The organism is Rufibacter latericius, assembly GCF_003721515.1.
GTDB classification, from domain to species: domain Bacteria; phylum Bacteroidota; class Bacteroidia; order Cytophagales; family Hymenobacteraceae; genus Nibribacter; species Nibribacter latericius.
The window spans coordinates 1-57,671 of record NZ_RJJD01000008.1 but is presented as its reverse complement, the minus strand read 5'-3'; the positions used below and the strand labels follow the sequence as shown (position 1 = coordinate 57,671).

40 protein-coding genes and 2 tRNA genes are annotated in these 57,671 nt (G+C 46.4%); 27 read left to right on the top strand and 15 right to left on the bottom strand.

Translation table 11 applies throughout. The features are described from left to right. Window positions 1–45: 45 nt before the first annotated feature. Both rlmD and EFB08_RS12240 read right to left on the bottom strand, forming a co-directional pair. Window positions 46–1,464 (bottom strand): 23S rRNA (uracil(1939)-C(5))-methyltransferase RlmD, encoded by a 1,419-nt coding sequence (rlmD, locus tag EFB08_RS12245; RefSeq protein WP_123127256.1) that lies wholly within the window; start codon window positions 1,462–1,464, stop codon window positions 46–48. 227 nt (window positions 1,465–1,691) lie between these two features. Further along, on the bottom strand, window positions 1,692–2,732 hold the full coding sequence (locus tag EFB08_RS12240; RefSeq protein WP_123127255.1) for an LA_2272 family surface repeat-containing protein: 1,041 nt from the start codon (window positions 2,730–2,732) through the stop codon (window positions 1,692–1,694). A gap of 190 nt (window positions 2,733–2,922) precedes the next feature. Here EFB08_RS12240 and EFB08_RS12235 point away from each other — a divergent pair, with 190 nt between their 5' ends. Then, the gene (locus tag EFB08_RS12235) at window positions 2,923–3,729 is read left to right on the top strand and encodes an SDR family oxidoreductase (RefSeq protein ID WP_193553972.1); all 807 of its coding nucleotides are present in this window, start codon (window positions 2,923–2,925) and stop codon (window positions 3,727–3,729) included. Between the two features lie 99 nt (window positions 3,730–3,828). Here the strand turns inward: EFB08_RS12235 and EFB08_RS12230 are convergent, their stop codons facing one another. The 6 genes from EFB08_RS12230 to EFB08_RS12200 all read right to left on the bottom strand — a co-directional run bounded on the left by EFB08_RS12230 (window position 3,829) and on the right by EFB08_RS12200 (window position 17,042). Further along, the gene (locus EFB08_RS12230) at window positions 3,829–5,040 is read right to left on the bottom strand and encodes a glycoside hydrolase family 130 protein (RefSeq protein ID WP_123127254.1); all 1,212 of its coding nucleotides are present in this window, start codon (window positions 5,038–5,040) and stop codon (window positions 3,829–3,831) included. Between the two features lie 67 nt (window positions 5,041–5,107). Then, window positions 5,108–6,601 (bottom strand): RagB/SusD family nutrient uptake outer membrane protein, encoded by a 1,494-nt coding sequence (locus tag EFB08_RS12225; protein ID WP_123127253.1) that lies wholly within the window; start codon window positions 6,599–6,601, stop codon window positions 5,108–5,110. A 47-nt stretch (window positions 6,602–6,648) separates the two neighbouring features. Further along, a complete protein-coding gene (locus EFB08_RS12220) occupies window positions 6,649–9,807 on the bottom strand; it encodes a SusC/RagA family TonB-linked outer membrane protein (protein ID WP_123127252.1) in 3,159 nt (1,052 codons plus the stop codon). A gap of 492 nt (window positions 9,808–10,299) precedes the next feature. Then, entirely contained in the window at window positions 10,300–14,424 is a 4,125-nt protein-coding gene (locus EFB08_RS12215; RefSeq protein ID WP_123127251.1) for a hybrid sensor histidine kinase/response regulator transcription factor, read from the bottom strand. 467 nt (window positions 14,425–14,891) lie between these two features. Beyond that, complete coding sequence (fucP, locus tag EFB08_RS12205; RefSeq protein WP_123127249.1) at window positions 14,892–16,157, bottom strand: L-fucose:H+ symporter permease; 1,266 nt, start codon at window positions 16,155–16,157, stop codon at window positions 14,892–14,894. A gap of 189 nt (window positions 16,158–16,346) precedes the next feature. Then, the gene (locus EFB08_RS12200; RefSeq protein WP_227006323.1) at window positions 16,347–17,042 is read right to left on the bottom strand and encodes an SH3 domain-containing protein; all 696 of its coding nucleotides are present in this window, start codon (window positions 17,040–17,042) and stop codon (window positions 16,347–16,349) included. A gap of 138 nt (window positions 17,043–17,180) precedes the next feature. Here EFB08_RS12200 and EFB08_RS12195 point away from each other — a divergent pair. The 25 genes from EFB08_RS12195 to EFB08_RS12075 all read left to right on the top strand — a co-directional run bounded on the left by EFB08_RS12195 (window position 17,181) and on the right by EFB08_RS12075 (window position 46,360). After that, window positions 17,181–17,253: transfer RNA gene (locus EFB08_RS12195), tRNA-Lys, on the top strand. 69 nt (window positions 17,254–17,322) lie between these two features. Beyond that, window positions 17,323–17,395 (top strand) — tRNA-Lys (locus EFB08_RS12190). Between the two features lie 1,109 nt (window positions 17,396–18,504). Then, window positions 18,505–20,190, top strand: coding sequence for an ATP-binding protein (locus tag EFB08_RS12185; RefSeq protein WP_165864882.1), 1,686 nt, complete (start codon window positions 18,505–18,507; stop codon window positions 20,188–20,190). 559 nt (window positions 20,191–20,749) lie between these two features. Then, window positions 20,750–22,129, top strand: a complete 1,380-nt coding sequence (locus tag EFB08_RS12180; protein ID WP_123127246.1) for a sigma-54-dependent transcriptional regulator — start codon at window positions 20,750–20,752, stop codon at window positions 22,127–22,129. Window positions 22,130–22,412: 283 nt separating this feature from the next. Continuing rightward, entirely contained in the window at window positions 22,413–24,293 is a 1,881-nt protein-coding gene (locus EFB08_RS12175; RefSeq protein ID WP_123127245.1) for an ATP-binding response regulator, read from the top strand. Between the two features lie 554 nt (window positions 24,294–24,847). Further along, window positions 24,848–25,228 (top strand): response regulator transcription factor, encoded by a 381-nt coding sequence (locus EFB08_RS12170; protein ID WP_227006322.1) that lies wholly within the window; start codon window positions 24,848–24,850, stop codon window positions 25,226–25,228. Window positions 25,229–25,240: 12 nt separating this feature from the next. Next, window positions 25,241–26,401 carry a sugar transferase gene (locus EFB08_RS12165; RefSeq protein WP_227006321.1) on the top strand — a complete coding sequence of 387 codons (1,161 nt, stop codon included), beginning with the start codon at window positions 25,241–25,243 and terminating at the stop codon, window positions 26,399–26,401. A gap of 12 nt (window positions 26,402–26,413) precedes the next feature. Further along, window positions 26,414–27,157 carry a TolC family protein gene (locus EFB08_RS12160; RefSeq protein ID WP_165864881.1) on the top strand — a complete coding sequence of 248 codons (744 nt, stop codon included), beginning with the start codon at window positions 26,414–26,416 and terminating at the stop codon, window positions 27,155–27,157. Further along, entirely contained in the window at window positions 27,154–29,337 is a 2,184-nt protein-coding gene (locus EFB08_RS12155; protein WP_123127242.1) for a GumC family protein, read from the top strand. The genes EFB08_RS12160 and EFB08_RS12155 overlap by 4 nt, the downstream gene beginning before the upstream one ends. A gap of 270 nt (window positions 29,338–29,607) precedes the next feature. Next, window positions 29,608–30,930, top strand: a complete 1,323-nt coding sequence (locus EFB08_RS12150; protein WP_165864880.1) for an O-antigen ligase family protein — start codon at window positions 29,608–29,610, stop codon at window positions 30,928–30,930. Next, a complete protein-coding gene (locus EFB08_RS12145; protein WP_123127240.1) occupies window positions 30,923–31,876 on the top strand; it encodes a glycosyltransferase family 2 protein in 954 nt (317 codons plus the stop codon). The genes EFB08_RS12150 and EFB08_RS12145 overlap by 8 nt, the downstream gene beginning before the upstream one ends. A 114-nt stretch (window positions 31,877–31,990) precedes the next feature. Then, complete coding sequence (locus EFB08_RS12140; RefSeq protein WP_123127239.1) at window positions 31,991–33,190, top strand: glycosyltransferase; 1,200 nt, start codon at window positions 31,991–31,993, stop codon at window positions 33,188–33,190. Window positions 33,191–33,322: 132 nt separating this feature from the next. Further along, window positions 33,323–34,531 (top strand): glycosyltransferase family 2 protein, encoded by a 1,209-nt coding sequence (locus tag EFB08_RS12135; protein ID WP_193553971.1) that lies wholly within the window; start codon window positions 33,323–33,325, stop codon window positions 34,529–34,531. 111 nt (window positions 34,532–34,642) lie between these two features. Further along, window positions 34,643–35,221 carry an acyltransferase gene (locus EFB08_RS12130; RefSeq protein WP_193553970.1) on the top strand — a complete coding sequence of 193 codons (579 nt, stop codon included), beginning with the start codon at window positions 34,643–34,645 and terminating at the stop codon, window positions 35,219–35,221. Beyond that, entirely contained in the window at window positions 35,179–36,075 is an 897-nt protein-coding gene (locus EFB08_RS12125; protein ID WP_227006320.1) for a glycosyltransferase family 2 protein, read from the top strand. Before EFB08_RS12130 ends, EFB08_RS12125 begins: the two co-directional genes overlap by 43 nt. 191 nt (window positions 36,076–36,266) lie before the next feature. Continuing rightward, on the top strand, window positions 36,267–37,124 hold the full coding sequence (locus tag EFB08_RS12120) for a glycosyltransferase family 2 protein (protein WP_123127237.1): 858 nt from the start codon (window positions 36,267–36,269) through the stop codon (window positions 37,122–37,124). Between the two features lie 89 nt (window positions 37,125–37,213). Further along, window positions 37,214–37,990, top strand: a complete 777-nt coding sequence (locus EFB08_RS12115) for a glycosyltransferase (RefSeq protein WP_227006319.1) — start codon at window positions 37,214–37,216, stop codon at window positions 37,988–37,990. Window positions 37,991–38,055: 65 nt separating this feature from the next. After that, on the top strand, window positions 38,056–39,249 hold the full coding sequence (locus EFB08_RS12110; protein ID WP_123127236.1) for a glycosyltransferase: 1,194 nt from the start codon (window positions 38,056–38,058) through the stop codon (window positions 39,247–39,249). Window positions 39,250–39,348: 99 nt separating this feature from the next. Then, a complete protein-coding gene (locus tag EFB08_RS12105) occupies window positions 39,349–40,269 on the top strand; it encodes a glycosyltransferase family 8 protein (RefSeq protein WP_123127235.1) in 921 nt (306 codons plus the stop codon). Between the two features lie 301 nt (window positions 40,270–40,570). After that, window positions 40,571–41,236 carry a polysaccharide pyruvyl transferase family protein gene (locus tag EFB08_RS12100; protein WP_227006318.1) on the top strand — a complete coding sequence of 222 codons (666 nt, stop codon included), beginning with the start codon at window positions 40,571–40,573 and terminating at the stop codon, window positions 41,234–41,236. An 8-nt stretch (window positions 41,237–41,244) separates the two neighbouring features. Then, window positions 41,245–42,714, top strand: coding sequence for a lipopolysaccharide biosynthesis protein (locus EFB08_RS12095; protein WP_123127233.1), 1,470 nt, complete (start codon window positions 41,245–41,247; stop codon window positions 42,712–42,714). A gap of 80 nt (window positions 42,715–42,794) precedes the next feature. Next, entirely contained in the window at window positions 42,795–43,784 is a 990-nt protein-coding gene (locus tag EFB08_RS12090; RefSeq protein WP_165864879.1) for a glycosyltransferase, read from the top strand. Window positions 43,785–44,065: 281 nt separating this feature from the next. Beyond that, entirely contained in the window at window positions 44,066–44,953 is an 888-nt protein-coding gene (locus EFB08_RS12085; RefSeq protein WP_125077727.1) for a hypothetical protein, read from the top strand. A gap of 95 nt (window positions 44,954–45,048) precedes the next feature. Continuing rightward, complete coding sequence (locus tag EFB08_RS12080) at window positions 45,049–45,891, top strand: hypothetical protein (RefSeq protein WP_123127230.1); 843 nt, start codon at window positions 45,049–45,051, stop codon at window positions 45,889–45,891. Window positions 45,892–45,997: 106 nt separating this feature from the next. Continuing rightward, window positions 45,998–46,360 (top strand): GtrA family protein, encoded by a 363-nt coding sequence (locus EFB08_RS12075; RefSeq protein ID WP_165864878.1) that lies wholly within the window; start codon window positions 45,998–46,000, stop codon window positions 46,358–46,360. A gap of 255 nt (window positions 46,361–46,615) precedes the next feature. On the opposite strand, the gene EFB08_RS12070 is transcribed toward EFB08_RS12075, so the two are convergent. The 7 genes from EFB08_RS12070 to EFB08_RS12040 form a co-directional block, all read right to left on the bottom strand. Continuing rightward, on the bottom strand, window positions 46,616–47,440 hold the full coding sequence (locus EFB08_RS12070) for a hypothetical protein (RefSeq protein WP_123127228.1): 825 nt from the start codon (window positions 47,438–47,440) through the stop codon (window positions 46,616–46,618). Between the two features lie 105 nt (window positions 47,441–47,545). Next, window positions 47,546–48,877 carry a hypothetical protein gene (locus tag EFB08_RS12065; RefSeq protein WP_125077726.1) on the bottom strand — a complete coding sequence of 444 codons (1,332 nt, stop codon included), beginning with the start codon at window positions 48,875–48,877 and terminating at the stop codon, window positions 47,546–47,548. Between the two features lie 354 nt (window positions 48,878–49,231). Then, the gene (locus tag EFB08_RS12060) at window positions 49,232–50,572 is read right to left on the bottom strand and encodes a hypothetical protein (RefSeq protein WP_125077725.1); all 1,341 of its coding nucleotides are present in this window, start codon (window positions 50,570–50,572) and stop codon (window positions 49,232–49,234) included. A gap of 355 nt (window positions 50,573–50,927) precedes the next feature. Continuing rightward, window positions 50,928–51,356, bottom strand: coding sequence for a twin-arginine translocation signal domain-containing protein (locus EFB08_RS12055; RefSeq protein ID WP_123127225.1), 429 nt, complete (start codon window positions 51,354–51,356; stop codon window positions 50,928–50,930). Between the two features lie 69 nt (window positions 51,357–51,425). Further along, entirely contained in the window at window positions 51,426–52,547 is a 1,122-nt protein-coding gene (locus EFB08_RS12050; RefSeq protein ID WP_227006317.1) for a GMC oxidoreductase, read from the bottom strand. 374 nt (window positions 52,548–52,921) lie between these two features. Continuing rightward, on the bottom strand, window positions 52,922–53,941 hold the full coding sequence (locus EFB08_RS12045; protein WP_123127223.1) for a UbiA family prenyltransferase: 1,020 nt from the start codon (window positions 53,939–53,941) through the stop codon (window positions 52,922–52,924). A gap of 525 nt (window positions 53,942–54,466) precedes the next feature. Further along, window positions 54,467–55,171: an HAD family hydrolase gene (locus EFB08_RS12040; protein ID WP_123127222.1), complete on the bottom strand. Its 705-nt coding sequence runs from the start codon at window positions 55,169–55,171 to the stop codon at window positions 54,467–54,469. Between the two features lie 749 nt (window positions 55,172–55,920). On the opposite strand from EFB08_RS12040, the gene EFB08_RS12035 reads away from it, so the two are divergent. Beyond that, complete coding sequence (locus EFB08_RS12035) at window positions 55,921–57,393, top strand: ArnT family glycosyltransferase (protein ID WP_165864877.1); 1,473 nt, start codon at window positions 55,921–55,923, stop codon at window positions 57,391–57,393. Window positions 57,394–57,671: the final 278 nt, after the last annotated feature.

The window sequence follows — 57,671 nt, the reverse complement described above, 5'->3', positions numbered from 1 at the left end:
TAAGAAGTTGCCTCAAATCAATAGGTGCATTTTTCTTTGGAAAGCCTAGCTTCTCAATGTGAGCAGGGCCACGCTTTCTACGTGGTAGGTCTGCGGGAACATGTCTACGGGCTGAATTTTCACCACGTCGTATAGGTCGGCGAGCATTTCCAGGTCGCGGGCCTGGGTGGCCGGGTTGCAGCTCACGTACACAATGCGGCTGGCTTTTACCTCCAGCAGTTTGGCCACCACGTCAGGGTGCATCCCGGCGCGGGGAGGATCGGTGATGATCACATCGGGGCGGCCGTGCTTGGCGAAAAGGTCGTGCGTGAGCACGTCTTTCATGTCACCGGCGTAGAAGTGCGTGTTGGTGATGTCGTTGATCTGCGAGTTGATTTTGGCGTCTTCAATGGCGCTGGCCACGTACTCTATGCCCACCACCTGCGCCGCGGAACGGGCCACGAAGTTGGCGATGGTACCCGCGCCGGTGTACAAGTCATACACGGTTTCGTGACCGTTGAGCACCGCGAACTCACGGGTCAGCTTGTACAAGTTGTAGGTCTGCTCTGAGTTGGTCTGGTAGAAAGACTTGGGTCCTACCCTGAACCGAAGGCCTTCCATCTGCTCATGGATGTACGGATCGCCGTGGTAACATACCACCTCCAGGTCATGGAAGGTCTCGTTGCCTTTGCTGTTGATCACGTAATGAAGCGAAGAAATCTGTGGGAACTCCTGCCGCAGGAAATCCAATAACGGAATCAGCCACTCCGGACGGTCCTGAAATACCTGCACAATCACCATGAGGTCGCCGGTATTGGCCGTTCTGATGATGAGGTTCCGCAGAAAGCCTTCCTGTTTTACCAGATCGAAGAAGGGCAGGTTGTTTTCCCGCGCGTAGTTCTTCACCGCCAGCCTGATCTCGTTGGACGGGGCCGGTTGCAGGTAGCAGTGCTGGATGTCCACGATCTTGTCAAAGCGCAGCGGCACGTGGAAGCCCAGGGCTCTGCGGTCCAGATCTTCGCCGCTGTCTATCTGCTCTTTGGTAAGCCAGGCGTTGCCCGAGAAAGTGAACTCCAGTTTGTTGCGGTAAAAGCTAACGCGGTCAGAGGGCAGAATGGGCAGCATCTCATGGCCGGTGATCTTACCTATGCGCTCAATGTTGTCATTCACCTGCTTCTGCTTGTAGAACAGCTGGGTGTCATAGGGGATGTGCTGCCACTTGCAGCCGCCGCAGACGTTGAAGTGCTCGCAGAAGGGCTGGGTACGGGCCTCGGAATACTCATGGAAATGCACCGGCACCGCCTCCAGGTAATTCTTGCGTTTCTTGGTCACGCGCACGTCCACCACATCCCCGGGGGCCACGTCTGAGATGAACACCACCAAGTTGTCGTGGCGGGAAATGCACTTGCCTTCGGCAGCCATTTCCTCCACCCGCAGCTGCGGGATCACCTCGTATTTATGTTTCTTTTTCTTGAATTTTCTCACAATACCGCAAAATTAAGAATAAAACTCTGCATCAGGGTCTTTTCTGAGGAAATGCGTATTGCAAGCGTTTTTAGGAAATCGGCCTTAAATCGGGTTTGTGAAAAATCAGAGGTGAGTTCGCTTCCCGAAATCCTGATGGCAGTAATTTGGGAAGCGGACTCCTTTTCTATGGAAGTGTTCCGTTTCAGAGCCTTTTTCCAGAAAAGAGGCCCTAAAAGGACTGCCTGCTACTTCTTAAATCTAACGCCCAAATTGACGCCGGGCCACACCGTCACCCGAGACTGTCTGGAGATGTTTTCAAACAAAGGCCAGGGTTCCAGTTTCATGCCCGGGTCTTCGCCGGTGGTGAGCGGACGGCGGTTAGAGACGAATACGTTGAGGGTGAGCCCGTACAGCAAGGCCACTTTTCCCAGGTCCCGCTCTTTGGTAAGACGCACTTGTTCCAGGAGGTTGCTGGAGCCGTTGGTCCAGAACTTGTTCTCGCTAACCTGGTAAATGAGCACATCCAGGAACATGCCCTTGGGGTTCACCGGGAAGCCCAGCCCCAACCCGTACCCGAAGTGGTGCTGTTCCTCATGCAGTCCCCATCCCAGCGCGAAAATGCTGTACAGTTTCTGGGTTCCTAGTTTAAGGGCGCCATTGGCGAAGAAGGTTTCCCCGGCCCAGACCTCGGCCCGGTAATAGCCGCCGTGCCGCACAATGTTGATTAACCCAATGGTAGCGCCGCTGCTGGTGTCCGCCATGTTGATCAATCCAATTTGCAGGCCTTTGGAGTGGCGCGTGCGGTTAATGGTCCCAATCTGCAGACCGTTCAGTACGCCGGTGGCTGTATTAAGGACTCCGCCAATCTGGGCGCCATTCACATCGCCTTCCACGGAGTTAAGAATGCCGCCCAATTGTAAGCCTTCCAAGCTGGCCTCGGGAGAGATGATTGAGTCTGGCTGCTGACGCTGCGGGATAGAAAAATCTGTGGGCAGCGCACCTACGGTATTGATGAGCCCGGCCAGTTGAAGCCCTTTTGAGAAGTAGTGGTTTCGGTTAATTAAGCCGCTGAGCTGGAGACCGCTTACGCCACCGCTTTTATCGCCCAGCACCCCGAAGGAAAAGGAAGTGTAGTATTGTTCGCTCTGTTTGCCGTTGGAGCCCAAGCCCGGCGTGACCGAGAATTGCACCGGCCGATACTCCAGAGAAGCCTTCGTGGTGGTTTGGGAGAAGCAATCAGTAGCCAGCATGAGGAGGGCTGCAAGGGGGAAGAAGAATCTTTTCATGGGAATTGTCATCAGGCACCTTTTGGCAGGTGGTTAGAAGTAAAGACGGCTTTTAAGCCGTTTACCCCCATGTGGCCTAAGATATAGTTGATGGCTTTCCGGGAAAGGTGCGATGGAGGGAGGAGGAAAATGGTGCAAAACTTATCGTAGATTTGCGGTGGCTGCCATGCGGCTTATGAAGCAATTGAACATGAAAGATAAAGTTGTCATTATCACCGGCGGATCATCCGGGATTGGCCGGGCTTGCGCCTTGACCTTCGGAAAGGCCGGTGCAAAAATCGTGATCTCCGCCCGAAGCACGCAGAAGTTGCAGGAAGTAGGCCAGGAACTGAAAGCCGCCGGTGTGGGGTATCTGGCCGTGACCGGCGATGTAAGCAAAGAGGAGGATTGCCGCCGCCTCATTGAAGAAACCGTAGCCAGGTTCGGGAAGATAGACGTGATGCTGAACAACGCGGGCATCAGCATGCGAGCTTTGTTCCAGGATGTGGACCTGGAGGTAATCCGGCAGTTGATGGACATCAATTTCTGGGGAACCGTGTACTGCACTAAGTTCGCGTTGCCGTATCTCTTGAAAACCAAAGGATCGGTAATCGGGGTGTCTTCCATTGCCGGGTATCAGGGATTGCCAGGCCGCACGGGTTACTCTGCCTCTAAATTCGCGATGCAGGGTTTTCTGGGCGCGCTCCGCACCGAGACGCTGCATCAAGGCCTGCATGTAATGATTGCCTGCCCAGGCTTTACGGCCTCCAACATCCGCAACACCGCCCTCTCCGCCGACGGAAGTCAGCAGGGAGAGTCCCCGCGCGACGAAGCCAAGATGATGACCGCCGAGGAGGTGGCCCATCTTATCCTGGAAGGAACCCGCAAACGCAAACGCGAACTGGTTATGACGGGTCAAGGCAAACTGACAGTGTTCCTGAGCAAGTGGTTCCCCAACCTCACCGACAAACTGGTCTACAACCACATGAAGAAAGAGCCAGATTCTCCTTTTAAATAGAAACTTGTTTCGGGTCTGATTTCTTGAAAACAGGCGTCAAACGGAAAGAGCCCGCAGCATGCTGCGGGCTCTTTCCGTTTGAACATAAAAGGTCAGGTTCTACTTCGCTGCGGTAGCATTGTTGGTGCCTTTCTGGTCTGCCACAGTGGCCGCGATTTTGGAATCGGCGGTGCCGTAGTAGAGGTACCACTTGCCTTTGAACGGCGCCAGCCCCTCCACAAAACACACGTTGTCTACCTGTCCGTTGATCTCGTAGTCTTTGTCTGGGGTGATGAACCATTTGGGGGTGCGGGCCAGCACTTTGAACGGGTCTTTTTTGTCCAGCAGCACCTGGCCGGCGGCGTAGTTTCCAGCAGCTATGGTGGTATCACCGTAGGTGGGGCTGTTTTTGCTGTTGTAGATGAACACGATACCTCTATCGGTGAGCAGGGCGGGCGGGCCGGGTTCTACCAGTTCGCTGTCAAACTGGTGTTTGCGGGGTTGGAAGACCACTTTAAAGGCTTCGTCGTAGCCGCGCATGCTATCGGGTTTGGCTTTGGTGGGATCGGTCTCGGGGACCGGGGTCCAATCAATCAGGTTATCCGAGGTGGCCATGTAGATATTCGATTCGCCCCACAGCATCTGGTACTTGCCGTTGATTTTGGTAGCTACCAATCGGTTACCCACCTGCCGCGCGATGATGGAACCGGCCTTGGTCCAGTACTTCACGTATTTGCCGTTTTTCACCTTCCCGAACACTGAGCCGTGCTTTTTCCAGTTCCGCAGGTCTTTGGAGGTAGCGATCATGAGGCGGGCGGTTTTACCGTCATAGGCGGTGTAAGTGAGGTAGTAGGTGCCGTTCTCGTCTTCCACCATGCGCGGGTCTTCGCAGCCGCCTTCCCATTCCAGCGCTTTGTACGCATCGTTATCTGGGTAGAGCACCGGGGCCGGGTACTTGGTAAACTTCAGGCCATCGGTGCTGTAGGCCAGGCCTAGGCGCGAAGTCCCCGCGAACTTTCCAATCTTGTCTTCGGCGCGATACAGCATGTACACCGTATCGTTGCGGACGGCCACGGTGGGGTTAAATACGTCTTTGGCTTCCCACGCTACGGAGTCCTTGCGGATGGGGTCAAAGAACATGGCTTTAGGATCAGGCACCAGCACTGGGTTAGCGGCATCGGCTTTCACAAAGGGGCCCAGGGTCCAATCCTCAGAAGTATTCAGCGTTGTGGCCGAGGCTTGGGCCTGCTCTGTTTTCTCCCGTTTGCTCTGGCAACTGGCAAACCCCAACACCAAAAGCAGTATGGCGGTAGTTCTTAGTATATTTTTCATAGTGGATATCTTGTTTTTTGAGAGAATAAGCCCGGCTCCATTCATGAGAAGCCGGGGCGTTTTTGGCTTAATTTTGCGGTAAACCCAATAAATCAACCTCGCGGCGCGGAATGGGCAGTAGGGCATTGCTGGGCTGCCAGCCGTTGCCGTAATCTTTGTAGCCTTTCAGCGGATCAGCATCTGGTGCCCTGGCCAGCACCTCATCCGCGATGCCCCAGCGTACCAGGTCATAGTAGCGGTGCCCTTCAAATGCCAGTTCTACCCGCCGTTCGTGCCGGATGGCGGCAAGCAGTTCCTGCTGGTTATTCGTGGTGACTTCTGGCAGCGCCGATGGATCGCTGGCGTTACTTCGGGCGCGGGCCCTTACCTGTTCCAGCGCGGCCCGGGCCTCGGCTAATTGGTTCAGTTCGGCGTGGCATTCGGCTTTCCAGAGTAGGACATCAGCGTAGCGGATGTAGATGTAGTCCACGCCCCCGTCGTCAATAGGTGTCACGTTTTGCATGAACTTCTTCACGTTGTAGCCGGTGAGCGGAGACCAGGCGGGGTTGTAGTCTGAGCCGTCCAGCCATTTGTCGCCAGCCATGAAGACGGTGGCCTTCAGCCTAGGGTCGTTCGGTTCGAATTCATCCACCAGGTCCTGGGTAGGAATCTGGAAGCCCCAGCCTTTGCCCTGCGGCGCGAATACGGCGTTCAGGATGGAGCCCTGGGAGGGCACCAATCCGGCCTCGTGCTTAGAAGCGAAAATGATTTCCTTGCCTCTTTCGCCCTCGCCGTTGAAATTATCCTCAAACTCGGGCAGCAGCATGTAGCCTGATTTCTGCACCTCGGCAATCTCGTTGAGGCAGTCTTGCCAGCGCTCGCGGTAGAGGTAGGTTTTGGCCAGCAGCGCGAGGGCCGCCCCGCTGGTGGCGCGGTGGTAATTGGCATCTTCGGGGTAGGACATGGGCAGCAGTTGCATGGCCTGGACCAGGTCGCTCTCAATCTGGGCGTAGACTTCCTGCACCGAGGCGCGCACGTTATTAGTATTCTTTCCCTGTTCCGGGGCCAGGAGCGGCACCCCGCCGAAGTTGACCAACAGCCGGAAGTAGTAGAAAGCCCTCAGAAAGTAGGCTTCGCCACGCATGCGGTTGTATAGGTCAGCGCTGAGGCCGGCAACGTTGGTTCCGTCCTGCTGCAGAAACGTGTTGGCCGCGTTGATGCCTTTGTAGTTGAAGCGCCAGATGCCCAGGACATTGTTGTTCTCGGGAAAGATATTGAAGGTCTCCATCCTTCTCATATCTTCCTGGTCGCCCAAGCCGCCGCCTCCTTTTACGGCATCATCACTCATAACATCGCCTATGACCCATTCACGGGGGATGGAAGCCCCGTTTTCCCACTCCCAATTGCCCCTAAACCGGTTGGTGATGGGCAGGTACACGGCATCGATGGCCAGCTGGAAATCACTGGCCTGGGTGAAAACGTTCCCCTCGGTGAGTTTCCCTTGCGGGAGTTTGTCCAGCTCGTCCTGACAACTGGTTTGCAGGACAATCAGCAAAAACAGGCTATAAATATACTTTTTCATGTCTGATAGTTTGGGTGGAATAATCGGCCCGAGAGCCTCAACAACAATTAGAAGCCCAACTGCAACCCGAAGGTGAAAATGCGCGACTGCGGATACGTGCCCATGTCAATGCCTCGGCCCAAATCGCCGTAATTGGCCAGGTTCTCGTTGGTGTACAGCTCAGGGTCCATGCCACCGTAATCGGTGACAGTGAAGAGGTTTTGGGCACTTACATACACCCGGGCTCTGCTCACGCCCACTTGCTGCATCAAAGTGCCCGGCAAGGTGTAACCCAGTACCACGTTTTTCAGGCGCAGGTAAGATCCGCTTTCCACGTACCTATCTGAGGAACGGCGGTTGTTGTTGGGGTCCTGATAGGTGGCCCGGGGCATGGAATTACTGGTGCCTTCGCCGTGCCAACGTTCCTCGTAGAAATTCCGCTTCACGTTAAAACCGCGGGCGTCAAAGCTGTTGATGATGTTGTCCACCTCGTTGTAAATCTCGTTGCCGTAGACGCCGTTGAAGAACAGGTTCAGGTCGAAGTTCTTGAAGCTGAAGGTGCCGTTCAGGCTGTAGAGCAGCTCAGGGTTAGGATCCCCGATGATGGTGCGGTCGGCATCGTCAATCTTGCCATCGTTGTTCACATCCACGAACCGGATGTCGCCGGGCTGGGCGTTGGGCTGCAGTTGCTCGCCGGTGGCGTTAACGTAGGCTTGCACGTCTTCCTCGGTTTGGAACAGCCCGTTGGTTTTATAGCCGTAAAACGCACTCAGCGGCAAGCCCTCACGCAGAATCACGCTGCCGGAGCCCGAAGACAGGATCTGCTCTTTGGATTGGTACAGAGACTCCACGCGGTTTTTCACGGTGGTCAGGTTGCCGGTCACATCCCAGGAAAAGCCGCCGGTGCTCTGCCGGTAATTGAGCGTGAAGTCCCAGCCTTTGTTCGAGAGTTTGGCACCGTTCACGTAAGGAGGCGCGGCGTCTCCGTTGGTATAAGAAGCGGGCAGCTGGATGAGGATGTCGCGGGACTGTTTATCAAAGTAATCCACGCTCAGGTTCACCATTCCCTGGAACAACGAAGCGTCCAGCCCCACGTTGGTCTGCTCGGTGGTTTCCCATTTCACATCGGGGTTACCCAGGCTAATTGGCTGCAACACGCCGTTGGAGGTGGAGTACAGCGTGGCGAACGGATACAACCCGATTTCCTGGTTCCCCAACTGGCCCCAGCTGGCGCGCAGTTTAAGGTCCGGTAGCCAGCTCACATTTTGCATGAAGTTCTCCCGCGCCAGGTTCCAGCCCACCGAAACGGAGGGGAAATACCCGGTTCTATTATTCTCGCTGAAGCGGGAAGAGGCATCGGCCCGGAGGTTGGCGGTTAAGAGGTATTTTTCCTTAAACGCATAAGAAACGCGCCCGAAATAGGACATCAAGGCCCATTCTTCCTCTACGCCGCTGCTGAACTGCTGCCCCAGCCCGAAGTCCAGGTACTGCAGATCGGGGTTGGCATCGGTGCGGTTATCGTAGCCGTTGCGCGCCGCCGACAGGTAATCTACCTTGAAGGTCACGTATTCGGTGCCCAGGGTGAAGCCTACGTCATGGGCTTCGTTGAAATTATGGTTGTAGTTGAGGGTGTTGGTCCAGTTGAGGGTGTAGTACCGGTGCCGGAATTTATCCAGGGACTTGTCCTTATCCGTGAGGGTGGTGCGGTCGCCGGGAATCTGGCCGTTGTACTGTTGCTGTTCCTGCAGGGAGAAATCAAGGCCCGCATCGGTGCGCAGGCGGAAATCTTCCAGGAACTTGACCTCGGCGTAGATGTTGCCCACCGCTCGGTAGCGGTCCAGCGCCCGATTACGGTAATCAGCGATGGCGAGCGGGTTTTTGGCATCGCCGTACAGAATGGAGTTCTGGTAGAGCGAGGCGGGCGGTAAATCGGTGTAAAATCCGGTAACGGGGTCATAAACGGGAATGGCGTTGGGTCGCAGCAGCGCGTATCGCACCACGCCGGGCAAACTGCCGGGCCGACCGCCATCGCCGGAGGCACCCAGGGCTTTGGTGTAGTCATAGGTGAGGTTGAGGTTCTCGCCCACGGTCAGCCACTTCTTCACACTGCTGCTCACGTTGGACCGGATGCCGTAGCGCTTGAACTCTGAATTCTGGATGGTGCCTTCCTGGTTCACCAGGTTGCCCGAGATGTAGTATCGGGTCACGTCGTTGCCGCCGGAGAAGCTAAGGTTATACCGCTGGATGCCCGCGGTGCGGAAAACGGCATCCAGCCAATCGGTGTTGGGGAGTGTGGCGGCGTTGTCATTGTTGCGGGTGGTGGCCCCGTCATTCGTAAAAGCCTCGTTCTGCAGTTCAATGAACTCGGCGGTGCTCACCATCTCTGGTAAGCCGATGGCGCTGGCCAATCCGTACGAAGCCTCCACGGCAATCTCGTTTTTACCCGCCTTACCCGATTTGGTAGTCACCAGCACCACGCCGTTGGCGGCCCGGGCCCCATAAATGGCCGAGGCAGCGGCGTCTTTCAGCACTTCAATGGACTCAATGTCATTGGGCGAGATAGTGTTCAAACCGCCAGTGACCGGCACCCCATCAATAATAAAGAGCGGATTGCTGTTGTTGAGCGTGCCAATGCCTCTGATTCTGATCACGGCCTCGGTACCGGGCGCGCCGGTGGGGGAGGTGACGTTCACGCCGGCGGCCTGGCCTTGCAATGCTGTGCTTAAATCCACCGCCTGCGTCTGGGCCAGACTGGCTCCTTTGATGGACGAGATTGCCCCCGTTACTTGGCTTTTCTGCTGTGTGCCGTATCCTACCACCACTACTTCATCCAGGGCCTGTTGGTCAGTGGCCAGCGTGACGTTGAGGGTAGATCGGTCATTGATGGCAACTTCCTGCGTCTGGAACCCGATGTAGGTGAACACCAGGGTGCCGCTTCCGCTGGGCACGGTCAAAGAGTAGCTGCCGTCTGCATTGGTGGCCGTGGCAGTGGTGGCCCCTTTCAGTTGCACGGTGACCCCCGCCAGCCCGGTGCCGGTATCATCACGCACCACCCCGCTCACCGTGAACGTTTGCCCAAAGGCTTGGCCAGCCAAGAACAGGCAGAGCAGCAACATCCCCAGAAAGCGCAACTTCCAGCGCCTTGCTCCCGGGAACGTCTTTTGAAGGTGAGGCTGTGCCCCATGAGTAGATGTTCTATGCATGTTGTCTGTTAGTAAATGGTACATGAATGGGTGTGTTCCTTCCTGGCAATTCTCGCTCGGCAAAGGCCGCCGAAGCGGGTGGAATGTCTTTTCAGGAACCTTGTTCCTTTGAACTTTCCTGCTTTTGCCGGGCTAGGGGGAGTTGATTCAAATGTAAAATTTACCTGTTCCTAGGCTATGTACTGGAGTCACAATGTGGTGTACTATAGTACCAACCGGCTAATTCAAGCTTAATTTGATGAGGCAGTGTTCTGCATTCTGGTGGGTATAGTTTCGCTGATGGGTTCAGGCGAACGGGAGAACTCCTTTTTGAAAGAAGACATTTGACGGGAGGGAAGAAGCCAATGGTTTACCCATTTTCAAGCTGTATTCCGGAAAGGAGGCCAAAAACAGAAACTAAGCTGTCAAAGTCTGGCTTCAGTTATATGAGGCAAGAGTTCGCTGTAAAGGTGTTGCTTCTAATCGCAGTTGATATTCATTTAAAGGTCATTTCTGGAAAACAGCGTCAAAACGGCATCAGGCTTGGATGCGGTGATGGGAACGGTACTCATTGGGAGAGCACTCGTAGCGTTTCTTGAACTCCCGGAAAAAGTAAGATTGGTTGTTGAAGCCGGTTTGGTAGAAGATCTCAGACACGCTTAGGTTGGTGTTCTGCAACAGGGCCGCCGCTTTCTGCAGGCGCACATGTTTGATGAACTCGGCGGGTGTCATGGCCGAGAGGGCTTTTAGCTTGCGGTAGAGCTGCATTTTGCTCAGCATCAGCTCCTTTTCCAGCAGGGCGGCGTTCAGGTCGGGGTTGTCCAGGTGCGCTTCAATGCGTTGGAGTGCTTTGGATAGGAATTCCTTATCAGTGTTTTCCAGTTGATCCTCCTCTAGAGAAAGGATGAAGCTGTCTTTCTGAAACAGTTGGTGCAGGCGGTTCTTGTATTCCAGCAGTTTGCGGACCCGCACCAGCAGGTGAGCGGTATGGAAGGGTTTGGGAATATAAGCATCGGCGCCGGCGTCATAACCTTCAACTTTTTCCTCCAGGGTGCCGCGGGCAGTGAGCAGCACCACCGGAATGTGGCAGGTCTCCGGGGTATTTTTCAGGCGCGCGCAAAGCTCCAGGCCGTCCATCTCCGGCATCATGATATCGGAGATGATCAGGTCGGGGAGGGTTTTGGCTAGTAACTCCAGCGCTTGCTGACCGTTTTCGGCCTCAAAAATCAAAAACTCCTCTTCCAGCAAGTCACGCAGGAGATAGCGGATATCGGCTTCGTCTTCCACCAGCAGTACCATGGGTTTGTGGCTCGGGTCTAAGCTCTGGAGCAGGGCGCGTTTGTTGTTTTGGGAGGTGGGTTGCCCGTTTTGTTTCCGGGGTTGGTGCGTGGCAGCGTGCAACAGCGGAGAGGGCTTGTCTTGCAACACGTTATCCCGGGTGAGCCCCGTCACGCCCGGAATGGCGGAAATAGGAAGCGTGGCCGTAAACGTTACCCAGTCGTCAGCGCTTTGCACCGTAATCTGCCCGTTGAGCAGCGAAACCATTTCCTGGGTGAACGCCAGCCCAATCCCGAAACTGAATTTACTTTTCTGGGTGCTATCCAGCACAAAGAACCGGTCAAACAGCTTTCGCAGTTGTTCCGGTGATAGATTACTGCCCGAGTTGGCCACCGTGATCTGCACCTGGTGGGTAGCGGCGTTCTCAGTCACGGTAAGAATTACTTCCTGGTTGGATTCGCTGTGCTTGAATGCGTTGGAGAGCAGGTTGAAGACAATCTTCTCCAGCTTGTCCTTGTCGGTCCAGCCCAGAATGGCCGGGCTGATGTGGGAGGTGAAGCGGAGCTTTTTCTGTTCCTGCAGAGGCTTAAACAGTTCGGCGATGTTGGCGAGCAGCGCCGAGACATTCACATAGCTGTAATGCACCTTCAGGTGGCCTTCCTGCGCCTTCCTGAACTCCAGGATTTGGTTCACCAGGTAATGCAGCCGGGAAGTGTGTTGCTGTACCAAAGACAGGAAATAAGCGCTGTCACCGGTTTTAGTCTGTGGCCCTCTTTTCTGGAGGTAGCGTTCCAAAGAGCCGGTGATGAGCGTGAGCGGGGTTTGCAGCTCATGGGCGATGTTGGTGAAGAAACTCAGCTGCTCCTGGTGCACTTCCTCGTCCTTCAACCGCAAACGATGCTCCAAGTCCAATTGGTTTCTCATTTCCAGGCGGCTTCGGCGGTAAGAGGAGTAAGCGTAAATGACCACCACCGCTACCACAAAATAGAAGAGAAATGCCTGCCAGCTCAGCCAAAGGTACTGGTCTACGGTAACCCGGAACAACACAGCTTCCGGCGTCCATTGACCTTCACCATTCGTCCATTTTACTTTGAATGTGTAGGTGCCGGGCGCCAGGTTGCGGTAGGAGATTCTTCCGTTGGTGCCAGAATACACCCAAGTCTGGTCTGCCCCCTCCAGCATATAAGCGTACTGCGATTTCTCTGATTTCTGGAAGTCAATGGCCTTCAACCGGACATCAAAGAACCCCTCGCGGCGGGGTACCGTGAAATTCTCCGCTTTTTGGGATTGACCGGGCCGAAGCACCAACTGACCATAGGCGCTGCGGTAGATCTTGCTGCCTAGTTGCAGGTCAGACACCAGCAAATTCACCTGACGGTTGCTGTACTGGATCTCCTCAGGATTCACGTAATTGAACCCGTAAATCCCTCCGAAGAACAGCATTCCCTGGGCGTTCTTCCACACGGCTCCGTCGCTGAACTCGTTTCCCTGCAACCCGTCCTCGGCTTGGAACCGGTCTATCTGAAGCGACGAGGGGTTGATGCGGGCCAAACCATTGTTGGTGCTGACCCAGATGTTTCCCTTGCCATCCTCCGTGATGCCGTGGATGGAGTTGTTGGGCAAACCTTCCTCGGTGGTCAGTTTCCTGAAGATTACTTTGTGCAGGAGCGCATCACTTTCCTTAACCCAGTTCAGGCCATAGCTGGTGCCAATCCAAAGATAGTTCTGGCGGTCTTTGTAGAGCGAGAGTACATCGTTATGGGACAAACCCTCGGCCACAGAGAAAGCTTTAAAATGCCGGAATTTGCGGGTGATTTTATCGAACAAGCTCAGCCCTCCATTGCGACAGCCCAGCCAAAGGTGATGGTCCTTGCCTTCCATTAAAGAAAAAATCACGTTGCTGGCCGGGCCGGTCCCATCGCCATGGAACATGAAACGCTCCAGGTATTGTACTGCCCATTTGCCCAAGCCTAGGGCCCGGAGTTTTAGATGAACCAGGCCATAACCGCTGGTCGCCAACCACACAGAGCTGTCCTGGTCCGGCAACACGGCATACACCGAGGCAAACGTTGGGTAGTGGTCGCTGCCTTCCACTTCCTTCCATTTGAGGAAGGTTTTGGTTTGGGGATCATACAATGTAATACCTAGTCCGTCGGTGCCAAGGTAAACAAGTCCTTCTTTTCCGGGCTGGATGGCGTACACTGCGTTGTTCTCTAATTGCTGAGGCGCCGAGTAGGAGAGTGGTTCCGTCTCCAATTGCGTCCGGTTTGGGGCATACTTAAACCTGAGAATACCGTTCCCTTTGGTGCCTACCCAAAGCTCCTCACCTACCTCGGCAAAAGCCCGCACTGCTTTGAAAGGAACTCCGTTGGGCAGTTCGGAAATGCTATGGAATAATCGGTGATTGGGCGCAATTTTCAGGATACCGTTGCCGTCGGTTCCTACCCAAAGCGTTTGGTCCTTTGAGGCCCAAAAGGAAGTAGCGGATACGTTTTGGAGCAGGTTGAGCTCTTTGCCAACATCGCCCATGAGCTGGAAACGGTGATCAAAGCTCCCAACTCCTCCGCTGGCCCAGGCTACCTGAAAACCGAAAGGAGTGTGTGCCAAGGCTTTGATGGGCTCCGGGAAAAGGGCCACTGTTTTCGTCTGCAAGGTTACAGGTGAGATTTCTCTGAGCGTGTGCGTGCCCGTTTCCTGGAAGTAGACCTTTTCCCTAAGCACAAAGAGTTTCTCCGCTTTGATAGGAATGGTATGCTCTTTCAGGAAGGTCTGGTTCTGTGGGGAGTAGACCTCCACCCGGTCCTGGTTCAAAACCCACAGCTTCCCTTGAGCATCAAAAGCGAAATCTGAAACGTTAGCCACGGGAAAAGGGAAATTAAACGGTTCAAAGGCTTTGGTAGTGGGGTTGAAGCGTTTTCCCACGGTTTTTTCCTTCTCCTGAATTAGGCAGAATACCCCATGCTGCGAACTGATGGCCAACACCTGTACATCTACTTGTCTGCCGTTTTCATAAAAGTAATTGTAAAACTCACCGGTTTGCTTGCTGTAGCGGGAAATGCCCTCGCTGGTTTCAACCCAGATGTTTTTAGCCGCATCCTCGGAAATGTAGGTGATGACGTTGTTGCCTATGCTTTTGCCCGAGCCTTTCTGGTGGTAGTTGAAGATATGGAAACTGGAGCCATCGTACACATTGAGGCCGTCATAGGTACCTATCCAAAGCAAATCATCAGAATCCTGGAAAATAGCGTTGACGCAACTGTTGGAAAGGCCGTTTCGACTGTCCAATTGGTGCACTGCGTAAAACCTCCCCTCAGCCGGTTGGCCGTAAGCTGAATTTTCCCAGGAAAGCGAAGCCAAAAAGAACAGCAGAAGGAAACGTAGCATATTCTAGAGAATTAACGAAGACCGGATTTAATTCTAAAGGTGATTCTTCTGGCAAGACTGCGGGCAAGGCAATGCAGAGAGTTGCTATATAGGTGACGTTTAGTAAGATATTTTTCAATAAAAGTGTGGTGATGAATCTAATTTACTGATTTTTGCCAAAACTTTAGCGTTGTGATAGTTGGTGCGGGATTCTTCTATAGGCATTTATAAATCCCTGAACATCAAAGTTTATCTCTGTTTCCTGTCTATACCGTTTCAGACCTGTTTTATGAAAATCAAGCCCAAAATAGAAAGAGCAATACACACCCTTTTACTTATTAGTGAAAGCTTAATTGAACAGGAAGCTTGGAACCTTTGGCCTGATTTTCCGGTGGCTTAAACAAAAACCAGTCCTCCTGTTTTGGGTCTGTTTTCTCGTAAACAGGCCCAAAACAGGAGGACTGGTGCTTTAAAGGGTTTTGAAATACTCAGGGTTTGTACAGCCTGTACCCAAAAAGGAAGATAACAGTGTAGCAAAGAATGGGAAGGTAGTAGGCGTGCGCTACATCCTGGTTCGCAATAAGCCCCATGAGCGGAGGGAAAACGGCACCCCCCACCACGCCCATCACTATAAAAGAGGAGGCTTGCTGCGTATGAGGTCCCAGGTCTTTTAAACCCAAACTGAAAATAGTAGGGAACATGATGCTGAAGAAGAAATTAAGCATCAGCAGAGCGATAAAGGAAGGCCAGCCCCAGCTTTGGGCGATGACCAGGCACATGACCATGTTGGCCAGGGCAAAAGCGGCCAGCAGTTTATTAGGGGCGATAAACCGCATCAGGTACGTCCCGATAAATCGCCCCAGCATCATCATAACCATGCTCAGGGAGAAGTAATAGGAGGCAGTTTCATCGTTGAGTCCCATTTTCTCCACGCCATAGTTGATGAAAAAGGCCCAGGTGGCGCCTTGCGCACCCACGTTGAAGAACTGTGTGATGAACGCCCAGACAAAATGCCGGTGCTGGAACAGCTTCTTGGGCGCTTTCAGGTCCTGTGGTGTGAAGGGAACCTCATAGGCATCCGGGTCAATGGCATGGGCATCTTTCAAGGCAGGCACTTTCACGAAGGAGAAAGCAATCGCAATAAGGGTAATCAGGACGCCAATGCTCAGGTAAAGCGTTTTGACGGAGCTTAGTCCTTCTTGGGTATCTCCGCCTACTCGCAAAATAAAGTAGCCGCCAATCAGCGGACCGATGACCGCGCCCAATCCGTTGAAGCCTTGCGCAAAGTTCAGGCGCTGGTCACTGGTACGCTCATCGCCTAATGAAGCGACAAACGGGTGCGCCACCGCCTCCAAAGTCGCCAGGCCGCAGGCCAGCACAAACAAGGCAACCCGGAAGAACCCGAAAGACTCCGCGTTTGCAGCAGGCAGGAACAGGAAAGCGCCGCAGGCATAGAGCGTAAGCCCCAGCAATACGCCGTTTTTGTAGCCGAAACGCTTCATAAACAACCCCGCGGGAATGCCCATCACGGCATAAGCCCCGAAGATGGAGAACTGCACCAAGCCAGATTCCGCCTTAGATACATTAAGCACGTTCTGAAAATGACGGTTCAGCACATCTCCCATGGTGATGGCAATACCCCAAAGCATGAAAAGCGAAACCACGAACGCAAAAGTGACCAGGAAGCGCCTCTCCGTGAAGTTTGGTTTCTCCCCAAGAAGATCGCTTTGATTTGTGACAGCTGTTTGTAACATACTTCAACTAGTTAAGGGGAATTCCTGCTGCTTGGTTAGGTAACCTGCAGAAGAATAATGCCTTAAAAGTAGCTGCCAAGGGGCTGTAGCTTATGTACTATGGTAACAAAGTAGTGTAGTTGTGTTCTAAGGGTAGTTAAACCAAAAGCAAAAGCCACTGAATTGGGTTTGTGATGTACCCGAAGTGGATTAGAATACTTTTTTAACGCCCAGGGGTTGGGGAAGAAGCAACAGGTTATTCTTCCGGATATAGGCTGTCTGGTTTTCCCATTCTATTCGGTACCAAATGTCCTGCTCTCCAAGGATGTTCACTTTGTGCCCAAGGCTCACGGTGGCCACTAACCCAGCCCCCGCCGAGGGAGCGGTCATGATGGGCACGTTGCTGTACCGGATAATGCCTTGTTGGTCCAGGCTCAAGAAATTAGCGAAGTAGAAGAGAAAGGCCAGGTACAGGACAAACCCGCCTTTGGCCTCGGGGCTGATGGGTTTCTTTTTAGACCAGTTGACCAGGAGCAGGGTCACGCAGATAACGGCCCCTACCAACAGCAACTCCAGTATCTGGACGTAATATTTATAGAACTGAGTTTTGAAGAAGTTCCAGTCGGTGTATTCATAGCCTGAAAGATGCTGCTGAAGCCCTACTTCCTCCATTTTCCGTAACACCGACCTGCTGGGATGTTTGCTGTAGTACAACTGCAGGTAATGCATGGACTGGGTGTATTGCTGCAAGCCTTCATGTATGTAGGCCATCTTCAGAAGCATTTGGGGAGAGTAAATTCGCTTCTGGGAGAGCAACTGCTCATAAATCCTGAGGGCCTGGGTATATCGGTGCTGATTGAATAAAGAATCTGCCTGAGTTAATGCTGCGTTAGAGGATTGAGCCATAATGGGTTGCATCCGGAAGAGGCAAAAGGCACAAAAAAGCAGGCAAAATTTGAAAAAAATGTTTGGCATTTACAGAAAGTGATGATACTTTTGCATCGCAAATAAGGGTAACGCCCTTACAAGCAAAGGTAGTAAAAAGATTCTGTAGCTCAGCTGGTAGAGCAATACACTTTTAATGTATGGGTCCTGGGTTCGAATCCCAGCGGGATCACTTGATTTCCAAAAGCCTTTCCGGCTCACAAGTCGGGAAGGCTTTTTTTACCACCTTCTTTCGTTTTCTGATTCTGTAGCTCAGCTGGTAGAGCAATACACTTTTAATGTATGGGTCCTGGGTTCGAATCCCAGCGGGATCACTTCTGCAAGCCCCTCTTTCGTTTGAAAGAGGGGCTTTTTCTTTTTCGCTCTCTTGTTTTGGGGATTTGTCGGTAGGTTTTCAAAGGAGAGCTATCCGGCGATTGCAAAACTTTGGGGTTTTAGTAAGTCATTATTTACAAAAAAATAAAACGGCCTTCTACCTGTCTCATATATTTTTTGCCCTTATTGGGCTTGGTTAGGCGATTGTCAGAGGTAATAAAAATTTTACCAGTAGATTGTGAAACTTTTTTTATAGGCCCCGTTAAAAAGGGTCTGCTCTCTTAAGTGCCTGCTTCTTAGGCCTTGGTAAACTAGTTATTTTGGAAAGAATCAGCCGCAATAGAAGAAGTTCTCGCGTGGTGTAAAGAAGGAATAAGTGGTTGAAAGTCAATTAGAGTTTCATTTTGAGTTTTGCTCATTTTTAAAATAAATTTATTAAGGTAATACTTTAAGTAAACTTTTAGGATTTTGTAATTCAGTTTGCTTTTTAGTTTGAAAAGGCGCGAAAATGCAAGGTAAAAAGGGTAGTTTAGGCTAAATTATCAATCAGGTTCTTGAAAAGAAGGAACCAATAACAATTTTTATCATTGTACTTTATTTATATTAATTTTATAAAAATAAGGTAAACCATATATTTTTTTGGGCTTAATTTCAAAAATTAAGCCCAAAACAAAACATAAGTAATAATTTATTGTATATTTGGCCTAAGGAATGAATAAATATATTATTTATGAAGTCTGCTCCAATCTCCGTTAATGAGTCTTCTAATATGAATGAGTGGCAGTCCTTGCAATTTCCAAGAACTACCAGTGATTCCTATTATTCAAAGCATTTAGAGGGAATAGACACGCTATTTAAAATTCCTACTCCCTCCATATCGCTTAGCAGTTTTAACCAAGGAATTAAGTCAGTGATTACTTTGGTGAAAGAGCAAGTGATGGCCTTTCTGTCTATTTCTACAGATAAGGCCTGGAAAAGAAAGATGATAGGCCTTGGGGAGGCAGTTCAGTTTGGGACGGCTTTCCAGAATGGTTCTTATGCCAATTCAGGTTTTTACGTTTTCAGAGATAGCTCTTTTAGGAGCAACGTAAAGGAAGGAGGATACGGGATGGATACTATATTCAGTGTTCCACCGAAATTCAGTCTTTATAGATTTGAAGGTTCTAAAGCCTTCCCATTAGGTTCTTACATAAACAGCATCGACGACATTCAGGTGCATGCAAAATCCGCTCAGGACTTACATAGTCTGTCCAAGACCGCTTCTTTAAGTGAAGAGGTTAATTCTTTATTAGAAGCTGGTTTCTGGGAGTATTCCTTAGAATCAGAAGCTTTTTTCTGTTCAGAATATATCTATGATCTGCTACGCATTCCCTCTTCCATAACCCTGACCAGTTTTGCGTCTCTTTTGCCGTATGTGGCCGAAGAGGGGCAGGCATACCTGATCAATGCCTGGGAAGAACTGGTTAATAACGGGGAAGATCTGAATTGTTTGGTGGAGGTGCTCGGGGAGGAAGAATCCCTTTGGATGCGGGTGAAAGGTAAATCTATTTCCAGAACCACAAAGGGAACCAAGGTGATAGGTACTATCCAGAATGTCACTGAGCAGGTCAGAAAAGAAAGGGCTTTGGTGTCAGAAAAGATAGCTGCAGAGCATGCGGCCCAGGTTAAGGCCGAGTTTGTTTCTTATATGAGCCATGAGATCCGTACACCTCTGAATGCCATCATGGGCCTTACTTACCTGCTTTTACAGGAAGACGGATTGAAGGAGGAGTACAAAGAAAACCTGAACTCCATTCACTTCTCTTCGCAGAGCCTGCTTGCCCTGATCAACAATACCCTTGATTACTCCAAAATGGAGGCCGGAAAGGTAGAATTGGAAAAAGTGAACTTCCATTTAAAGGACCTCCTGAAGAATACGCACCAGGCACTCTGCCTTCGGTCTATGGAAAAGAAAATCAACTTTGATCTTTCCATAGACCCGCGTACTCCTGCAGAAGTAGCCGGTGACCCGGTTAGGTTGATGCAAATTCTGAACAACCTATTGAGCAATGCCATCAAATTCACAGAGCACGGTTCTGTGAAGTTGGGGGTAGAGGTTATCTACCAGACCAACCAAGAGTGGGTGCTGGAGTTTTCTGTGTCTGACACCGGTATCGGGATTCCGGCAGAAAAGCAGGATGCTATATTTGATAGCTTTACGCAGGTAAATACATCCACTCATCGGGAATATGGTGGAACCGGCCTTGGCTTGTCTATCACCAAAAACCTGGTGGAACTCCATAAAGGAACCATCCAGGTGAAAAGCGTGGAAGGGGAGGGATCAATTTTTAGTGTACGGTTGAAATTTGTGAAGCCGCAAGCCTCTTTGGTTACGCTCCCTAAATCAGCAGGTAGTAAAATTCCTTATTCTAAACTAAGAGGAGTAAAAATATTGGTGGTAGATGACAACGTTATGAACAAAACCGTTGCCACAAAGCTGTTAACCAACTGGCATGCAGAAGTTGATACCGCCGAAGATGGGTTAGCTGCCCTTTCCAAGATTAACTCCACGGAGTATGACCTTGTCCTAATGGACCTGTACATGCCAAATTTGGATGGTTTTCAGACGGTATCTACTTTGCGTGAGGCAGGTTTCCAGGTGCCGGTTATTGCCTTAACGGCTAATGCCAGCGATGCGGAACGTAAACGAATTGTTGAAGCCGGGGTAAATGATTATCTGACCAAGCCGTTTGTGCCGCAAGACTTGTTCAATAAACTACTCCAACATATTGACCTGAACAAGGTTCCCTGTTAAGGAGGGCGCCAAGCCATGTATGATCCCTAGGGCCCGGGAGGTTCAGGGAAAATCTACTTCCCTTGATGGTTTTAGAATGAATACCTACTCAGTGACAAAGGGTAATAGGTGTTTTCGGTTAAAAGGAGAATTTGCCTGATTATAAGTTGAATTAGCCAGTACTTTCTGTCTGAACCAAATGTATGAATGCGGCGATCTATTGTTAACAAGCCTCTTCCTTGTGATCCTCTCAGGCATCAACCCTCCTTTTACTACTCCACCCAATTACTCACAGCCTTTATCTTTTTAATCAATCAGAGGTAGAGAACTCTATAGTTGATGACGTAGATTGGTGTGAAATGTCTGATCAAGTCTTAATTGAATAGAAAAGGACCTGAGTTGAAGAAGTATGACCTGTTCAGCGTCCAATTTTAAAAGAAAAATATTTAATAAACCTGCGGTTTCTGATAAATAGGTGCAGAGAAGTGCAAACACAATTAACTATTGTCCAAATACTTTCTTAAATTGGCAATAGAAGATAGTTAATTGTTTTTATTGAATATTTTATTTTCTGATCTCCATGTCCAGCTTACAAAATGACAGTTCTGCTAAGATCTTCGTTCTTGAGGATGATCTCTGGTATTCACAGTTCCTGAGCTATCATCTTTCAACCAACCCTGACCATGAAGTAGAGGTGTTCAACTCGGTTGATGAGTTTCTGGGGCGTTTAACAGACGCTCCTACCATCATTACTTTGGATTATCATCTTCCTTCAATCACTGGAGAGGAGGTTTTGCAGAAGGTTCTGGAAAAGAGCCCCAATTCGTACATCATCATCATTTCAGGCCAGGAGGATATCAGAAAAGCGGTGAGCCTGATGAAGATGGGTGCATATGATTATATCGTCAAAAATGAAGAAACAAAAGAGCGTCTTTGGAGCATTGTAGAAAAGATTAAACACAATAGATCTCTGAGGCGGGAAATAGAGGATTTGCGCAAAGAAGTAAAGCAAAAATACTCCCTGGGCAGTGATTTGGTTGGTTCGTCTGAGCCAATAAAGAAGGTATACCAGTTGGTGGAGAAAGCCGCAGCCAATAACATAAACGTTACCGTAACTGGCGAAACCGGTACTGGGAAAGAACTCATTGCCAAAGCCATCCACCAGAATTCTAGAAGATCTAAGATGCCTTTTGTGGCAGTGAACATCGCCGCCCTACCTTCTGAATTGCTGGAGAGTGAACTCTTCGGGCACGAAAAAGGGGCTTTCACTGGGGCCACTTCCCGTAGGGTGGGAAAATTCGAAGAAGCAAACGGAGGAACACTCTTTTTGGATGAGATAGGGGAAATGAGTTTTAACCTGCAGGCAAAGCTTCTCAGGGTACTGCAGGAGCGCGAAGTGACACCCGTAGGATCAAACAAGAGCATTCCCGTGAAAGTCCGGATTGTCACCGCTACCCACCGAAACCTCATAGATGAAGTGAAGAAAGGGAACTTCAGGGAAGACTTATTCTATAGGCTGTTGGGTATCCAAATCCATTTGCCTCCTCTGCGGGAAAGAGGGCATGATATCTTGTTGATAGCGCATAAGGTGCTCAAAGATTTCTGCAAGCAGAATGATTTAGAGGACAAAACCTTCACCTCCGAAGCGCAAAAAAAGCTCCTAGGCCACCTTTACCCAGGGAATGTGCGGGAACTAAAGGCAGTAGTAGAGTTGGCCGCAGTCCTCTCAGATTCCAGCTCTGTGACAGAAAATGATATTCAACTGCAAAAGGCCGTTTCAGGGTCTGCCAACCAGGAAAAAACTCTGGACGAGTATATTCACGAAATGGTTCAGAGCTATTTAGATAAATACAATTACAATGTGGTCTATGTAGCCGATAAGCTCAAAGTCGGAAAATCTACCATCTACAGGATGATCCAAAAAGGAGATGTGCTTATTCCTGAGCAGAAAAGGTACTAACCCAACTCTGCACCTTGTAAGCCAGCTGTTTTGAGGCTAAAAGTAGAAAACAAGGCGTTAAACGTGAATCTGTTATCAGACGCATTTGGCCGGTTTATTTGTTCATGAATCTGAATTGATTTAGAATACAGTTAAGAATATTGGCTTACAAACACATTGGCTTACAAAAAAATAATAGGTTGGTGTAGGCAGGTATTAAGTTGAATAATAGAGAATAGAAGCAGAAAGATTTGTACCAAAGAACTACAATGGTGGGGAAGGATGGAATTGTTGTTAAAAGGTTATGCAATTTATTTACCAGATTTTCGAGGAAAGCCCCAATCCCACTTATATCAAAGATTCCGGAGGGAAAATAGTTTGGGCCAATTTCGCTTATGCCTCGTTACATAGATCAACTTTGCCCCAAGTGCTTGAAAAAGGTGCAGTAGATTTCGATTTCTCCTATGAACGGGATCTGGAGGTGCTTGAAGCGAATGAGGCAAATGAAATAGAGGAGTTTTATAAACTAGAAGACGGAAGGGGAGCCTGGTTCCTGACGGTGAAAAAGCCAGTTGTGAATCAATCTGGGGAACGCTGGTTGTTTTCAACCTCTGCCGAAATCACCAACCTGAAAGAGACCATTCAGATCGCAGAAGATTCGTTTGCCTCCAAGGAAAAACTGCTGGCGGAAGTCAACCGGGAACTGGAAGCTCCTATCAACGCCATTATAAGTTTGGTCAGGCTCCTGAAGCAAACGTTCATCAGCAAAGACCAGAAAAGGTATCTGAATTCCATTCTTTCTATCTCAGACTATATCCTGGAAGTTCCTAAAGATGTTTTGGAGTACGCCAGGGTAGAAGCCGGGGTATTTGAAGTAGCCACAGAAACCGTAGATATTGCAGCTTTCATCCGGGGGATCATGCAACCCCTCATCACCAAAGCCGCGGATCAGGAGGTGACGGTCCGGTTTAGAGAGCCCGAAGGACCAATCCCGCCGGTTGAAATCAATCCGGTTTACCTGAACCTGGTTTTGGTGAAAGTCATCAAATGTGCCATTAGGTACACCAAGAGCAAAGAGGTTTTGTTTTCCTTTTTTCAAAGAGAAAGAGTTGAAAACATGCTCACCCTGCAATTCTCCATCAGCAATTTAGGCTTGGATCAAAACTATGAAGCATTAACCAGATTGTTTAAACCTGAAACAAAGCAGCAAGCCGATGAGAAGTACAACCGTAGTGGAATTGACTTAGGTGTCTATACTTGCAAAAAGTTGATTGAACTGCAAGGTGGAAAAGCGTGGCTGCTAGAAAATGAGGATCAGGGAACAAGTATAGAGTTTATGCTTTCTTTTCCAATAATACCGCAGAAACAGGAAGCTAAGGTTAAGGAAGGGTTACCTCAAGAAAATTCAATCTATCCAGAGCAAGCTAAAGGATTGAAACTGCTTTTGGTAGATGGAGATGAGAATAGCCACGCATTGGTCAAACACCAAATTCAGAACTGGAACACCAAACTGGACATAGCCATCAATGGAGAGGAAGGTAAAAGGATGGCCACTCAGGAAAGCTATGATTTAATCTTAATGGATGTGGAAGAGATGGATTCAGATAGCAATGAAGTTGCTTCTGAAATCCTGAGCCTGGAGGGAGCCAATCGGTTCACTCCCATTGTGGCCTTTACAAATAATCCTGAACCCACTGCATTTGAGAAATACAGGGAAGCTGGTTATGCTGATTTCTTAAGGAAGCCTTACCACGCCTTTGATTTATATCTATGTATTTCCAAAAACACCGGGTATCATTCTAGGGAACAGATTACCCGGGAGCCAAAGAAAGGAGAACAAGAACAACCTTTGTTTGACTTCTCTGGGTTGGGGAATATGGCCGAGGACAGTGTCTTTATCAGGAAAATGCAGAAGCTTTTCATTGAAATTGTGCCAGAGCAATTGTCTAAATTAATAAACGCAGTTCAGCGCCAGGAGTGGGAAGCTGTTTCTCTTATTGCACATAGCCTTAAGTCCACTTATGGGAACATCAAAATCACCAAAGCAGCTGAAGCCATGAAACGCATTGAAGAAATCTCAGGCTCCCAAACCAACCTTCCTGAGATTAATAAATTATTATTGGTGGTGAAGGAAACTACTCAGAAAGTAATGGATATGTTTTCAAAAGAACTGGATGCCTCTTGATAAGTAAGTCTTGTTTTTGGGGTGAATTTTTAAATTCGACTCTAAATAAGCATTTGATTAAATAGATGAATTAAATAGGTTGGTGAAGTTAGATTAAGGGAGCAGAATATTAAATAAAGTTTAAGAAATGAATAATAGCCTTGCGAAGGCTTAATTGTTTTTTAAGTCTTCAATTGCCAAATAGTGCGTTTTTATAATCAAAAAACTGTATAAATTCGAAAGCAATAATAATTGTAAATAATTGGAATGTATAAGAAGAAAACTAAAGAAATAATCTCTTTTAGCCCTTATTTAGTAAACCAACCATAAAATAACAAGAGTACACCAAAAAGTATTGTTAAGGTGTTATCAGTCTTAAGGTGAAAAGCCCTTTTTCAACCTTCTACATCTCCTTGTTCTCCCTGATATTCTTCTTAAGTCCCAGATTGGAACCGGTATTCCCAAAATGGGATAAGCATAGCAAGGAAACTGTATAAATTATACTCTGCTACTAAATTTTAATACAAAAACAATATTGGCACGGTAATTTCATAGTATTTATAAAAAAGATAAAAATGAAACAGTGTATATTAATTGTGGACGATGAGCCTACCATAGGATTGATACTGGAACATTACTTCTCCAAAGCCTATCAGGTTGTAGTAAAATCAAATGGAAAAGAAGCCATGGCTTGGTTGGAAGAAGGACATCACATTGATGCCATTGTTGCTGATTTTGAAATGCCTTTTATGAATGGTTTGGATTTTATCAAACAGCTAAGAGCCAGCACTTTATTCAAAGATATTCCTTTGATAATGTTATCTGGAAAAGAGGAGTCAAGAAACAAAATCCTTTGCCTTAGGAGTGGAGCAGATGATTATATGATCAAACCCTTTAATCCAGAGGAGCTTGAAATAAGAATAAAAAATGTTCTTAAAAGAGTAAAGATATCTTAAGGAGAAGTGGGGATGAGGGTTGTTTTTCTATCACCGGACACGCAGGAAGCAGATGGGTTTAAATCGGAGTTTGGTCAGAGTATAGAGATAAAGCATTTTGGCAACCCTAAGCTTTTCTTACAATCACTGGAAAGAGGCGATCAGTACCATATAATAATAAATGCTGCGTCACCAGGATCTCCTTTAGGCATCAATTTGTTAAGGGCAATTAAAGAGAAATACACGGTTTCTACTCCTGTGATCTGGTTAGCCAATAGCCCAGTTCCTCCCACCTTGCAGAGAATGTTAATGGCAGCAGGAGTGTCAGATATCTTCTGCCAAAAGCCTGATCAGGAAAAGCTAATTACCAGAATCAATTACTTAGCCCAAGCCAAAAGAATGGAGACAAAATCAAGTATTGAGAATGCTTATGCATACAGATACCCTTTAGGGAAAAGAGTATTTGATATTGTTGTAGCTTCTGTTGCGCTTCTTTGTCTTTCTCCAATTTTGCTGATTATCACGCTATTGATTAAGCTGGAATCAAAAGGACCGGCCTTCTATTACTCTTATCGGGTGGGTACGGGATTTAAGATCTTTAAATTCTGGAAATTCAGGTCCATGCGACAAGATGCAGACCAACTACTGGACTCTATCAAGGTCTTCAACCAGTACCAGGCGCCTGCCAAGGAATTCAATGTGGAGGGGTTTACCCTTTGTACCGCCTGTGCGGGAGGCAGCCTGGAGTGCGCTAACAAGTTGATTGACGAACAAGGTAAAATCATCTGTGAACAACAATACATAGAATCAAAGAAAACGAAGACTGGTCCTGCCTTCATCAAAATCGCGAATGATCCAAGGGTAACGCGCCTGGGGCTGTTCCTTCGCAACACCAGCATCGATGAATTACCACAATTGTATAATGTCTTACGGGGAGACATGTCCATTGTAGGAAACAGGCCTCTTCCCATCTATGAGGCTGAAAAAATAACCACAGACGAATATGCAGCCCGTTTTATTGCCCCTGCCGGGATCACTGGTTTATGGCAGGTAAGCAAGCGAGGTAAAAAGAACATGTCAGAGGAGGAGCGCAAGGCATTGGATATAGAATATGCCCGAAAGTTCTCAATGAAGAAAGACTTATACATCCTGCTCAAGACTGTACCAGCAATGTTTCAAAAAGAAAATGTTTAACAAATAATGAATATGAAAAAACTTTCGCTTGCACTTTTTTTGGCCCTGTATGGTCTGGTGGCCTCAGCCCAAACTGCCCCTGCTAAAGGAGCCGATTGGGAAAAGAAGCTCTTCAATTCAGAATATGCCCTGCCCATTTTGATTGAAACAGCCATTGCCAATTCAGCAGAGTTAGAGAATGCAGAAGCCGCTAAACTGGCATCTATTGAACAGAAAAAGATTATCCGTAAAAATTTCTATAGCGGCTTTTCCATCAACTCCTCTTATACCTACGGAAGTATGAATAACTGGAATTCCAACGGAGAGCCGGTGAATTCCTTCAATGCCTTTGACGCTCCCTTGCGTGCCAGATACTCTATGGGTTTCTCCATGTCTTTGCCCTTAGGCCAGCTCCTTAGCCGCCATAACACCCTTAAGAACCAGGATTTAGCCATTACCCAAGTGGAAGGCAGCAGAAAGCTGGCGGAAAGAGCGGTAAGGATGCGCGTGATCACTTTGTATCAGAACCTGGTTTTGGCAAAATCACAGTTGGAGTTACAGCAACAAGCTTATCAAACCGCAGTAGTAAGCCAGGAATTGGCCAAGAAACAATTCAAAAGCGGCGAAATAATGATAGACGCCATGTCTAACGTGCAGCAGGCTTATACCAGCACTGCCACCGCCTTACAAACAGCGAAGGTCAACTATGAGACCCAGCTTTTAATGATGGAAGAAACAATCGGAACTAGAATAATCGACTTAATACAAAGCAAATGAAACTCACAGACATCTTTAGACTTATAAATCGGAACTGGTTCCTACTGATTGCGGTAACTACTGTAACGGCAGCCTCTATCTTCTTCTTTACCAAAGATCAGGTGGATGAATATAAATCAGGAACTACAATTTACACGGGTATTGCATCCGGGTACAATATCAGTGATGTAACTAAAAGCAGCACCCAATACAAGGCTACCAAAGACGGGTTTGCGAACTTAATCTCTATCCTTGATTCCAGAGACCTGAGAGATGAACTGGGTTTCCGCCTCTTGGCTTCACACTTGATGTTAAAGGCACATGACCCGAATATCATTGGGGAAGAAGCCTACAACCAACTGAAAGAGTTGATCCCAGCTTCTTTAAGAAGCAGACTGGTGGCTGGAACGGTAGAGGAAACTGCAAAGAACCTTTCGGCCTACTTCAACGCAACTCAGAACAACGTTATCCGCGATGTGATCTATAACAGTGATTTGGGGTATTCGGCAGACGCTTTTTCTGCCCTTGAATCTAAGCGGATGGGAGACAGTGACCTGTTGCAGGTTACCTACACCTTCAGAGATCCTGCCCAATGCAAGCACACCTTGGATATGCTTACCAAGTTATTGTTTGAGAAGCATAGGACACTGTTTACTGCTCAGGCTGAGTCAGTTGTGGACCACTTTGTGAAAACCACAGAGAAAGCGCAGGAAAGACTGAAGAACGCGGAGGAAAGTCTGCTTCGGTTCCAGCAGGTGAACGGTATCATTGATTACAATTCCCAGGTTGGAAGCACCACAAGTGAGAAGAGCTCTTTGGTGGCTAAAGGAAAGGACCTTGAAATAGAATATGCAGGTGCCTTGTCTACCCTCCGGTCTCTGGAGCAAAGCTTGAAAAACAGAGGTATTCCAAACCTTTACAGCCAGGAAGTACTTCAATTGAAAGGAAGACTCTCTAAGGTGACAACCGAGATTGTAGAACTGGAACTGCTGAACAAAGGAAATGCAAATGGTCCGCAAGCCAGCCGCTTAGCTAGTTTAAAGAAGGAAGCAGACGATCTTTCCAAAAAGATGATGTCTTCCGTGGACAAGCACTACAACAACACCCACTCAGTGCAAGGGTTGCCAACTCCCAATTTGCTTAATGACTGGGTTAGAGCCACTTTCTTACTAGAAGAACTTAAGAGCAAACGTAACTTGGTTGACAAGCAAAGCTCTGAGTACACCCAGGAATATGCAAAGCTGATGCCGCTTGGTGATGAGAACAGAAAGCTTACCCGCGAGGTGACCATGGCTGAGCAGGATTACCTGGCGCAATTGGAAGGTCTGAACCAAAGCAAGCTGAACCAACAGAACATTGAATTGGCTTCCCAATTGAAGGTGATTGACCCGGCTTATCTGCCAGGAAGCCCCGCAAAAATGACCCGCATTCTCCTGATTCTCTTCGGTTCGATTGGCGTGTTCTTCCTGACCCTGGGTGTATTGTTAGCCCGTGAGTTGTTGGATGATTCATTGCGGAAGCCATCTGTGGCAGTAAAGAAAATGGAATACCCCATTTTTGGAGTTCTTCCAGCGGCAGTGAGCTCAAGTTCAAAGCAATTGCTTCTGGCTCAGAATGCTGAAGACCAGCTTGCCCGCCAGCTGATTCTGAAGATGAAGCAAAAAGATTCACCATATCCTTTCGTGGTAGGTGTGTTGAGCAGCATGTCAGGAGAAGGCAAAACCGCCCTCTGCAGAGCCTTGGCCAATAACCTGATCTCCATGGGAATCGAAACGCAAGTGCTGCACCCAGAGAACCACAAAGGCTCGGTAAGTCCAGATGCACATAATGCTTTCTACTCGCCACTGCAAGGAGTACTGACAGATGCCTCGGTTTCAGATTTAGCCGGACTTGACTATCTGAATAACGCCGTAGTGCTGGTAGAATTCCCGGCCCTTTTGGAGGAAACATACCCAGTGTCTCTGTTCAAGCACCTGGACCTAGTGTTGTTAACGGTGAAATCAAACAGAGTTTGGCAACAGTCAGACAAAACCATGTTTGAAAACATCCAGAAAGTTACCAATGCCCCAATAGAGACAGTCCTAAGCTCAGTGCGACCAGAGGATGCCAAAGAAATGGTAGTGGTAAGACCAAAGCAGATGCTCCAGGATCAGAAAGTGCTTCCTTCTCCTAAAGGACTGCCCGCTTTAGAAACAGTTTAACAAGAGTTATATAACAAGAATCATATAATATTCAATTCAATATTTTATCAGAGAACCTTTCCCTTGCTTTGGCACACAAATGCGAGGGAAAGGTTTAACTAACCCTCTGGGTTAGCAGATAAAAGATGAGTACAAATGCGAACCACCATGAGGCAACTTGAAATCTCTTCAGATAAAAAAGTATTCAGTTTACTGTTACCCCTGATTGCTTTAACTGCAATTGGAATAGGCTGGCTTACCGCTCAGTTAGGTTTTCTTGTGCCCGGTTTAATGCTTTGCATTTTACTGGTTGTTCCTTTTCTGTACTCCGTCTTCAAGCAGCCTAAAGTTGGGTTGATTGCCTTAGTCATCTATTGCTTTCTATTTAACCTACTGGCCAGGGAAATAGGTGGTGGTTATCCGTACATCTATGGGGTGGAGGCCCTTCTTGGGCTTACCTGGCTCGGGGTCATTTTTCACACAACTAAACAATATGATTGGTCCTATCTGACCAAAGAGATCTGTGTACTTGGCTTTGCCTGGACGCTGATTTACATTCTTGAGTTATTTAACCCGGCTGGTTCCAATATCATGGGGTGGATGCTGGATTTCAGGTATCCTTTACTCTGGATGCTTTTGGTGCCTCTTTGCCTCATGATTTTCAATACCCAGAAAGACCTGAATACTTTCCTGATCTTGATTATTGCGCTATCCTTACTGGCTACTCTGAACGGGGTGAAGCAGGTGAAATTTGGCCTTACCCCGGCGGAGCAAATGTGGCTAACCACCTCGGGGTACCTGACCCACTTAATCTTTGGAGAGTTACGGGCCTTTTCTTTTTACACCGATGCCAGCCAGTTTGGGGCTTCACAGGCTCACCTTTTCGTAATCGCCCTGGTATTGGCTTTCGGACCCTTTAAAATATGGAAAAGAGTTCTCTGCGGTTTGGCTGCCATGGCTTTTCTGTACGGTGAATCTATCTCAGGAACACGGGGTGCAATTTTCACCATTTTTATCGGATTGGGCGTAATCGTGTTCATCACCAAAAATTTTAAGATTGCCTCCATGGCGTTGCTCATTGTGGTGATGGGGTTCTGTTTTCTGAAGTTCACTTCCATTGGGCAAAGCCACTTTGAAATCAGAAGGATGCGTTCGGCGCTTCGGCCCCACGATGCTTCTTTCAACCTGCGCCTTACAAACCAGACTAGGATTGAAAGGTACCTTAGCAGTCACCCGTTTGGTGGTGGGGTAGGAGCAATTGGGTTTACCGGACGTAACTATAACAAGGGTACCTATTTGGCTTCCATTCCGCCGGATAGTTACTGGGTTAAGGTCTGGGCGGAGTTCGGTACACCGGGCTTTATCATCTGGATCAGCTTGATGATGTACATCATCGGGAAAAGTTGCGGCATCGTTTGGAATACCAAAGACAAGGGACTCAAATTCAAGCTCACAGCACTTACAGCGGGCTACACCGGTATTATCATCAGTAGTTATAGTAACGAGATCATGAACCTGATGCCTTCTTCCATGATCATCTATATTTCGTGGGCATTTATCTTCCTGGGACCTAAACTTGACAAAGAAGCTCAGCCGGTAGAAGCTCATGCGTAAGCCTTTGGTGTCAGTTATTTCGGTGAATTACAACCAAGCGGCAGTAACCTGTGAAATGGTGGCATCGCTTCGGAAAGTAACATACCCAAACCTGCAGATTATCGTCGTGGACAATGCCTCTCCCACCGATGACCCAATGGTGATCAAGGAGCAATTCCCAGAGGTGAAATTGATCAGGTCTTCGGTCAATGTTGGGTTTGCCGGGGGAAATAACCTGGGAATAGCCCAGGCAGAAGGAGATTACCTCCTGTTTCTGAACAACGATACCGAGGTGGAACCCGATTTTCTGGAGCCTTTGGTAGAACTCTTCGAGCGGGATAGGAAAGTTGGAATTGCTTCCCCTAAGATCATCTACTACGGGACAGATCGCGTGCTTCAGTATGCCGGCTCTACAGGCATCAATCCCTGGACGGGCCGCAGCATCACCATAGGGCAGCTGGAGCAGGATAAAGGACAGCATGACACCTCCCGCCCAACTGTATTAGCAGATGGAGCCGCCATGATGGTGCCTATGCGCATTATCAAAGAAGCGGGTTTGATGCCAGAGGTTTACTTCCTGTATTATGAAGAATTGGATTGGTGCGAAATGATAAAAAGGGCAGGCTATACCTGTCATTACGTAGCTCCTTCAGTGGTGTACCACAAAGAGTCTGTTTCAGTGGGCAAAGCCTCGGTGCTTAAAACCTATTATATGAACAGAAACCGTCTCCTATTTATCAGAAGGAACATTACCGGCGGACCTAAATGGACCAGCATGCTGATTTTCTTGCTGGCAGCCATCCCAAAGAAGGCGCTGGAATTTGGATTGAGGCGGGAGGGGAAACACTTAAAAGCATTAGCAAGGGGGCTATGGTGGAACCTAACGGCCCGAAACATCCACAGCAAGGTTACGCCTAGTTTGTCTGGGAAGGTTCCCAGAGAGGAGGCCCTGCCTTCACCAGGATAGCTGCTTCAGCATAGGCTGTTGCCAGATGAGATAAAAGATTATAAATGCAGTTTGTGGCCAAAAAAAGGAATACCGCTTTTGGCCGGATTTGATTAAAACAAGCTTAAAACACACATGGCTATTTTGGGAACAGTAGTGGATCTTCTTCTTTATGCGATAGGGGCTTTTCTCCTGTTCAACTGCTGCTACCTCCTGTTCTTCGCCTTGGCCGGTCTTATAAAAGCGAAACCGCTTAAAGAAAAACTGAGAATAGACCGCCGTTTCTGCGTCTTAATCCCCACTTACCGAGAGAATGAGGTAATCCTGGAAACCAGTAAAGCCGCCCTGAAGCATGCTTATACCGGTGATTTTGATGTCTATGTGATCGCCGATGGATTGGAATCTGAAACCATCCAGGAGCTGAAAACCATAGGTGTAGGCGTTTTGGAGGTGTTTTTCGAAAAGAGCACCAAAGGCAAAGCACTGGCTGCGGCCCTGAATACTCTGCCCGAGAACGCCTATGACATAGTGGCCATTCTGGATGTTGACAACATCATGGGCCCTGGCTTCTTGCAGGAAGTAAACAGAGCCTTTAATGCAGGCTATAAAGTTGTTCAAGGGCATAGGACCGCCAAGAACATGGACTCGTCATTTGCCTTCCTGGACGCCTGCAATGAGGAAATCAATAACACCATCTACCGGAAAGGACATTATGCCGTGGGAATGTCCTCGGCGTTGATCGGCTCCGGAATGGCCTTCGATTACCAATACCTGAAAAAGCTTTTACAAGGCATAGGGGAAACGGTAGGCGAGGACAAAGAGCTAGACTTCAGGATAGTGAAGGATCAGGAAAGGATCTGCTACCTGGATGAGGTGTATGTATATGACGAGAAAATAGAGAACGCAAAGGTTTTCACCCAGCAACGCACCCGGTGGATTGCCGCCCAAATTGAGTTTTTGAAAAAATATGCTCTGGAAGGAGTCGTGCAGCTGGTGAAAAACGGCAACTTCGAGTTCTTCAACAAAGTGGTTCAAGCGTTTCTGGTGCCCCGTATCTTGTTGATTGGAGTGCTGGGCTTTTTCTTCCTGGCATCTTTTATTGTGCCTGTAGGCCCTTCACCTTTGTTCTGGGCCGTGTTGCTCCTGATGTTAAGTTCGGCTCTTTTTATTGCCCTGCCAGCGCGTTTCTACAAAGACAAAAGACTAGTAAAAGCCATGGTTCAGCTGCCTTACGCCCTGTTCTGCATGGTGAAAGCTTTGTTCCAGATTAAAAAAGCAAAGTCTTCTTTTTTGTCTACCCCGCATAAAGTAAAACAAGTGTCTACTGAAGTGTAATCCTCTAAATTATAAGAACATGCCATTTGAAATTTTTGCATTCCCAGCCATTTTATTCCTGTTGTTAGGTTTCTTCAGCGGCCTAAATGCCTTTAGAAAAGACCAATAGTCTACCACTTACCTGTACAGGATATGGAAGTTTTGGGAGTACTTCTTTGGGTAGCTTTAGCCCTGGTGTTTTATACCTACGTTGGGTATGCACTGGTGGTATGGGTATGGGCCAAATGGAAGACTAAGAATAATAAGAAATACCTTTTGCGGGGTTTTGAGCCAGAGGTGACACTTGTGGTACCGGCTTACAACGAAGCTTTCATTTTGGAAAGCAAAGTTGAGAACTGCCTTTCCTTGGATTACCCCGAAGAGAAACTCAGGATAGTTTTTATCACCGACGGCTCTACCGATGATTCAGCTGAAGTTTTGGCTGCCTACCCGCAGGTGCTTCATCTGCATTCCCCCGTCCGCGGAGGAAAGGCCATGGCAGAGAACAGAGCTATGCAGTTCGTGGAAACGCCGTTTGTCATCTTCACAGATTGTAATTCCTTCCTGAACAAAGAAGCGGTGCAGGAGATTATAAAGCACTACCAGGATCCCCAGGTGGGTGCCGTCTCAGGCGAGAAGAAAGTATTGGACCTGGAGTCTGCCTCTGGCGCCGGCGAAGGATTGTATTGGAAGTATGAGTCTTTCCTGAAACGCTGTGATTCTGAGATTTACAGTTTAATGGGGGCAGCGGGAGAATTGGTTTCGTTTCGGTCGTCTTTGTTTGAACCACTTGAAAAAGACACCATTCTGGACGATTTCGTGCAGTCCCTGAGAATAGTGGAGAAAGGCTTCAAAGTTGTTTATGAGCCGTTGGCGTTTGCCTCGGAAAGCCCTTCTACCTCCATTAAGGAAGAAATGAAGCGGAAGGTCAGAATCTGTGCCGGCGGTTGGCAATCTATGCTCCGGTTGGGCGCACTGCTGAATCCGTTCCGGCAACCGATTGTGACCTTTCTGTATGTTTCGCATCGGGTGCTGCGCTGGAGCCTTGCCCCTTTGATGCTAGCCCTTCTGATTCCGGTCAGCTTTAGCCTTGCCTGGAAAGGTGGCTTATTCAATCAACTCCTTTTCACGGCACAGGTGCTTTTCTATTTCCTGGCTTGGTTAGGCTGGAAGGCTGAACTGAAGGGCAAAAAGATAAAGCCGTTGGTACTGCCGCTTTATTTCTCCATGATGAATCTGGCGGTGTTCCTGGGGTTCATCCGGTTCTTCCGGAAAGCCCAACCCGCTGCCTGGGAGAAAGCAGATAGAGCCGCAAGCCCTACCATTTTGGTTCGGCAGCAAGATGTAAGTGAAGCAATTTGAATGAACCTGCAGAAGTACTGAGGTATCCTTACTATTAACAAGAGCAAATTGAGCATCGTTCAAAAAATAAAAACTGACCCTCGGCTAAAGGCATTGGCCCTTTACCTGCTTATGCCCAAGAACCAGGCGAAGCCCCGGTGGTGGGTGAGGCAGTTCATGAACCCTTTTTACCACAAAAAGGGGAATGATGCCGTTTTCAGGCCTAATTCCCGTTTGGATGTCCTGCCCTTCAACCCGTTTTCAGTGGGGGAGAACTCTGTGATAGAAGATTATGCGGTCATCAACAATGGCATGGGTCCGGTACATATCGGGGCAAACACCTTTGTGGGGCTATTTGATGTGGTCATCGGGCCAGTAACCATCGGGAACCATGTCATCATTGCCCAGCATGTGGTGATATCGGGATTGAACCATGGGTATGAGCATGTAAAGGTGCCTATCAAAGACCAACCCTGTACCACGGGGGAGATTGTTATTGAAGATGAATGTTGGATTGGGGCGAATGCAGTGATTACGGCTGGCGTACGGATAGGGAAACACTCTGTTGTGGCAGCCGGAAGTGTAGTAACCAAAGATGTGCCTCCTTACTCAGTGGTGGGAGGGAATCCAGCAAGAATACTCAAGCAGTATAACTTCGATACAGCCCAATGGGAGAAATTACAGACGCTACAAAAACCGGTTCTTATCTAAAAGAGCGGTTTGCACCAGATTTTTTGGACTTGAATGACATGGACAACCCCAAACACTATTTTCATGATGTAACCTTGCTGATCACCCATTACAACCGAAGCGGTTCACTTGAACGCCTCCTTACCTCTTTCAAGGAACTTAGTTGTGGTTTTGAAGATATAGTTGTGTCAGACGACGGAAGCAAGCCAGAGCACTTGAATGCGCTCAGGAAACTCCAAAGTAGATTTCACTTTCAACTGATCACTACTCCGGTAAACAAGGGGTTGGGCCATAACATGAACAAGGGTCAGAATGCTGTAAAGACGGCTTATACCTTTTATGTTCAGGAGGACTTTGTGCCCAAGCCTGCTTTCCCGAAACACTTCTTGGACGGCTTAACGATTTTAAAGAAACAACAGGAAATAGACTTGGTGCGGTTTTATGCTTATTTCCGGTATCCGTACCTAAAACCGTTTGAAAAAGGGTTCTCTGAAATGGTATTCAAGGGTCAGCCCTGGTTTTCAAACCATTTAAAGTTCTATCAATACAGTGACCACCCGCACCTGAGACGAAGCAATTTCTTAGATAAATTTGGGAAGTATGTAGAAGGGAAGAAAGGCGATATCACCGAATTCAAAATGTGCCTCTCATTTATCAAGAATAGGGGAAAAGGGGTGTACTTTGAGAATTTCTCCGCCCTTTTTGAGCAAAAGAACTCGCCAGAGGAACCTAGCACCATGGAACGGGTAAGTTGGAGACAGCAGCGGGTTCCAGCCATCTTGTTTCTTAGGTGGTGGTATTTGAAATTCCGCATCATAAAAAATGATGTAATGCTGGCATTCACCCAAAAATGGAGTCAAAACAAACTTGATTAAGGGAGTTTTAGAACTTGGAGAGCGGAATAACTAATCAGGAAATTGTTCGTAATCATATTTTATTAAAAGAAAAAGTAAAAATAATATACAAAATATATATTTTGAGTTAAATTTATAGCCTGAATATAAGATTAAATTTAAATTAAGGATGGCTAAAATCATCTTGTGAATAATTAATAACTAAATTTCTCATGAGAGTTATCACCAATCCGGAATGGATCAATCACCTGAAGTTTGATTATGAGAATTTTGAGCAAATACCTGCCAGCGTATTTGACAAAATAAACGCGGACTTGGATAGGGTGCAAAGTAAGCGGCCATTGGTAAGTATCCTCATTTCTGCCTGGAATGAAGAGGTTAACATCCTGCGGTGCGTGGCCAGTTTGTCCAAGATGAAGACTAAAATCCCATTTGAAATTATTGTTATCAATAACAACTCAAAAGACCGGACCCAAGATACTGTTGACAGACTCCATGTGAGATCCTTATTTGAGGCCAAACAGGGGTGTGGCCCAGCTCGGCAAACCGGACAGAAAAATGCCGCCGGGGAGTATATTCTCCTGGCAGATGCAGACTGCTATTATCCCTCTTGCTGGCTTGATGAAATGATGAAGGTTTTAGTTAAACCAAATGTGGTTTGTGTCTATGGCCGTTATTCCTTCATAAGTGAACCAGGATTTCCCCGGTGGAAACTATACATTTTAGAGTCTTTGAAGGATGTGATTTCTGAAATCCGGCAACTGAACCGACCTTACTACAATGCCTATGGACTTAGCATGGGGTATGTAAAAGAATACGGTTTAAAGGTTGGGTTTATAGAAACAAGCTTCTGGGGAGACGATGGCCAGCTTTGTTTAGGGTTGATGAAATACGGGAAAATAAAGCAGGTGCGATCAAATAAAGCCCGTGCCTGGACTAGCCCACGCACCTTACAGAGAACCGGAAACTTCTCCCAAGCTTTGAATGCCAGGATTATCAAAGAGCTGAAGAGATTCAAAAATCACTTTAACACCCGAATGCCCAAGAACATAAGTATGACTAATAAATAGGGCACCGTACTTAGCAAGAAAACCGGACTATTTGTCAAACCAAATACCTTAAAGGGGTTTTAAAACCTACCTAAGAGTAAGCCACCCTAATGGGAAATGATATGTACACCTTTCAAGAAGTTTCTTTATTAGTTACCCATTATAATAGAAGTTCTTCTTTAGAGCGCCTGTTAAGGAGTTTCCGGGATAAGAATTGTGCCTTCGGCGAGATTGTAGTGTCAGATGATGCAAGTAAGCCAGAACACCTGCAACGGTTGCATGAATTACAAAAGGAGTACAAGTTCAAACTGATTACTACCCCTCAAAACCGGGGGTTAGGGAATAATATCAACAAAGGGCAAGACGCTGTGACAACCCCTTACACCCTGTATGTTCAGGAAGATTTTGACCCGCAGGAGGGTTTCTGCAGAAAGCTGCAGGAAAGCCTGGAGATCATGGATGAGCACCAAGACCTGGATATCATTCGGTACTATTCTTACCTCTTGTATCCCTATCTAAAACCATTTGGAAAGGGTTTCTCAGAGATGTATATCTACCCGTTTGCTCCTCAATACAAAAAGGTTTATTTCTATAGTGACCATCCGCATTTAAGGAGAAGCACGTTTCTGCAGAAGTTCGGCCGATACAAAGAAGAAGGGAGTATTGACAAATGCGAGTACGCCATGTGTGTTTCCTTCATCCGTAAAAAAGGAAGAGGACTGTTCTACAATGACTACCAATCGCTCTTCCACCAGATCAACACAGACCAGGAGCCAAGTACTCTGATTAGAAGTGACTGGACGAAGAGCAAAAACCCTCTTGTCTCTTTTGCCAGAGATATTTACAGACAAGTGAAATATAACTTCGATCTACATCTTGCCAGGTAAGACCCTGACGTATCAAGTCAAAATTTGGAGGTGATTTCTTAGCCTCGCTTCTTAGCCCTTTCGTTATGAACTTCGTTTTTGTCAGTCTGCAAAGAATCAATACAGATAGAGAGTCTACCTCCACTTGTCTGGCAAAGGAATTGGCAAAAAACCACAAAGTGCTGTACGTGAACTCTCCCATTGACCGGCGGGCGACTCTGGCCTCCCACAATGATGAATATGTCACCGCGCACATTGAGGCCATCAAAAACAAGAAAGACACTCTTCAGCAGTTAGACACCAATTTATGGGCGTTGAACCCCAAAAGGGTCATTGAGTCTATCAATTGGGTGCCCTTTACTCCAATTTTTTCCCTTTTGAACAGATTGAATAACGAGCGGTTAGGGAAAGATATCAAAGAGGCATTGGAGGTATTAGGCTTCGACGAATTCATACTGGTGAATGACAAAGATATCTTCAGGAGCTACTATCTAAAGGAAATTCTGCAGCCTAAGAAGTATGTGTATTTAGACCGGGATTATACCCTGGGGTTAGATTATTGGAGAAAGCATGGGGCTAGTTTAGAACCCAAGTTGATGCAGAAATCTGATGCGGTGGTGTGTAATTCGCATGATTTTACCAAAAGAGCCCAAAAATACAACCGCAACAGTTTTTACATCGGGAACGGCTTTGATGCCAGCCAATATGTTTCTGAAAAGGTTAGACCAATTCCGCAGGATTTGAAAGATATTCCGGGGCCTATTATTGGGTATGTAGGGGCGTTGATCACGCTAAGGCTAGATCTGGCTTTGATGATAGACCTGGCAAAAGCCCGGCCTGACTGGAGTTTCGTTTTGATTGGCAAAGAAGATGACGACTTTAAAGCAAGTGAACTCCATCATTTACCAAATGTCTACTTTCTGGGACTAAAGCATACCAAGGATGTTCCGGCCTATCTGCAAGGGTTTGATGTCTGTATCAATCCGCAGATTCTCAATGATATTACTAACAGTAACTTCCCGCTCAAAGTGATTGAGTACCTGGCCATGGGGAAACCGGTGGTGGCTACTTCCACCAATACCATGCGAGAGGTTTTTCAGGACCAAACCTACTTGGCTACCGGTTCAAGCGAATTTATCTCTCAAACAGAGAAGGCGCTACTGGAGAATTCACAGGATCAGCAGGAAAGAAGAAAGGATTTTGCAAAAGAGTTTACCTGGGAGAATGTGGTGTCGGTTTTTATGAAGTCAATTTACCCTGAGTTGGAAAGCGCCTATTGAAATATTGGTTTGCTCCCTCTCTATGTTCTGGCCGTTTTTGGGGTGTTTTCCCGTTTTTGGCCAGAAAGTGTTTTTAGTGGTTAAAGTTCCCCTTAGATTATGAATGGATCTGTTCCAATTTCAATTGTAGTTGTCTCTGATGATCACTATGTGATTTTATTGGCAGCGTTGATAAAATCCATTGAGGTCAATCATAAAACAAAAGAGCCCCTGGAGTTTTATGTGGTGGAGGATAATGTCAAAGAAAAGACGAAGAAGAAATTGGAAGCGTCTGTCAACCCTGCCATCACTACGTTGCATTGGATTAATATGGCAGATGCAGTTCCTTCCGGTATTGAGCTGCCCTTAGACAAGAGTTCCTGGCCTTTGAATATCTACATGAGGCTGTTTATCTCTTATTTCTTGCCAAAGAAGGTAGAGAAAGTGATTTACCTGGATGTTGATATGATCGTCCAGAAAGACATCAGCCTTCTTTGGAACCTGGATATCAAGGACAAGATCATAGCAGCAGTTACTGATTCAAGGATCAAAACCATTGATTGCAGATGGGGCGGGGTAGCCAACTACAAGGAGCTTAACTTGGAGGGGAGTGCCAAGTACTTTAATACTGGTTTGCTGATGGTAGACATAAAAAAGTGGAAAGCCGCCAACATCACCAGCAAAGTTCTGGAGTGCATCAAGGTAAATAAAGACTTCGCTAATTTCCCTGACCAATACGGCCTGAATGTTCTGCTGGCAGACCATTGGCAGGAATTGGATGGCCTGTGGAATTACTTCGCCGAAGGGGATCATGCTGACCCAAACATTATCCATTTCATGTCAACGAAGCCTATTTATAAGTCCTATAATTATAATCAGTCTTACCAAGACCTTTTCTTCCATTATCTGAGTCAAACGCCTTGGAACGGAGAAAGCCAAATAAGTTCTTCCAGAATTTACTATGCAAAAGCCCGGAACAAAGTGCGTAAAATAATGAAGAAAATTTTTGGCAAGAATATATTGATAGTGCCTGGTTATTAAGCTAATATATTATTAAATACACGAAATTGCTTCCTGAAAGTAGGAGAGGAAGACAACGTAAATAGAGAAGGTTTACCTGGGTTTTAATTGCCTTTTTAGCCTTTTCATTTCTCTTTAAAGTAGTAAAGCCATTATGTTTTTGTCTGAAAAAATAAAAAGAAGACTTTCCTTTTCAAACCCAATAGAGCCCGTATCTGAAGCAGAGTTGAATTTCAACCATGTCAAGCTGTACTATTGGAAACCTTTGGATGGAACCTTGAATTTTGGAGATCACCTGTCCAAAGTAGTTGTGTCAAAGGTCTTGTCAGACAGAAATCATTTACTGGAGGAAGAGACCATACAGCGGCGAACCATGCTGGCGATTGGCTCTGTAATGCATTTCGCCCATGACAATGATGTGATTTGGGGAACCGGCGTGAATGGCAAGGTAGACGTAAACGAGCACCAATTCTCCACCTTAGATGTACGGGCTGTTCGGGGTCCGCTTACCAGAGAGTTTCTACAGAAGCGGGGAATCCCGGTTCCGGAGGTATACGGAGATCCTGCTTTGCTTCTTCCCCACCTTTTTCCGGGTAGATTCAGGAAAACAGGCCAGAAACGGTATGTGGTGGTTCCTAACCTGCATGATCTGAAAACAGTGAGGTCCCTGGGTTTAGAAAACGTGATTTCTCCTGTCTGGGGCTGGAATAAATGCGTGGAGGAAATTCTGAAGGCCGAATTTGTAATAGCCAGTTCTTTGCACGGCTTGATCATCGCCGAAGCTTTCGGGATTCCGGCTTGTTACATCAGGTTTACTGAAACCGAGAACCTGTTCAAATACAATGATTACCTGATGGGAACAGGAAGGGGAGAAGTTGAATTTGCCACTTCTGTAGCCCAAGCTTTGGAAATGGGCGGAATGCCGGCGCCGCAATTTGATGCCACCAAATTATTAGCTGCGTTCCCAATAGACCTTTGGGAGAAATAAGAAATCAGATGGCTGATCATTCAGGTAAAACTTTCTTTAAAGGTACAATTTGGGCTATCATAGATAACTTCTTTCGGCAGGCTATTACTTTGTCTGTGTTTGTAGTGTTGGCCAGGTTGCTGGAGCCTGAAGTATTTGGTTTGCTTTCCTTTTCCTTTGTGTTTGTCAACATATTTGTGGCCGTCATCAATGATGGTATTGTGACAGCCATTGTGAGGAAGGAGAACCCAGAGGAGGTTGATTACAATACCGGCTTTTGGCTTTGTTTAGGCTGTTCTATCCCTGCGTTTCTGTTCCTCTTCTTCACCGCGGGTTTTTTTGAGGACCTGACTGATTCTAAGGGATTGGCTATTGTGATGCGGGCCACCAGTTTTATCATCCTTACCACAGGTTTGTCCAGTATCCACGAGGTGTGGCTCAGACGCCGGATGGATTTCAAAACCATCGCTATCAGGTCTATTATTTCTGTGGGGTTAGGCGGCTTGGTTGGGGTTTACCTGGCCATGCAGGGGTTCGGCGTCACCAGTGTGCTGGCTCAGCAATTGACAACAGCCATTACCCAGTTAATCTTGTTATGGTTTACCACTACCTGGCGTCCGGGGTTGAACGTGTCCAAGACCTCTTTGAAGGAAATCCTGAATTTCAGTAAATACATTGCTTTAACCAATCTGAGCAACGCCGCGAATCAGAACAGCGATGTCTTTTTTGTGACGTATTTCTTGGGTCCGGTTTCTACCGGCATCTATACCACGGGTAAGCGAATCTCCAGCACCTTGAATACGGTAATTTCTACCGCGCTCCTACGCGTTTCGCTTCCGGCGTTTTCCAAACTCCAGAACGATGAGGCAGGTCTGGCTAAGATTTACCTCCAGTCTACGACCTTAACGGCCATGGTCACGGCTCCCATTTTTGCTGGAATTGCCATGCTGTCCAAAGATATCACCCTGCTTATCTTAGGGGAAAAATGGCTTGCCTCGGTTCCTATCATGCAAGTGGTAACCATCATTGGTTTCCTGACCTCTATTGGGTACTACAACCAAAGTACCATGGTGGCTAAAAACAAGCCGCAGTGGCAGACAAGGCTTACTTTGCTGTATGCAATTTCCAATGTTACTGCCTTTTTGATTTTTACCCGTTTTGGGCTTTTGGCTACTGCTCTGGCTTTTGCCGGAAGAGCCATCCTGCTTTATCCAGTTTCGGTTTGGTGCGCCCTGCAACTTACCGGCGTTAATTGGGGGAAATATGTGAAGGCCTTGCTTCCTGCTTTATTGTCTGCCTTCCTAATGGTGCTCGTTCTGGCGCAAGCAGCCACCTATTTGGTTTCCACTCCTTTGATCCTCAGGTTGATTATTCTGGTGGCTTTGGGAGGGGCAACTTATTGTTCTTTGCTTTATCTTTTCATGCCCGGTGCTTACAGGAAGTACATGGTAGAAACCGTACAGGTAAAGGTCTTGAAACAAGAAAAAGTGTACAATTGATGGAAGGGTTCGGGATATTGGCTTGCCCAGCATTTTCTACGAGGGCAGGAAATCCATACAACTATATCTTGTATAGGCCTATGGAAAAACAAGGCTATCCGATCTATGAATTTGATTATGCCTTAAAAAGCTGCGTTAAATATGCCTTGTCTTCTAAGTACAGAATATTCCATATCCATTGGCCATCCAATGTTATTTTCGGGGATAGCTTATTCAGGGCAAACCTTAGACTGAACCTATTCTTTGCCTTTATAAACCTGATTAAACTGTTCAATAAAAAGGTAGTCTGGACGGTGCATAACCTGGAAGACCATGAGGGAAAGTTTCCTTCGCTTCAGAGGAAACTTAACGATTTCATGTTCAAGAATGTGGATGGGTTTATCAGCTTAAATCAATCTGGATTAGATCTGATCAACCAGAAGACACAAAAGAACCAGGCAAAGAAATTAGCGCATATCTACCATCCGCATTACAAGGATTATTATAAAAACGAAACCAGCAAAGTCCAGGCCCGGCAAAAGCTGGGCATCGGGTCAGATAAGTTTGTTTTCCTTTTTTTGGGCCAAATAAGGGCTTACAAAAACGTCATCGGACTGATCAAGGCCTATCAGGAACTGAAGAACCCGAACACTTTGCTGCTTATCGCGGGGAATGTGCATGAGGATATCAAAGAGGAACTTGATCATCAATTGAAAGGCGCAGAAGGCGTTTTGTTTATGGATTCTTTTGTAAAGGACGAAGATCTTCAGCTGTATTTCAATTGTGCTGATGTCGTAGTGACCCCTTACAACAAGATCTTTAACTCTGGATCGGCCTTGCTGAATCTTAGTTTTGGAAAGCCAACGTTAGCCCCAGATTTATGGGCTTTGTCTGAGTTAAAGCAGTTGGTGGGTTCCTGCTGGATTAAAACCTATCAGGGGCAGATTTCTGCCCAAGTGTTGGAGCAAGGCATGTTAGAACTCAAAAACGAAACAGAGAAGCCAGGTAACTCACAGCCAGATATTTCCTGCCTTGATCCCGAGACCATCTCCGCTGAGACGATTGCCTTTTATAAGTCTCTATTGTCCTGAGTTTTTAATTGAAAATCTAAGGGCTTATTTAACCCGCTTTATAAGAAATTAGTCGGTATTGAATTGCTTAATTAAAAGAAGTAACTTATAAGAAAAGTAATTCAGTTTGAAGCTTATACTGCTTTTTTCAAAATATGCCATTGATTGTTTGAAACTGTAATGGAAGAAGTATGAAGAACGTTGTTTTACTGTGCTATGGTAAAGAGATTGAATTCAAAAGAACGCTTTTTGCTGTTTTAAGCTTTTGGAGCTGGTATGATAGAAGTAAAGGAGGAGTGAGGGTGATTATCTATACCGATAACCCAGACTACTTCAAACCTTACCTAGCCGATTTCGAGGTGTCGTATGTGCATGTTCCTTTGTCCGAGATTGAGGAAAGTACCAAGAAATCTGGCCTTATTTACCGGTTCAAAATATCCGTAATTGATAAAACCTATCAGCAATATCCAGAGGATGATGTTCTGTATATTGACACTGATACTTTCTTCATCACCAACCCGCAGAATCTTCTGGATAAACTGGTGCCGGGGCAAAGTTTTATGCACCTACGGGAGCAGACCTTTGAAGAAATGGTGTCGGTTTATAAGTGGTTGAACACTGAAACGCTAGATGCCCAGGAATTCCCCCGGTCTTTCCTGAACCTCATAGAAAGCAAGACTTTCAAGGTAGGAACCCAGCAAGAGCAATTCAACCGGCTGCAGCACGTGTGGAATGCGGGGGTAATTGGAATGCCCAGGACCATGAAGAAGTTTATCCCAGATGTATTTGCCCTTTCTGATGAATTTTTTCTGAAGACTAAATGGCGAATAAGTGAGCAACTTGCTTTTACGGTGGTATTGAACGCTGCTTCAAAGATCCAGCCTTCCGGCGAGGTTATCAACCATTATTGGCATTACAAAGACCGGGTTGACCCCAGGTTGAATGAGCTTTTTACGCACGATTTCAGAAAACTCAACACAAACCGGCGGTTGATAGCGGTAAGAAGAGTTACTCAGAAACTGGATAAGCTCATTTACCATGAGCAGATGATGACCAATACCAAAAACTACCTTCGGGAGAAAGACTATAAGAATGGGGTAAAGTTTGCTTTCAAGGCCTTGAAAGGAATGCCTTTGAATGATGACTTCGTAAAAATTCTAAAATACAGGTTCTCAAAAGTCGCCTCTTAAGGGAGAAGGTTTAGGTGTTTTTCCCGTAAAACAGAAGATCTACAGGAAATCAGGAGCAAGGAGCCTGATAATGGATTTGTCATAACGCACCATGTATGGAATATTTTTATAACCTGAAATCAAGAGCCGTTCTCACGTTTCTGCTAAAGGTATTCTTTGTGCTTTTGGTGCTGAACCTCCTTGTGCTTTCCCTTGAATTTTATTTGGAAAACTACACCTCCTCCAATCTTGCCTCCAGGTATACTTTTAAGAACTACGTTACCGGCATGTTCTATTTTGATGGGGAGAAAAACATTCCTACCTATTTCTCCACCGGTAACTTCCTGTTCAGCGCAGCCCTCCTTTTCCTGATCTCGAAACACGTGAGACTGGGTCCAGAGCCACTCTATCATAGAAAATGGTTCTGGCTTGGTTGGCTTTTTGTGTGGCTGGCTATTGATGAGCTGTTCGCTCTGCATGAAATAACCGCAAAACCAATGCGAACGGTTCTGCAGCAGCTGTTTGGACAAGATAATCTGGGTCTGCTGCACTTCGCGTGGTTTGTGCCTTACGGGCTGGCCATTCTTCTGGTAGGGTCTTATTTCGTGAAGTTTGCCTTTTCGCTGCCCAAGAAAACGCTGTACAACTTTTTAGTGTCGGGCTTCATCTTCCTGGCGGGTGCTGTAGGAATGGAAATGGTGAGTGGTTTGATTGTGAGCAGTAACCTCATGTCGGTCTATAAACTGGTGACCACCTTAGAAGAATCTTTGGAGTTTATAGGAAGCATTTACTTCATCTACTCCCTAATTAAGTATATGGAAGGCCAAAAAAGCTTAACAAATGTGAGGCTGAACGTTTCCATCAATACTCCCAAAGAGAGAGAAGAAACCCCAACCGAAGCTATAACGAAGTTCTCTGGCCCAAAGGGTAAGAAAGTAACCTCAGGAAAGGCGTTGTAAGGACCATTACTTACCAGTAATTCGTCCGGAGCCGGAGCATCACCATCCACAACCACCTATGATTTCGTTTATCGAAAAATCAGAAAGACAAGAAAAATTCCTGCAGATGATAAAATTCGTCTTGGTAGGAGGGGTGTGCGTTGTCTTTGATATGGCTATTTTTATCCTGCTTATTGACTTCTACCATGTCAATTATATGGTGGCCAATTTTAGTTCTACCATACTGGCCATCCTCTTAAACTATCTTATCTCTAAGGTTTGGGTATTTAAGTCTGGCAAGTACTCTTCCAAAGTAGAATTCATCGCTTTTATGTTTTTCTCTATTGCCGGTTTACTGATCAACCAAGGGCTGGTGTGGCTGTTTGTGGAGAAGGTGATGCTCGAACCCAAATCCGGTAAATTCCTGGCAATTCTGCTGGTAGCGGTCTTCAACTTTGTGACCAAAAAGGTATTTGTGTTCAAAGGATGAAAACACCTTTGGCTTTTCTCCTTTCTTGAGGATGGGAAGAAAGGAGGTCAGCTTTACCCGAGGTAAGGAATACTAAGTAGTTGAAGGAAGAAGGACCCTTTTGATTAGTACGTTTTTCAGTTGTTTTCAGAAAACAGAGCTTAAAACAAGGGTGTCTCATGGGAAGAACACCATCGTTTTAAGCTCTTTGTATTTATCGCGAACCTAGGTGTAGGTTAATGAACGGAAGTTTCTCTTAGCCTTTCCAGGGGCGGCTCAGATCAGTTGCTTTGATCTGGGGGTTGCCTGAACTTCACCTTCCGGACTGAACTGCCTCTTTTTATCTTTCCTTAAATCAAAAGTAAGGGTAATCAGATCCTTTTGGGTTTCTAAGTAATCTATCAGGAACTTTATAAAGAACAGGATTCCCAGCATCTCAAAGGACTCTTCTACGGTAGTGGCAACTTTGTAAGGATAACTGTACTTGCCATATAAACCCATCAGGAACTCCCCAATCATTTCTACACCCAAAGCCCCAAAAACAACCATGCCTCCTGATAAAACAAAGCCAACCATGGTTTTCCTGGGAAGCGCCAGGAACCAGTTGATAAAATAGACAAAGGAAAAGACGAGAACTATGAAGTAGGGGATGAAGCCGGTGAAACGGACAAAAGAAATGTCATTCCCTTGATTGAGGTACTTGATCAAAAAGATAAAGGGCAACCCCATTATTTCATGCAGCATCAGTAATTCATCTAAGGCTAAGAAGATGAACAGAAAACCCATCAGGTACCATCTTTTGTAGAACCCTGGCTTTTCTGATTCTTTCACCACCTTCCCGATGGTGAACAACAGGCCGGCGCTGAGGATGAGGTTCATAAAGGAAAAGTAGGTAGGGATGTTTTTTTCGCCATTGCAATCGAACATTCCCACCAGATAGGTCCTGAAGGTATAACTATTGGCAATTTTCGGGTTGACGGCTATAAACTTGAAATAGTGGTCTAAGGTGACGGCAATCAGGCTCATCATAATCACTCCCACAAATATTTTCAGGAGGAAAGAAAAGACCCTTGATGAGTTCACTCTGGTTAAGTTTTCCATAAAATTCTTGTTTTTGTTTAGGCCCCGGTTTGGTGAAAACAGGCCTAAAACGCTTTAAATAGCAATGGTGAGAGGTTAACTTTAATCCTTGATTCTTTTCCTTTGTCAGTGAAGGCAACCTTGGACTTCACTTTTGTAGAAATTCCGAAACAACATCAATTTTTCCAAGACTGGGTGCTCTTTCTTTTGCAAATCATGTGTTGTAAATGACTGGCCTCGGGCATAGGAGAATTCCTGTCCGTTTCTGAGGTAAGTAACCTGCTGGACTTTATTCTTTCTGACGTATTTCCTGAACTGGAAGTACACTAGTTGTCTCTGCTCAGCAGCAAGTTTTTGGAAGAAAGGGTCAGAGGAGGAAATGATCTCCACCACGTCTTTTTGATAATTGAAAATCTGCGAAGAGACCGGTACCAAGAAATGGTTTGTTTTGCCCCCTTCCGTTCTAAGGTTGGAGAACATGGCATAGGAGGTTTCGGTTTTTAATCCCAAATAGGGGCAAAAGCCGTTCAGAAAAACAAGCACCGGAAATAAATAAAGGGAATAGTGCGCCCCTGCAAAAACTTTGCTTTGGGTCTCTTGCCGACTAGTCTTCAAAGACAGAAGGAAGAGGATGATAAACGTGACACTGTACCCCGTCCAGACTAAGTGCCTGAAATAGTCATCAGTTCGGGTATAGTAGTGCACCAACCCCATTATCACTATTAATGTGGCGGCGAATAAGGTAAAGTTCAGGACATTGAAAGAAGCTAAGCGCTCTTTGATAAGCTTTTTCCCTTCAAGTAGTTTTCCGTAGATTTTTTTAATTATGGCGCTAAAACTTGCATCAGTCAACAGGAAATATAGAGCAAATACAGTAGCCGAAAAGTCATAGAAGCCATTCAAGGGATTGTAGGCGAGAATGCAGTGAAAAACCAAACCCAGCAAGATGCCCCAGCGGCGTGTTCTCCCTAAAACAATCAAAATAGGGATGAGTGCTTCTATCAGGATGGTTAGGTAAATGTTGAGGGTGATAACGTCTTTGCTGGTAGGCAACAGATTGTAATAGTCGTTTTGCAAGACGAGGAACCTGACCGCACAACTAGCCGCCGGATCAAAAAAGCCCGAGTTCAGTTTATGGAAAAAAGCGAAAAAGTAAAGCGTAATCAGCTCCAGATTGACCAAAGGGGAAAAGGTGTTAAGAAACTCGGCCTTGTCAATGTGAAAGCTTCTTCGCTTCACCACCAGGTACAGATAAGATTGCACGATGGTTAAATTGATGAAGGCAGCTAAAACCCAGTGGTTCGAAGTGTCAGGCATTTCTGAATACGCCTGGTACATCTGTATCAAGGCAAAGACCAGGAGCCTTGCAATGGACGAAGGCTTCGCCAGTAGGGCGATAGCCGTAAGGGTTGATAAAAAATAGGTAAGATTAAGGGTGAAGGAGTTGTGGTTTGCCATATGGAAAATGGAGGCAATGGCCCACAAGCAACAGAAAACCCGATATTTTACTTGGAAGTGGGTATACTCTTCATGAGAAACTGGCTCCTTAAAAAAGCTATCCTGGGTGATTCTCTGCCCGGTAATTTTTTTTTCTAAAGAGTTAGAAGTACTGGCCATGATTTGATAGATGAAAACCCAGGTGGGTTTCTGGGGTGAAATGGGGGAATGTGATCAAAAGTGTGGAATCCATCCCGTAGCTGAAGGCCCTAGCTACGGGATGGATTTTGTTTTACTTTCAGAAAATGGCCCTAAAAAGAACCCTTTCTCTTGGTTAGGAATAGATAAAGGAAGTTGCTTAAGAATAGCTGTTTCTTAATGCGCGCACTCCTGAACGCCGCTTTTGTTGAAGTACCGGTAGTACATGAGTTTCTCCAGTAAGTAATTGTCTTTCTGTAATAACTCATCATTGGCGGTTGCCTTATCAAGCTCGAAAGTTTTAAGTACTCCGTTTCTTTTGTAGGTAACAAATTCAGGTCTTTCTGTTCTCACAAACCTACGGAACTGAAAGAAGGTCATGAGCTTGTCTGCTTTCTTCACATTCTTCAGGTGGTACTCAGAGGTTGAAACAATCTCAACAATATCCTTCTGATAATCAAAGATCTGCAAGCTGGCGGGAACAATGTAATGGTTAGAGATTCCACCTTCGGTTCTTAGGTTAGAGAACATGGTGTAGGAAGACTCGGTTTTCAGACCCAGATAAGGGCATAAGCCATTCAGGAACACCAAAACAGGGAAAAGCAGAAGTGAATAATGAGCATAAGAAAATGGATTGGTCTCTTTTTCTTTGTCCTTTTCTTTGGTGTTCATGGACAGTGCAAAGATGCCGATGAAGACTAAGCCATACGTGGTCCAAACAATGTGACGGAAATAGTCCTGGAAAACTTTGTTGTAATAATAGATCAGGTAAAGGGTGAAAAGGAGGCTAACCGTAAAAAGCACAAAGTTTACGATGTTGAATTGCAGCAATTGTTTCTTCAAGACACCTTTACGACGAACGAAGTTCTGGTACAAGGTTTTGATCTTATAACTGAAACTAGTGCTGGTGAATAAAAAGTAGAGGGCGAAAACGAAAGAGGAGAAATCGTAAAAGCCGTTGATTGGGTTATAGGCAATAATGAAGTGGAATACCAATCCTACCAAGATTCCCCAATACCGCAATCTTTTGAATACAAGCATCAAGGGAATGGCCGCTTCTAAGATAAGGGTAGCATAGATGTTCAGGGACAACAATGCCTGATCTGAGGGCAAAATGTTGTAGTAATTGTTCTGCATTAAAATAAACCGCACCGCACAGCTTGCTTCCTCATCAAAGAAACCGGCATTCAGTTTATGGAAGACCGCATAGAAGTACAGAACGATCAGCTCTATTTTAACCAGTGGGGCAAAGGTGTTTAAAAACTCAACTTTGTCAATGTAAAAGCTTTTCCTTTTTATGATGAGGTAGACATAGGAATGCAGGATGGTAATATTGACAAAAGCCGTTAACATCCAATGGTTACTTATTCCGGGTAAATCCAACGTTGCCTGGAACATCTGCATGGAGATGAAAATGATCAGCCTTACAATGGAAGAAGGCTTGGCGATGAGGCCGATGGCGGCGCTGGTAAGGAGGAAAAAGGTTAAGTTCAGGGTGAACCCGTTGTAATTGGCCATGTGAAAGATGGAGGCAATGGCCCACACACAGCAAAAGATCTTGTACTTTAATTGAGAGGCAGCATACCTTTCCGGCGAAGAATACTCATTTAAAAAACTATAATAATTGATGCTCTGGGCTGTAAACGCTTGTTTAAATGAAAGTGACGGAATACTCATAGCTGCATCTGGGATTGATAGTGTATAAATTTTTTCTATAAGATTTAATTAAGGTAGGTCTGTCTCAACTGAGCTTCTTGTTAGAGGCTTTCATCAATATTCCCCGAATAAGTCACACTAGTGTTTTCGTGTTGACTTACCGTTTGGCAACTTTCTGCCAAACCATTTTGATGGATAAGATAACCTGGTGACTAGGTTAAACGCTTGTGGTTGGGTAGTAGAAAGAAGAGAACGGGTTGTTACAAGGCATTTTATAAGATTTATTCAGGCCCATGTATTTCACTGTTTTGCTTTCATCCATCCGGTTGATGAAGAAGTCTGTACAGGTGATGTAGTTATGGACCAGCTTTGAAAGCAGGCGTGAATCATTGGCATTGACGCCCAGGTAATAACAGGACTTCAGGTTAATCTGCGTTTTGAGACTGTTATTAATATAATGGGTCTTAAAGTAATCGTCTACGAACTGCTCAACTCCTTTCCTGTCAAGTTTAAGGTAGCTCAGTTCCTTGGTAATCACCCCTATGGCTGCTTCCTTGATGGAAGTAGACATAAAACCCAGACTCGGTAAGGCTACCATCGCCGCTCCGGCCAGGCCCGTCAATCTTAGAAAGTTTCTTCTGTTCATATTGGTACTAATTATTGCCCTAGCTCATTCAGAGGATGGTGCTATTTCTTTCCCATTCTGGGAACCTGTTTAAAAACTCTTGTCAGCCGCATGCAGTGACAGCGCCGATAAGGTAAGGGTAGGGTTGGCCGGAGTAAAAGTGGTAAAACTGCCGCTTCCCAAGACAAACAGGTTCCGGTATTGATGGTGGATCAGGTGTTTGTCAATTACCCCTTCGGTTGGGTTAGCGCTCATTCTGGTGGTGCCAAGAATATGGGCCTCAGATTCAATTAAAGGCGAGTATTCTATTTTCTCTACTGGTAAGCAGGCCAGAACACCGGGTAATTTGGCTTTCATGTACTCAATTCCTTTCATGGAATATTCTGAAGGCCCTTTGTGGGTGACCGCTGGTTTCAGTCGGTCAGAAGTAGTGGATACAAAGTTTCGGGCTTCAGGCAAATCTTCGAAGATCATCCGGAAATTGATCATGTGACGCCATTTTCCGCGTTCTAACCTAATGTAAGGCGCGTTGTTTGACTCCATCAGGCAGGCAGCCGAGTCTTTGCGGTGGTCGCCGTCATATAACATGTACCCGTTGGCGTTCACCCAGGTACTTCCTCCCACATTCTCCAAGTTGTCCAGATACACCGATGCTTCCAGGGCCACTTGCTCCCCCAGTCCTTTCCCGGTGAACGGGTTGGTGTCACCGGAATTCAGGAGAATGTTTGCGTTGAATATGGCATTGGTGCCCAGCGCAAAGATGTCCGCTGAGACATGGTATTCTTTCCCATCTTTGGTGTAGTTGGCTTTTCTGGCTTTGTTTTGCTCCAGATCAAGGCTATACACCTGGGCGCCGTACACCGTTTCCACCCGAGGATCGTCATATACTCCCATGTTGGAATTCTCCACCGTGAACTTGGCATTTACTGGGCACACGTGGCAGACAGCGCTGGCACAGCAGGCATTTCTGCCGTTCACCGCTACACTGGCTCGGGCCGTAGGTTGGTTGATGTATAGATTGCCGTATTCTTTGTGCAGGATCTTGTCTACCGTGGTAAACACATGGGGTGGAAGCGGATACCGTGATTTCTTGGGGAAAGGCGTTGCCTCAGGACCCGAAATATGCATGAGTTCCTCCACCTGGGAATAGTAGGGATCCAGGTCCTCGTATTGGAGCGGCCAATCATTAGCCACTCCGTACAAGGATTTCATCTTAAAATCTGATGGCATAAAACGGGGAGTACACCCATACCAGCAGTTAGAACTGCCTCCAAACCCTTGGGTAAACATCCACCTCTTTTCTGGCGTGAGATTAGCATATGTTTCTTGGGCATCTGGGTTCAGTTTGGCATAAGGCGTTTTTTCTCCCCTTCTTTCCTTTACCCGTTCCATATGCGGGAAAAAATGCCCTTTTTCTAAAACAAGAACTCTGGCTTTAGCCGGGGCTTTACTCAGGTACTTATGCAGAAAAAACGTGGATGCGAAACCAGTGCCTATTACCACCAGATCGTAAAACGTGTCTTTCATGAATTTACAGGTTAATTGCTTTGACCGAGGTTAATGATATCTAAAGGGAGTAGGGAAGACTAGAAGGACTGCTTCAGGAACCAATTCAGGGCAGGGATATCAAAGTAAACCAGCGCCATTAAAAGACCGGTGAACAACACCACATAAAGCATAAAGAAGGTTTCTTTGTGTAGCTTTTCAGGGCCTTGTACCACAGAGTCTTTGCGCAACCCAATCTGTAGGTACCAGGCAAAGAGCAAGGCGAAGAAAGGGAAGCTAATTAACAGCTCTATTTTGTTCTTGATCAGGAAAATACCCAAAAAGAAAGCAGAAGTGATGGCATAGAAGAACATGGAGATAAGCAGGCTGTTCTCAGTGTACCGCTTAAATGACTTCCGGTACAGGCCCGCTAACTCTGGATTGTTGATGTACCGGTATTCCGCAAAACGTTTGGTGGCCATCAGGAAGGCACCGCCCATCCAATAGGCTACAATGATGCTGCTTGGGGGAATAAAGGCCCACATTGGGTTCAGCATGCTTTCCGGTAAAAGGGCGGTAGGCACAAAAATAAACCATCCCAGAGCTAACCTGATGGGGTTGTTAACTGACTCAGACAACACATCTAGGTACACCCGCTCTTTGGTCCGGAAGGGTCTCACATTATACATGATGCCCATGAAAAGCAGAAATGCCTCCAAAGCCAGGAACGGTAACGAAATAAAATAGGAAAGGGAAAGGCCCAGAACTACCAATAATAGATACTCAGTATAGACATAAACAGGGCTTAATACAGTTACTACCGCTGATCTTTTCTTTTTCTCTGGGTGGTAGCGGTCAAACTCCGCATCCAGGTATTCATTGATGGTGTAATTGGCCGAGGCTATGAGGCAGGTACTTACAATACCTATCACAATCCTAAGCAATAAGGTCAAATCAAGGGAAGTGTCATACACCATAAAGGCGAAGAGCATTCCCGGAAGCATGAAGATGTTCTTGAACCAATGATCAGGTCGGGCAATGGCCACATACTCCTTAAAACCGGCGGGTCTTAGCACCACTTGAGGGGTAGGTGTTTCTGGAAAGGTAACTGTTTGAGACATAGCGTGTTTTTAGAATTTATGCTTAAATAGAATTTACAAATTATTTGATTTCGTAGATTGTATAGGATGATAAATGAAACTTTCGAATATTAACTATGATGTTTTAAAGGTTAAAATCATGCCAAGAAATTTTGGAGAACCATTTTTGTGTATAATCCTAAAATATCCCTTTCCTGATAAAAAATTTAAATATTCCTTTTAAATAGAATGTGAAACTTGATGATCAGGAGATTTTAGATATTCCCAAAATGAGAAAATTTGTCCCAGGTTGAGATTGATAGTGGAGGTAGCTAAGCGGGTTTGCTTCATTCTACTAAAACCATTATCAAATGAAAGCGCAAGAAAGGGTGTTAGAATATGGTACTAATTGTTCTTAATGTTTATGCATTAATAAGAACGTAAATACTTCTTCAGAGAAGCGTCGTGAAGAACAGTGCTTATATTAAAATTTAAAAGAAAGTTTTAAGGCAAATATTTTAAGTGAAAATAAGGAAGTAGTGTTAATAAAAAATATCTGAATATTGTCTAAACTAGTTCTTTTTTGGTCCTGCTTCTTTCCAGGTTTTGGGTGAGTAAATGGTAAAAATCAAACTCATTAAAAGGCTTTTTATCAACAATTAGGTACGGCATTCCAGCCCTTATGGCGCACTCCCCATCCAGTTCCTGCCGATCTCCAATAAACAAACACTCATCGGGTGACACCCCAAGTTGGGCCATGATGTACAGCAATCCCTTTGGGTTTGGCTTCAGCTGATCAACTAACTTACTGGTGGAAGAAACTACAACATCAGCGTTCAGATTCATAGCTTTTAGTTTTTCAACGGCTTCATAATCAGAGTATATGCCGATTTTAATCCCTTTTTTCTGAAGTGCCTCAAAAAAAGCCTTAACTCCAGGATATACACACCCAGGGAGATATTTATTTGGGAACTGGAACATCCAGAACTGCACTACCTTCTTTATTCTATCTATTGGGAAATTGCCTTTAGAAGCACACCATGCATATTGAGCGTTCTCCAGATCACCGGTAGCTCCTGATTTCTTTTCACGTTCGGCTCTGAAATGATGTAGAATTAACATGTCCTTCAATTGCCAGGGCTTCAGAGCATAATGCCGCATTAAAGAAAACAACATCTTTTTGCGAAGCCTGGACTGGTTATAAAGGGTGCCATCTACGTCAAAAATAACGGCTTTAATCTTCTGGAAATCTACAGGAGAAATGCTCTGCATTTTGATATTAAATAGTTAATTAGTTGATGATTATGTTTTATGCTCCTTTTATAAAAATCTGCCTGAAAACAGCAGGGAAAAGGGATAACACAAGTGACTCAGGGTTTTCCTTGGTTTTCTTCTTTGTTCCCAAACAAGAGACTAAGCCTCTAAAAGCTTGCTCTTCAACTTCCAATCAGGAATAATAAAGGCACTCTACTTGGAGGTTGCTGAAGTTGTTAGCTTACCTCTTTTCACCTCTTGGAAGCCTTTCCCTTGATCTTAACCAATGGCCTTTGTCCCTTTTAAACCATTTCTCCTTATTCAACAAAGGATGCTTCTAAAGCTTAATATTAAAGAATTATCTTTATTTATAAAAAAATATAGAATAAATAAAAATTTTCTGGTATTATTATTGAGTGTTTAGAAGGGTATTGGTATTAAACCAGTATATTATAGGAAATGTTGTAGCTCTGGTTTATTGCTTCCAGTAGTATAATGCTTTTTCTTTACACAGAAACTCAATAAAAGAACTTACCCCTTATTTCCTCAGGAACGGCCTTGGTAACATGCTGACACACATAGGTAATACCAAAACCCTTGTTAACGAAAATTCGATTAGTTCTGCTTCAAAGGGCAGAGCAACCCGGATATGGAAGCTTGTCATTTGGGGACTTCTAGTAACAGGAGTATGCTTACGGATCTATCATTACCTAGTTAACAGGTCTCTGTGGCTAGATGAGATCTACCTAGCTTCCAGCTTGGTTAATATGGATCTTCTGGACCTGATTTTTTCTGACCTGGAATACCAGCAGAAAGCGCCCCTCGGATTTCTGCTGATGTGTAAGCTAACTGTAGTGCTTTTTGGGGGAAGTGAAATGGCTCTTCGGTTATTTCCTCTCCTGTGCGGACTTGCTTCTTTGTATATCTTCCGGATAGTCTGTGGGAGATACCTGCAATTACCCGGCGTGGCGGTGGCCGTGGCAATATTTGCTTTTGCCCCTCCCTTGGTATACCACACCGTAGAGATAAAGCAGTACAGTGCCGAGTTGCTAGCCTCTGTTCTTTGCCTGTATCTGTATCTTGTTTACCACAAAAAGCGGAATTTTCGTTCCCTGATGCTCTGGGGTGTTTGGGGAGCCTTGATTATATGGTTCTCCTTTTCTTCCATATTCATCCTAGCCGGAATGGCAATCGGGGTGTCGCTTTACCACCTGTTCAGGAGAGACTGGAAATCGGTAATGAGGCTTTCTTTTCCCTTTGTTCTTTGGGCAATCAGCTTTGGGGTCAATTATCTGATAATTACTTCCAAACACACAGATTCTGCCTGGCTCATCCATTATTTTAAAATCAGGAACGGGTTCATGCCTTTTCCGCCCTCTTCCTTAAGAGACTTTCTATGGCCTATCCGGAAGGGAGTAAATAGGTTGATAAGGTTCCCCTTGGGTTTGCTGTGGGAAGGAGGAAGCCAGTTCGGATTATTGGGGTATTTTCTTAAAACACCTATTATTCCAATCCTCTGTATTGTCTCTGGGCTTATTACCTTTTTCAAAAGGGACCGGCAGACTCTCCTGGTTTTGCTATTGCCATATGTATTGGTTGTAGGAGCATCGGCAGCCGAGTTGTACCCTATGTATGAGCGCCTTACTGTTTTCCTGGCGCCTTTATTTATATTGATAATCGCCTTAGGAAGTGAGCAGATCATCCAGATCCTCCGGTCGGTGAGCAGGAGAGGGGCTTACGTTTTTCCCTTGTTGCTTCTTTTGGCCCCTTTCTGGGCAACGGCCAAGCAAATGGTGTACCCAGAGCTTCTAGGGGGCTATAAAAAGGCCTATTACAGAGAGGCCCTACTTTACATCAACAGCCAATTCAAAGAGGGAGATACGGTATACGTGTATTGGAACATGCTTACCCCATACTGGTTTTACAGGAAGACGCATGGGCTTGCCTTTCAAGCCAAAGAAGGCCAGGATTTTAGGGCCGTTTCAAACAATTCCCCTGATTACTTTGCCCGGCTGACCCCTGAACTGGAAGCTTTGAAGAAAAGCAAAAGGGTTTGGGTGCTGTATAGTAAGAACCGGGGAAGTAAGATTGGGGAATTTGAAAAGAGACCTGCCTGGTATTATAAGGAAGTAGTGGGCGGGAAGAAACTACATCAAAAGTTCTCTGCCATGGGCACCGAGGTTTCTTCCTACGAAACTCCTGAGCTCAAGGTGAGCCTCTTCCAGATGCAGACCGAGTAGCCTGTTTTCCTTTAAAAGGAGGCCAGCGAAAGGAACATTTTGGTTTATTCCTTCAAGAAACCCAGAGGTAATCCAAAGCAGAAGAAGCTTATAGAATCTTAGATAAATCATTTAATCATCAATAAAAGCGATCTACCTATGTCATTACCTTTACCTGTAGCCCCGGTTCTGCCGGGGGGTGAGGCCGTGTCGGCCCCGCGGCGGTGGGGCTCGGCGCGCTGGGCGGGGCGGCTGACGGCCCTGGCCCTGGCGGCGGGGGCGGCCCTGCGGCTCTTCCA

Bases quoted from the DNA above. Each gene is read 5' to 3' on its own strand.
- EFB08_RS12045 (WP_123127223.1), bottom strand. From the start codon at position 53,941: ATGTCTCAAACAGTTACCTTTCCAGAAACACCTACCCCTCAAGTGGTG.
- EFB08_RS12050 (WP_227006317.1), bottom strand. From the start codon at position 52,547: ATGAAATCCTTGTACGGAGTGGCTAATGATTGGCCGCTCCAATACGAG.
- EFB08_RS12220 (WP_123127252.1), bottom strand. From the start codon at position 9,807: ATGTACCATTTACTAACAGACAACATGCATAGAACATCTACTCATGGG.
- EFB08_RS12170 (WP_227006322.1), top strand. From the start codon at position 24,848: ATGAAACAGTGTATATTAATTGTGGACGATGAGCCTACCATAGGATTG.
- EFB08_RS12180 (WP_123127246.1), top strand. From the start codon at position 20,750: ATGTCCAGCTTACAAAATGACAGTTCTGCTAAGATCTTCGTTCTTGAG.
- EFB08_RS12175 (WP_123127245.1), top strand. From the start codon at position 22,413: ATGCAATTTATTTACCAGATTTTCGAGGAAAGCCCCAATCCCACTTAT.
- EFB08_RS12070 (WP_123127228.1), bottom strand. From the start codon at position 47,440: ATGGAAAACTTAACCAGAGTGAACTCATCAAGGGTCTTTTCTTTCCTC.
- EFB08_RS12235 (WP_193553972.1), top strand. From the start codon at position 2,923: ATGAAAGATAAAGTTGTCATTATCACCGGCGGATCATCCGGGATTGGC.
- EFB08_RS12140 (WP_123127239.1), top strand. From the start codon at position 31,991: ATGGCTATTTTGGGAACAGTAGTGGATCTTCTTCTTTATGCGATAGGG.
- EFB08_RS12095 (WP_123127233.1), top strand. From the start codon at position 41,245: ATGGCTGATCATTCAGGTAAAACTTTCTTTAAAGGTACAATTTGGGCT.
- EFB08_RS12080 (WP_123127230.1), top strand. From the start codon at position 45,049: ATGGAATATTTTTATAACCTGAAATCAAGAGCCGTTCTCACGTTTCTG.
- EFB08_RS12200 (WP_227006323.1), bottom strand. From the start codon at position 17,042: ATGGCTCAATCCTCTAACGCAGCATTAACTCAGGCAGATTCTTTATTC.
- EFB08_RS12065 (WP_125077726.1), bottom strand. From the start codon at position 48,877: ATGGCAAACCACAACTCCTTCACCCTTAATCTTACCTATTTTTTATCA.
- EFB08_RS12075 (WP_165864878.1), top strand. From the start codon at position 45,998: ATGATAAAATTCGTCTTGGTAGGAGGGGTGTGCGTTGTCTTTGATATG.
- EFB08_RS12185 (WP_165864882.1), top strand. From the start codon at position 18,505: ATGGATACTATATTCAGTGTTCCACCGAAATTCAGTCTTTATAGATTT.
- EFB08_RS12115 (WP_227006319.1), top strand. From the start codon at position 37,214: ATGGGAAATGATATGTACACCTTTCAAGAAGTTTCTTTATTAGTTACC.
- EFB08_RS12155 (WP_123127242.1), top strand. From the start codon at position 27,154: ATGAAACTCACAGACATCTTTAGACTTATAAATCGGAACTGGTTCCTA.
- EFB08_RS12165 (WP_227006321.1), top strand. From the start codon at position 25,241: ATGAGGGTTGTTTTTCTATCACCGGACACGCAGGAAGCAGATGGGTTT.
- EFB08_RS12105 (WP_123127235.1), top strand. From the start codon at position 39,349: ATGAATGGATCTGTTCCAATTTCAATTGTAGTTGTCTCTGATGATCAC.
- EFB08_RS12120 (WP_123127237.1), top strand. From the start codon at position 36,267: ATGAGAGTTATCACCAATCCGGAATGGATCAATCACCTGAAGTTTGAT.
- EFB08_RS12055 (WP_123127225.1), bottom strand. From the start codon at position 51,356: ATGAACAGAAGAAACTTTCTAAGATTGACGGGCCTGGCCGGAGCGGCG.
- EFB08_RS12035 (WP_165864877.1), top strand. From the start codon at position 55,921: ATGGATCTTCTGGACCTGATTTTTTCTGACCTGGAATACCAGCAGAAA.
- EFB08_RS12160 (WP_165864881.1), top strand. From the start codon at position 26,414: ATGAAAAAACTTTCGCTTGCACTTTTTTTGGCCCTGTATGGTCTGGTG.
- EFB08_RS12060 (WP_125077725.1), bottom strand. From the start codon at position 50,572: ATGGCCAATTACAACGGGTTCACCCTGAACTTAACCTTTTTCCTCCTT.
- EFB08_RS12145 (WP_123127240.1), top strand. From the start codon at position 30,923: ATGCGTAAGCCTTTGGTGTCAGTTATTTCGGTGAATTACAACCAAGCG.
- EFB08_RS12135 (WP_193553971.1), top strand. From the start codon at position 33,323: ATGGAAGTTTTGGGAGTACTTCTTTGGGTAGCTTTAGCCCTGGTGTTT.
- EFB08_RS12215 (WP_123127251.1), bottom strand. From the start codon at position 14,424: ATGCTACGTTTCCTTCTGCTGTTCTTTTTGGCTTCGCTTTCCTGGGAA.
- EFB08_RS12110 (WP_123127236.1), top strand. From the start codon at position 38,056: ATGAACTTCGTTTTTGTCAGTCTGCAAAGAATCAATACAGATAGAGAG.
- EFB08_RS12090 (WP_165864879.1), top strand. From the start codon at position 42,795: ATGGAAAAACAAGGCTATCCGATCTATGAATTTGATTATGCCTTAAAA.
- EFB08_RS12240 (WP_123127255.1), bottom strand. From the start codon at position 2,732: ATGAAAAGATTCTTCTTCCCCCTTGCAGCCCTCCTCATGCTGGCTACT.
- EFB08_RS12230 (WP_123127254.1), bottom strand. From the start codon at position 5,040: ATGAAAAATATACTAAGAACTACCGCCATACTGCTTTTGGTGTTGGGG.
- EFB08_RS12225 (WP_123127253.1), bottom strand. From the start codon at position 6,601: ATGAAAAAGTATATTTATAGCCTGTTTTTGCTGATTGTCCTGCAAACC.
- fucP (WP_123127249.1), bottom strand. From the start codon at position 16,157: ATGTTACAAACAGCTGTCACAAATCAAAGCGATCTTCTTGGGGAGAAA.
- EFB08_RS12125 (WP_227006320.1), top strand. From the start codon at position 35,179: ATGGGAGAAATTACAGACGCTACAAAAACCGGTTCTTATCTAAAAGAG.
- EFB08_RS12150 (WP_165864880.1), top strand. From the start codon at position 29,608: ATGCTTTGCATTTTACTGGTTGTTCCTTTTCTGTACTCCGTCTTCAAG.
- EFB08_RS12040 (WP_123127222.1), bottom strand. From the start codon at position 55,171: ATGCAGAGCATTTCTCCTGTAGATTTCCAGAAGATTAAAGCCGTTATT.
- EFB08_RS12130 (WP_193553970.1), top strand. From the start codon at position 34,643: ATGCCCAAGAACCAGGCGAAGCCCCGGTGGTGGGTGAGGCAGTTCATG.